Here is a 45,193-nt window from a genome sequence, read left to right as displayed (position 1 = left end):
GAACCGCAGGTCAGCGCATCCTTGAGCTCGATCTACAGCTGTAGTAGTAGAGCTGGTCGCCCTGCGCGAGCAGCGCATCGAGTTCTACGGCGACATCGGAGCTGAGATCGCTTCCTGCGGCGAGTTCCCTCAGAGTGTCCATGGACTGCGTCACATCGTCCGCGGCCACGCTCTTGGGCGTGAATCCGAGGCTCGTGGCGGCGGTAATGCTGATCACAGCGATGGAGAAGTCGAGCAGCGCCGGCGCGACAACGGTCTGCTCGGACAATGCGGCCGACCGCTGCGCCTCGTCGAGCTGAGTCGTGACGCGCACGGCACCGAGAGCGACAGCGAGGACGAGGGGAATCGACAGCACGGCCGCGAGTCTGTATTTGAGACGCCAGCGACCGATCTGCAGCGCACCTGTTCGGCTCGGCTCCAATTCTCGGATCTCCCTTTCACGGTGAAGAGAACGTGCTTTTCGGACAAAAATTACATCTTTCCGAAACGTTCTACACCAGATCCTCGTTCGGGCACATCCTTCGTCCCGGGCACGGAGACGAATTCCGTGCCGGTCGGCCTCGCCCGAGGACCGGCTCCCTACGAACCGGTCGGCCGAACCGTCGATCGCCGCAGGACGAACACCGCCGTCGAGGGCTGGACCGCACACTTCCGCACCGGAGACGACGAGGAATCCCGGCGGCAGCCCGCCCCCGCCGGCCCCCGACAACCGTGCCCAGTCCTGTGTTCGTTCATCGATGCCCCCTGTTCGCGGCGTCGAACATACACAATGCGTGCGGAGGACGGTGAGGAGGTCCGCCCTTTTCGTCTACGGCGACAACGCTCCTCGCGTGCTCGAATACCCGATCAGGCCGCGCACCCGGCACCGAGGTCCGGTCGCCGACCGCCGGCGCGAATTGCAGAGCCGGCGCACGGCAGGGGTCGCGAACCCGGCATCGCCCCGTGGCACGCTCGCACGACACGAGACGCGGAGCGCTCCTGGACCCGGATCCGGAATGCTCCGCTCATCGCATCCGAGGGGACATCCCGGTGCCACTCACTTCGCCGCCGCGCGCATTCCCGCGCGCCGGCCGAAGAAGCTACCGTCACCGAGGGAGATGCCGCTGCAGTAGCCCCACGCCGAGAGGCCGGACGTACAACGGCCCGCCGCATACAGACCGGGAATCGGATCTCCGCCCACGTGAAGAACTTCCGAGTCCACCGAGGTCTGCAGTCCCCCAGGGTGAAACCTTCGGTCATGCCACGCAGATCGATCGCGGCGATCGGCGATCGGAGGGGCCGCACCCACTCCGCCTTCTTTCCGAGGACCGGATCCGTCCCCGATTCGGCGTGCCGATTGTAGAGCTCCACCGTCGATCCGAGAGTTCCTGCGGGAAGACCCATTTCGGACTCGAGCTCCGACACCGTCTCACACCCAGGTCGGCTGGTGACGGAGTTGCGGACTCGAAGTCGGTGTGGCCATTCCTTCCTCGTAGGCCTGTTCGTCGATGACCAGGAACGCCTGATTGTCGTTCTGGTACATGGTGAGCTGGCCGGTCCGCCCGGGAGGTTGAAGGCTCCGTGGATCGCGGCACGATGGTCGGGTTCGATACTCGTTGCCGGCGTGTGGAACACCCGCTGGCTGTAGGCGCCGGGGTTGAGCCGAACCTCGATGTGTTCGATATCGTCCGGCCCCCGGCCGTGTTCACGGACGAGCGCGCGCAACGCATCGATGGAGGCACCCGTGTAGCAGCAAGGCCGGGCAGTACTTCACGGCACTGTCGAGTATCCACCACTTCATCTTTCCGTCGACGACCTCCATGAACGAGCATGCGAGGTTGAGCCGCGCGGTCATGTCGTAGCCGACAGCGACGGCACGGAGCAGGCTGTCGCCGGACGCATCGACGCGTTCGGCCTCGGCGCGGGCCGAGGAGACCACGATCGTCGCGAAGTGCGCCGAGTCGAAGAGTGTGTCGTCCGCGTCGAGCGCGTAGGTGATATCGGAGTTGAACGCAGCAGCAACGGCAGCAGGCGCTTTGGTCGAACGGCCGAACACCGTGGCCTCCTCGACCCCACCGAGGCGGTCGATCACCTTGTGTGCCATGCGAGTACGTTCCATGCGTAGGGACGGCCCGCGTCGAGATGCGTGAGGATCCGGCACGATCTGTAATCCACATCACTCTCCCCGAAGCCTGTGACGCACCGCCTTCCGGTCCCGCTCGCCGGGAGCCGCCCTCCCGGGTGTACCGAGGCGATCGGACAGGGCCACCGACGCGACGATGCCACGGCGTTGTACGCCGTGGCATCGTCGGAAGGCATCCGGGTGGACGAACTCGATCAGCCCACCGGAGGCGAGAACGCCGCGAGCGGCTCGGAGCCCGACCAGTCGTGACCCCAGTAACTGTCCGCGGTGATTTCTTCTGCGGTGTAGAAGGTTTCGTCGACGAGCATGCCTTCGGTACCGAACTCGAGGTCCCATCCGCCGGGGGCACGCACGTAGAAGGAGACCATCTTGTCGTTGGTGTGCCGGCCCAGGGTCGACGAGATCGAGAAGCCCAACTTGTTCACCCGGTCCAGGGCCTGACCGACCGCGTCGAGCGTCTCGACCTCGAGCATCAGGTGCACGAGGCCGGGTTCGGCGGTGGGGGGAGCCGGGCACAACGCGAGGCTGTGGTGGCGGCGGTTGACGCCCAGGAACCGCACGCGTCGCACGGGCGGCGGTGCCGACAGGCCACCGAGCCGCGTCGCTCCGCGCGGCAGGAACCCGAGTACCTCGGTGTAGAACTCGTAGGACTCCGCGAACGCGGCGGTGGGCAGGACGACGTGGCCGAGTCCCTCCTCACCGGTGTGGAAGACACCGGCGAACGGCGTCACGAGGGGGCTGTGGTCGAGCACCGGACCGAAGAACACCTCGGTGCGGGTGCCGCCCGGATCGTCGAATGCGATGACCTGCTCGGCGTCGCGGTAGGTCGACTCCTCCTCGGAGAGGACCTCGACGGCGATGCCGGCCTTCTCGACCGCTTCGCGCACGCTACGCAGCGCGAACTCGTCGCGCACCTCCCAGCCCACGGCGAGTGCCTTGTCGACCTCACCGGGCAGCACGATCAGGCGTGCCCGCCGCTCGTCGACACGCAGGTACAGGCCGTCGGGTTCCGGGCCGGTACCGATCGCCATGCCGAGTCCGTCGACGACGAGTTCGCGCCATCGTGCGATGTCTGTGGTCTGGATCCTGAGATAACCCAGGCCCCGAATATCCGTCATATCCGAATGTTCCTTCGCCGTAATGGATGTGATGTCAGATCATCGACCGCATCATGCCCTGCGGCTCTTCGCCGAGCTGGGTGAGCGTCGCGGCGTGGAAGATCGAACCGGGGACGTGGATGGCGTGGCTCAGACCGGCGTGGGCGTCGCGCCAGAAGCGCTGCAGCGGATTGCTCAGCTGCAGCGCGCCGCCGCCGGCCCGCGAGAAGATCTCGTCGACGGCGCGCACGGCCCGCCATGCCGCGGCGACCTGGGTCCGGCGTCCGATCGCGCGTTGCTCGAAGGTGACCTCGATGCCCCGCTCGGTCAGATCCCAGAAGCGGTCGACGGTTTCGAGCAGGGCGGCGCGCGACGCGGCGATCTCCGCTGCGGCGTCACCGAGGTTCGACAGCACGTACGGGTCCTGCTTGATCGCGGTGCCGGACACCGTGACCCGCTCGCGCTGGGACTCGATGTAGCAGTTCAGCGCACCCTCGGCGATGCCGATGAGCGACGAGGTGATGCCGAGCGGGAAGATGCACGAGAAGGGGAACTTGTAGAGCGTCTCGTCGCGTCCGGCGTCCTGCCACGCCACCCCGCCCATGACGCGCTCGGCGCGCAGGGTCCGGTACTCGGGGAGGAAGGCGTTCTCGACGATGAGATCCTTCGAACCCGTGCCGCGCAGGCCGACGACGTTCCAGCTGTCGTGGTCGATCCGGTAGTCCGACCGCGGCAGCAACACGTGCAGGCTCTGTGGCGGGTTCAGGCGGTTGCCGTCCTTGTCGCCCACGGCCGCACCGATCATCACCCAGTCGCAGTGGTCGGTGCCCGACGAGAACGACCAGCGGCCGTTGAGGATGTATCCGCCGTCGACGGGGGTCGCCACACCCATCGGTGCGTACGGGGAGGCGATCCAGGTGTCGGGGTTCTCGCCCCACACCTCCTCCTGGGCCTTCGGGTCGAAGAAGGCCATCTCCCACGGGTGGACACCGACAATGCCGCTGACCCAGCCGGTCGCGCCGTCCATGGCGCCGATGGCCATGGCGGTCTCCGCGAACTCGCGCGGGTGCGCCTCGAGGCCCCCGAATTCCTTCGGTTGCAGGAGACGGATGACGCCGGCGTCGCGGAGCCTCTTCGCGCTGCGGTCGGTCAGCCGCATCAGCGTGTCGCCTTCGGCGCCGTCCGCGCGGATCTCGTCTGCGAACTCCGAAACGGAGTCGAGCACCTGTCCCATGATCTCTCCAGCTCTGTGAGGGTGACGCCCCCGATACGGCGTGGTGAGCGTCGGTTCCGTTGACGCCTACGGTCTCAGGTGGACCGCTCCCGTATCGTCGTTTTTCCACTGAGCGGGAGCGGTCGATGGGGCTGAGCGGGAGCGGTCGATGGGGCTGAGCGGGAGCGGGTTACGAGTCCGCGCGGACGGGGCCTACGCGTCGTCGCGGCGAAGGAACGCGAGTACCGCCGACAGCCACGCCTCGCGCGCCTCGATCATCGTCCAGTGGCCGCAGTTGGGGAAGACGTGGAGCTCGCCGCGGCGCAGTTCGCGCATGGGAAGCATCGCCATGTCGACGGGGCTGACACGGTCGTCGCGACCCCAGGTCAGCAGCACCGGTGCGGTGATCTTGTGGAGCTGCGCCCAGTACGGGGTGGCGTCGGAGGCGGCAGCGGCCTTCGCGCCCGCAGCGAAGGCCGCGGTGCTGTACATGCGTCGGGCGATCTCGAGGGTCTTCGGTTCGGTGGCCAGTGCCCACCGCTCTTCGATGAGTTCCTCGGTGACGATCGCGGGGTCGTAGACCATCGACCGCAGCCAACGGACGAGCTTGTCGCGCGTGGGGTCGTCCGTGAACTCCATGAGCAGCCGGATGCCCTCGCCCGGCGACGGCGCGAAGACCGAACGGCCGGCGCCTCCGATGGTGACGAGCTTCTTCACCCGCTCGGGCTGCGCGATCGCGAACTGCGTCCCGACGATGCCGCCCATCGAGTTCCCGATGATCGACACGCGGTCGAGGCCGAGTCCGTCGAGGAAGTCGGTCACCGCGACCGAGGCCATCGCCATCGGGTGTCCTTCGCACGGGTCGCTCACGCCGAAGCCGGGGAACTCCAGGACGAGGCACCGGTAGTGCTCGGCGAGATCGGCGAGCACACCGCGGTAGTTCCGCCAGCCGGTGACGCCCGGTCCGGAGCCGTGGAGCAGCAGGAGTGGTTCACCCTGACCGGCTTCGTGGTAGCGGAGGGTGCCGCGGTCGGTCGCGAGTTCTCTCGCCGTGTTCTCGAAAGTCGATTCCGTCGTCATGACGAGAAGGTTTCCAGTGATCCACCTCACGCGGCTCGAACGTTCCCGATCACCGGGATGTTCCGCCCGCCGCGGGGCGGTGCGTGATGCTGCCGGCTCCGGTCGTCAGATCCAGCCGTTCGACTGCGTGGCGAGCATTCGCTCCATGACCTGCGGCGACCACGACGCTCCGGACGTGCGTGCGGCGCGATTGCGTCGAGGGGTGTCGAGTTCGGGATAGAGCGTGCGCGAGATCGTGCGGACCGCATCGGCGACCAGCGGCGCGATGCGTTCGAGGTGGCCGGGGCGGGTGGGACCGCACAGGGAGATCGCGGCGACCGACGATGCAGGGCTGCGGATCGCGGCGCCCGCACAGGACATACCGGCGGTGGCCTCTCCGGTCTCGAAGGCCAGACCGTGGCGACGGCGGATGCGGTTGAGTTCGAGGTGCAGGGTCGACAGATCGGTGATGGTCCGCTCGGTGCGACGCGGCAGTTGCGGGCCGGGGTAGAGGGCATCGACCTGCTCCGGCTCTAGTCCGGCGAGCAGCGCCTTGCCGCCGGCGGTGGCGTAGGCGGGGACACGTCCGCCGACCCGCGACGGCAGTGCCGCGGCGAGCTGGCCGCCGATCTTGTCGAGGTAGACGCAGTCGGGCCCGTCGAGCACGGACAGGTGCGCGACCATCCCGGTGGTCATGTGCAGTTCGTGGAGGAGCGGTGCCGCGGCCTCACGGACGCGGATGTGCCCACTGTCGCCCTCTCCCATGGACTTCGCACGACGGCCGAGGCAATACCCGAACGACGCGTGGTCGATCCAGTCGAGTCGCACCATCTGGTCGAGGATGCGGTGGACCGTCGAGCGCGGAAGCCGGGTGCGGCACGCAACTTCTTCCAGGGTGAGCCGCGACGAGAGATCGTCGAAGGCATCGAGGATGAGGGTCATTCGCTCGACCATCGATGCAGGCAGTTCGCGCTTCGGTGCCTGGGAGACCTGTGTACGTTGCGCCTCGGACATCGCCACCCTTTCTCCGGAATCCGATCACCCACGAAAGCAAGAATTGAAATTGATTCTTGTGAGTGATGCCCAGAGTACAAGGCGAGTGACCTGTCGCACAATTCCCGATCAGCGGACTCGATGCTCCCGCGATCTACGTCCCTCCCCTCGCGCTTCCGCCGGCACGTCTCACTGAGCAGGAGGTCCCTGTCCCGCGGACCGGGCGGTGGGTACAACCTCGGATGTGGGCCGAACCCGCCTGCACCCGTCGCCCGCACGAGCCGAAAGAGTCGAGACCACGATGCCGGATACCGAGTCCCCCCTCTTCCGTCCCCTGACGGTCCGTTCCCTCGAGCTCCGCAACCGCATCGTGATGTCGCCGATGACCCGCTCGCACTCGCCGGGTGGCGTGCCCGGCCCGGATGTCGTGGAGTACTACCGGCGACGCGCCGCGGGCGGCACGGCCCTGATCCTCACCGAGGGCGTCGCGATCGATCACCCGACAGCAGTCGACAATCCCCGCGTGCCACACATGCACGGCGAAGAAGCCCTCGACGGCTGGCGTCGCGTCGTCGACGCGGTTCACGCCGAGGGTGGACGCATCGTCCCCCAGCTCTGGCACGTCGGCCCCCTCTGGGGCGCGATGACCGCAGATGTCGACCCCGACCTCGTCCCCATGCGGCCGTCGGGAGTCTGGGGCGAGCTCGGCGTGACGTCCTACGGCGAGGACTACATCTCCCGGGCCTCAGCGCCCACGCGGGCCATGACCGTGGAGGACATCGAGCAGGTCGTCGCGGCCTATACCGACGCGGCGGCCGCCGCTGCCCGAGTCGGATTCGACGGCATCGCACTGCACGGTGGGCACGGCTATCTGCTCGACGCGTTCCTCTGGGAGGGAACGAATCTCCGCGACGACGAATGGGGCGGCGACCTCGAGCGCCGCACCCGTTTCCCCGCCGCGGTGGTCGCCGCCATCCGCGCGCGCATCGGCGACGACCTGCCGATCTTCTACCGGTTCTCGCAGCACAAGCAACAGAACTACGAAGCCCGGATCGCCCACACCCCGGACGAACTGAAAGCCGTCCTCACCCCATTGAAGGAAGCCGGCGTCGACGTCTTCGACGCGAGCATCCGCCGCTTCGACATGCCGGCCTTCGAAGGCAGCGACCTGACACTCGCAGGCTGGGCCAAGAAGGTCACCGGCGCACATTCGATGGCCGTAGGCAGCGTCGGAATCGCAACGACGTTGCGGGAGAGCCGCCTCCAGGGCAGCGCACCTGTGCGCAACAACGTTCCCGAACTCGAACGACGCCTGGGCGACGACGAATTCGATCTGATCGCCATCGGTCGGCTTCATCTCGCCGACCCGTCGCTCGCGACGACCCTTCGCAACGGCGCGGAACTGCCCGAGTTCGACCGCGCAGTACACGAGGCCGCGCTCATCTGACGCACCAAAATCGTTCTCGCTCAGCGAGATAGAACAGCGTGACAGCCCTCACCTGCGATACCAAGTGATCCGAGCCACTCCCATTCGTGGGGCAGGAAACACGGCCCGCGATCGGGCCGCCGAGAGTCTGGAATGCGCTTTGACGTCCTACGCCAATGACCTCTCCCAGCCGGAATCCGCAACGCCGAAGGGGCGGAGCCGGTTCGACCGGCAGCAGCCGGTATGGGTGATCGTGTCGGTCCTGATCGCCGTCGAGATCATCAGTGCGTTCGAAACATCGATGATGTTCGCCGCGATCCCGACGTTGATCGTCGAATTCGACAGCAACGCATCGACGGTCGGATGGGCGGTGACGGCCTTCCTCCTCGTCTCGGCCGCCTCGGCCGCCGTGTGCGGCCGGCTCGGCGACATGTACGGCCGGGAACGGATCCTGATGGTCCTGCTCGCCGTCGCGGCGCTCGGCTCGATGGTCAGCGCCCTCGGTGACAGCCTCACCAGCATCATCATCGGCCGCGCGATCCAAGGTGTGGCCGGTGCGATCCTGCCGCTGTGCATCGGGCTGGCGCGCGAGCATCTTCCCGCTTCCCGCGTTCCCGTTGCCGTCGCACTGATCTCCGGCTCGGCGGTCGCCGCCGGTTCGGCGTCGCTGCTCGTCGCCGGTCTGCTGATCGACAACGCCAGCTGGCACATGATCTTCGTCGTCGCCGCCGTGTACGCGATCTTCGCCCTGCTGCTCGTCTGGTTCGTCCTCCCGTGGCGCCGGCCCACCGGGACCTCCGAGAAGATCGACTACATCGGTGCGGTCACCTTCGCCGGCGCGGTCGCCGCGATCCTGCTCGGCGTCAACAAGTCCCAGTCATGGGGCTGGTCGGACCCGCGGACCCTCGGTCTCATCCTGGGCGGGGCCGTCGCTCTGGTCCTGCTCGTGCGGTGGGAACTGCGCACACCCTCCCCCATCATCAACGTGCGCCTGTTCGCCGACCGCAAGTTCTCGCTCACGATGCTGGCCACCGTCGCGATCGCGGTGGGACCGCTGGGCGTGGTCACCATGATCATTCCGATCATCATGCAGACGCCGTCCACCGGCGACTTCGGCCTGGGCCTGAGCGCGACGCACGCGGGTTGGCTCTCGTTCATCGGCTCCCTGTTCGGATTCGTCTGCACTCCGCTGAGCGGCCGGATCTCCGCCGCGGTGGGTTCACGCGCGTCGATGCTGCTCGGTACCGCCCTGTTCATCGTCGGCGTCGTCGTCATGCTCACCGCGCACCACTCCGTGGTGGCCATGACCGCGATGGTCGTCGTGGTGTCGGTCGCGACCGCCTTCGCCTACACGGCGATTCCGAACCTGATCGTCGAGTCCGTGCCCGAGCACAACACCAGCGAGACGACCGGCACGAACGCCGTGCTGCGTACCGCGGGTCAGGGTGTCGGAACGTCGATCGCGACCATGCTGCTCGCGTTCGCTGCGACCCCACTCGCGGGAATCAACATGGTCGGCGGCATGCTCATCGCGCTCTCCGTGGTGACCATCGGGATCACCTTGCTGATCCCACGCAGCGTGCGCACCGCCTGATCCGAACGCCCGTCTCCTCCCGTGTCCCGATTACCGGGAGGAGACGGGCGTCGGCGTCCGTCGGCGTTCTACGGTGATCCGATCGAGAAGTATTCGTATCGAAGGGAACCACTGCGATGACAGCCGTTGAGACACCGGTCGGTTCACGCTCCGTCGTACTGACCGTCGGTGCAGTCGTCCAGGAAACCGCCGACGCCGTTTCGCTGGTTTTCGACGTGCCAGAAGAGCGCCGCGCGGGCTTCGCCTACAAACCGGGACAGTTCCTCACCCTGCGCATCCCGAGCGATCGGACCGGTTCCGTGGCACGGTGCTACTCGCTCGCGAGCTCCCCCCACACCGGCGAGCCTCTCAAGGTCACCGTCAAGCGCACCGCCGACGGATACGGATCGAACTGGCTGTGCGACAACATCACTGCAGGGCAAACCCTCGAGGTGCTGCCCCCGGCGGGCGTGTTCACTCCGGTCGATCTCACCGAGAAACTCGCACTGTTCGCCGGAGGCAGCGGTATCACGCCGGTGTTGTCCATCCTCGAGTCGGCTCTCCACAGCGGCAATCGCAACGTGGTGCTCGTCTACGGCAACCGCGACGAGAAGTCCGTCATCTTCGCCGAGAGGCTGCGCGAACTCGCCGCCCGGCACGCCACTGCCCTCACCGTCGTGCACTGGCTCGAGAGCGTGCAGGGCCTGCCGACGCCGCAGCAGCTCGCGACCCTGGTCTCTACCTTCGCCGATCACCGCGCGTACATGTGCGGACCCGGGCCGTTCATGGATACCGTCCGCGAAGGCCTGCTGCTGGCCGGCGTCCCGAAGGACCGCATCCACGCCGAGGTCTTCACCTCCCTGTCCGGCGATCCGTTCGCCGACGTACCTGCCGTCGAGATCGACGAGTCGGACACCGACGCCGCCTCCGTGACGGTGCAGCTCGACGGCGAGGAACACGACCTCGTCTGGCCGCGCAGCGCGACTCTCGTGGACATCATGCTCTCGAAGGGCCTGGACGTGCCCTACTCGTGCCGGGAAGGCGAGTGCGGGTCGTGCGCGTGCACCGTCGTCGAAGGCGACGTCGACACCCCGCCGTCCGCGATCCTCGACGAGGAGGACGTCGCCAACGGATACGTCCTCGCGTGCCAGGCCAAGCCGAAAAGCAAGCACGTGCGCATCGACTTCTGACCCCCGACAATGAAGCGTCCCCGGCTGCCGTTTCCGCAGCCGGGGACGAGTCGTAGAGGAAGCGGCAGAGCTCAGCGGTTCAGGAGCGCTCGCATCGCGGCAGCCGCGCCTCGGACGAGCTTGTCGCGCGGGAATCCGCTGCGCTTGACCGCAGCCTCGTAGTTGCCGCCGGCGACCCACACGGGACCGTCCTGGAGTCGTTCGAGACCTTCACGCGCAACGTCTTCCGGCTCGGCGACGAGCATCCCCGGGATGTCGAAGTTCAGGCCCGCGCGCACCATCGCCGGGGTGCGGGTGACACCGAGTACCAGTTCGACCACGTGCACGCCGTGCGGTGCGAGCTCGAGCCACAGACTTTCGGCGAAGACGCGGCTGAACGCCTTCGAGGCCGCGTAGATGCTCTGGTGTTCGGCACCCATGTAGCCGGAGAGCGACCCGAGCAGCATGATGCCACCGCGCCCGCGCTCTTTCATCGGTCCACCGAACAGGTGCGACAACTCGATCTGCCGGTGGACGTTGAGTTCGATCACGCCGCGGAACCCATCGAGGTCGCCGGTGACGAACTCGTGGCCGTAGCTGTTCGCGCCGGCGTTGAAGATGAACAGGCCGACCTCGATGTCCTCGGTCGCCTTGCGGATCTCTTCCACGGCATCGTCGTCGAGCAGATCCAGCGCGAGGGTGCGCACCTGCACCCCGTTGCTCCGTGCCTTGTCCGCCGTCTCCTGCAGTGGGCCCGGCTTACGCGCGATGAGCACGAGATCGAAACCCGCGCGGCTCAATTCGTCGGCGAATGCCGCGCCGACGCCTTCGGAGCCACCGGCGATGACGGCCCACGGGCCATAGTACGAGCGGTCGAGATCGAGGGTTTCGGCCATCACTGGTCCTTCGGGAGGTAGTCGGAAGCTGAAGAGGTCACTGCACGATGGGGGCTCGGATCGGAGTGTCGTCGAAGACCTCGATGACCCCGGAAGCAGCCGCCTTGGCGATCGCGGCGTCGAGATGCGAACACGACATCCAGGGCGCGCCGGGTCGCCCGTCGCGCCCGTCGTCGTCCTGCACGACAGGGCAACGACGGCGCGCATCGGTGTTCCACTGGATGGACGTGTGCTCCCAGCTGTTCTTCTGGACGAGCACCTGCGCGGCGCATTCGCCGCAGCGCAACGGTTCCATCCGGTTCTGCATGTCTTTGGCTCCTAGCCCGTCGTGGTGGACTGCTGCGCGCCTGCCTGCTCGTCGAGGGCTGCCTTGCGGGCAAGGTTCTCCTCGACCTGCTTCATCCACGCGGCCACCGGGCGAGTGGTGTCCATCTCGAACTCGAAGCGGTCGGTCATCTCCTGCGCAACGTCCTCGACATCGACATAGAACTGCTCGTACCAGCGCCGCAGCTGGTAGACGGGGCCGTCCTCCTCGCACAGGAGCGGGTTGTCGATGCGGGTCTTGTTGCGCCAGATTTCGATGTCCTGCTCGAAGCCCTTCGCGATGAAGTTCCCGAACTGCTGGGCGGTCTGCAGCGCCTCCTCCCCCTCGAGGCGGTCGGACTTCTTGACGATCATGCCGTACATCAGGACGAACTTGTCCTGGGACACCGGGTAGTGGCAGTTGATGAGGACCGACTCGACGTCGTAACCCTCGTACTGGTAAACGAGATCGTCGATCATGAAGGACGGTCCGAAGTAGCTCGCGTCGGAGCGGCTTCCGAGCATCTTCGGCTGTCCGTCCGCGTGCGGACGAGCGTCCATACGAGCCTGACCCCGCATGAACTGGCTGGCCACGTGGCCTTCGAAGACGTTCTTGAAGTAGACCGGGAAGGAGTAGTGCACGTAGAAGAAGTGCGCCATGTCGACGATGTTGTCGATGATCTCGCGGCAGTTCGTATCGACCTCGGTGGTGTACCAGACCCAGTCGGTCCACTCGTCGCTCGTGGCGCCCTCGATGTGCGGGATGGTCACGTCCGCGGGCGGCGGGTTCCGCTGGGGGTCGTGCCACACGAAGAGCATGCCGTCCTGATCGAGAGTGTGCCATGCGCGGGTCTTCGCGATCGGAGGAACTCGCCGCGCGTACGGGATGTTCTTGCAGCGCCCGTTGCCGCCCCAGCGCCAGTCGTGGAACGGACACGCGATCTCGTCGCCCTTGACGGTGCCCCGGCTGAGGTCCCCACCCATGTGCCGGCAGTACGCGTCGAGGATCTTGATCTCGTCGTTGCTGTCGGCCCACACCACGAGCTTGGTCCCGAATGCCTCGATCGAGTGCGGCTTGCCGTCCTTGAAGTCCTTCGACAGGCCGAGGCAGTGCCAGCCCCGGGCGAAGCGGGCGGGAGCCGACCCGGCGACGATCTCGCGGATCTCGGATTGTTCGGAAGTGCCGATGCTCACGGTCGTCCGTCCTTTCGGGAGGGAAGCGTTGAGGAGGTCAGGCGGCGGAGTCCGCTGGAGCATTCCGTCGCGATACGACCGAAACGCTAGGTGATCGGTATCACCCCTGATGAGGCCATCTCACTGGTCGAGACCTTCCGATGTCGTGAGACCGGGCCGGACCGCGATCATGCGACCGGCGCAGGTTCGGTGGTCGGCAACAGGGCCGCCCGGCCGTTGGCCACGAACTCCCGCTCGATGCGCGCGCGTTCCGCGTCGTCGAGCAGGACGTACTCGGAGGTCCGTCGGACACGCACGTAGACCGTGTCTGGCGTGTTCCACGCGACCGCCCGCAGCGGGGCTTTGTTCACCTTGTTGCTGCCCGTCAGCGGGATCTGCGCGGTGACGCGCACGAATCGCGGCCACCACTTGTCTCCCATGTCGGGCTGCTCGGCGAGGGTCGCCCCGAACACCGCCGGGTCGAACTCCGCGCCGGGCTCGAGTTCGACGGCGCACATGACCTGATCCCCGGTCGTGGGATCGGGCACGGCGAAGACCGGGGCGGACAGGATGCCCGGCACCCGCAGGATGATGCGCTCGACGGGAGTGGCGGAGAAGTTCTCGCTGTCGACGCGAAGCCAGTCGGAGGATCTTCCGGCGAAGTAGAAGAAGCCGTTCTCGTCGCGGTACCCGAGGTCCCCCGACCAGAAGTCGTCGCCCTTGACCCGATCGGCCATCGCCTCGGGATTCTTGTAGTAGCCCTCGAAGGTGTGGGCGGCACCGCACGCGACGATCTGTCCGACGGCGTCACTGTTGAGGAGGCGACCGGTCTCGTCGAAACGGACGCGGGGGCACTCCTGCCCGGTGTCCTCGTCGAAGATCCGGACATCGACGCCTCCGACGGCGACCCCGAGCGATCCGGTCGGGGTGTCGGGGGTGCGGTTGATGCGGAAGACGCCTTCGCTCATCCCGTAGCCTTCGACGACCGTGCAGCCGAAGCGTTCGGAAAAGCGGGCCACGTCGGCTTCGGATGCCTCGGTGCCGAACGCGAGTTCGAGGGTGCTCGCGCGGTCGCGGGGGTCTTCCGGCCGGCTGAGGATGTACGACAGGGCCCGGCCCACGTAGTTGACGAAAGTGGCGCCGTAGCGGTGGATGTCGTCGGAGAACCGGCTCGCGGAGAACCTCCGGATCATGCAGACGGTCGCGCCGGCCCGCATGGCCGTGCCGAGGTTGAGCATGAGTGCGTTTCCGTGGAAGAGCGGCATGCACAGATAGGCGACCGAATCCTCGCGCATGCCAACACGTTCGGTGAGCGGACCGAGGAGGCGTGCGAGCCGGCCGTGGCCGACGATCACGGCCTTCGGAGCGCCGGTCGAACCGGAACTGAACAGCAACAATGCGATGTCGTCGGTGGACGGGATCGTCTCCGGCAGATCCGCGCCGCGGAACGGCGCGAGGAACTCCGCGTAGCGATCGCCGTCGATGTCGAGGATGCGGTCGGCCGGCAGTCCGTGGCCGGTGTCCTCGAGCAGATGGGCGAGGCGGGATTCGGTGACGACGAGGTCGATGTCCGCGTGCGCGATGTCGCGGGCGATCTCGGGGCCGCTGCGGCTGGCGTTGATGCCCACGACGGCTGCTCCGGCCAGGGCACCGGCGCCGATCCAGAAGACGAAGTCCGGGACGTTCTCGAGCAGCACCCCGATGTGGCGCTGCCGATCTGCGGGAGCAGGCACGGTCGCGACGATCGCGGCGGCACGATCGGCGCTTTCCTGAACCACCTCGCCCCAGGTCCACTGCTGGTCCTCGAAACGCAACCCTACCTTCGGGTCACCGTGACGAGCGCGCACTACTTCTGCGAACGTGTCCAAGTCTTTCCTCCAGACGGTTGTGGCGATCAAGCAAAAACGGCGCGACCGCCGGACAGGACGGCGCCGGTCGCCGTGACGACGTCGAACCGGACGTCCACTGCGTCACCCCAGGCGCGGACCTGTGCCGCATCGCCGGGGAAGACGGGGGCCGCGAAGCGCCCGAACAGCGTCTTCAGGTCGGCGGGGTGTCCTCCGAGCATGTCGGCCAGAGGCAGGGTCGCGGCCGCCAGCGTGCACAGGCCGTGCAGGATGGGGCGGGGTTGTCCGATGCGCGCCGCAGCCTCGGGATCGATGTGGATGTGGTGCCGGTCGCCGGTCAGCCGGTAAAGCGCCGCCTGGTCGGCGCGTGTGGCGAGCGTGCCGACCACGTCGGCATCCCCCTCCGGCGCGGACGGCGCCGACGGTCCGCGCTCGCCGCCGAAACCTCCCGCTCCCGGTGCGAACAACGACCACGTCGCGATGAAGAACTCGCTCTCGACGACGACCTCGAACACCGCTGCCCGGCCCTTGTCCCAGACCTCACCGACGCGCGCCGACATCGCGATCTCCCCGGAGCGCGGCAACGGTGCGAGCACCTCGAGGCTCTGGGAACCGTGGAGCGCGGTGGCCGTGTCGAAGGCACCGAGCGCACCGAGCGCATCCGGTGCCCACTGGGCCAGCGTCAGGGCGAACGTCGGCAACACCCGCAGCCGGTCCTCGAACACGAGATCGAGGTCCGCCGCGCCGGCGCCCACCGCGAGCGCGTACAGGATCGCGTCCCGCTCGTCGTAGCGGATCGTGCGGGCACCCAGGTCGTGGCCTCGCCACTGCGCGGGCGTCGGCGTCGTTGCGGTCATTCGTCTTCGGTCCTTTCTCACAGGGGCGCCGGGCGGCGGCCCGACGGAGACAGGACCTCGCTTTTCCACAGACGCCCAGGTCACAGGCTAGGGAGAGCGATGGTGACCGTCACCGCCCGTCCCACTCACCGGTACATTCGAAGTCGGGGTGACCCGTCGTGAGATTCTGGCGGTACGCACTCGATGGAGGAGGGGACGTCCGTGAAGCGTGCAGGGGCACCGGTGGGATACAGGCGATGACCATCCCCTCCGATCCCTCCCATTTCCTCGATCAGCTGGTATCGCGACTCACCGGTCCGGGTGGCGAGTTCGAGATCGTCGTGCAGGACGTCCTGGGCACCGAGATACCCGTCATGCGCAGACGCGACGTCGCCGTGGCGGATCTGCTCTCGCAGTCCCTCGCCTGGGGCGACCGCGAGTATCTGGTCACGACCGATCAGCGGATCACCTTCGCCCGGAACGCGCGCATGTCGTACGCCCTCGCCGCGGCGCTCCACGAGCGGTACGGGGTGGGCGTGGGCGACCGGGTCGCGATCCTGTCGGCGAACCGGCCCGAGTGGGTCACCGCCTTCTGGGCGACGCAGGCCCTCGGTGCGATCTCGGTGGGCCTGAACGCGTGGTGGGTGCAACCGGAACTCGAATTCGGTATCCGTCATTCGCGACCCCGGGTGCTCTTCGTCGACGGTCCGCGCGCTGCGGCCGTGGCCGGCATCGACCGTGCGCAGACGGTGGTGCTGTCGATCGAGGAGGATCTACCGCGCCTCATCGCCGAATTCGACGGCGCGCAGCCGCCGCCCCCGAGAGTCGCCGAGGACGATCCGGCCGTCCTCCTGTACACCTCGGGCACGAGCGGGGATCCGAAGGGTGCGTTGCACTCGCAGCGGAATCTGCTGGCAGTGGTCGACTACCACCGGTACCTCGACGCGATCGCGACGATCTGGACCGGCGGCACATACGACCGGTCCGCACCATCGGACTCCCGCTATCTGCTGACCTCCTCACTGTTCCACATCACGAGCCTGCACAACACGATCGTGCCGCGCCTGGCCACCGGCAGCACCGTGGTGATGAACCAGGGCTGGTACGGCGTGCGTCCCGTGCTCGAACTCATCGAGACGGAACAGGTCACCCACTGGATGGCCGTGCCGTCGATGGCGGCGCGGATGCTCGAGGACGAAGATCTCGACAGATACGACCTCACCTCGCTGAGCCGGTTCACCCTGTCCTCGGAACCTTCGACGCCGGAATTCAAACAACTTCTGCGCGAAGGGCTTCCGTTCGGCAAGCACGCCATGGTCGACAGTTACACCATCACCGAGTGCAGCACGTCGATCGCTGTGGCCTCCGCCGCCGAACTCGAGGAGTTCCCCGGCACGGTGGGCGCGCCGATCATCACGGTGAGCCTCGAGATCCGGGATCAGAGCGGCGCCTGGCTGCCCGACGGCCGCGTGGGCGAGGTGTGTGTGCGCAGCCCCTTCGTCATGCTCGGCTACTGGGACGACGAGGCGGCGACCGCCGAGGCGATCACTCCCGACCGCTGGTTGCGCACAGGTGATTTCGGCGTGGTCGAGAACGGCCGTCTGCGTCTGGTGGGCCGGCGCGCCGACCTCATCCACCAGAACGGCGAGAACGTCTACCCGTCGGAGGTCGAGCGCGTCCTGGCCCTGCACCCGGCGGTCCGCGAATGCATGGTGACCGGCGCGCCCCACCCGGAATGGGGCCAGGAGGTGGCTGCGGTGGTCGTGCTCGTCGAAGGCTCCACGGTCACCGTCGAGGAATTGACGACCTTCGCATCCGAGCGTCTCGCCTACTTCAAGGTGCCGACGCAATGGACGCTGACGTGCAACCTGTTGCCGCGCAACGCCACCGGGAAGATCATCCGCAAGGGCTGGCGCGACACCCACGGCCACTGGTGACGACGGATCTGCACACCTACGGCCGGAGCAGGCGCTGCAGGGCGTCGCGGAGCGTTTCCTGTTCGAGCACGGGGTCGAAGGACGTCTCGGCGGCGACGACGCCGAGGTAGCCGTCGAGCAAAGCCTGTAGCCAGGTGACGAGCCGATCCGCGGGCAGGTCGGTCCGGATCTCTCCGGCCTGCTGCGCGAGCCGCACCCAGGGAAACAATCCGTCGCGCAGCGCGCGGGCGTCGCGGTCGAGAGCAGCCGCGATCTCCGGCCGGGTCATCACAGCCCCGACCGCTCGGACGAAGCCGGCCGTACGGGGATCCGACGCATCCTCTGCTGCCCGAACGGCGTAGTCGTCGAGTACACGGGTGGCGTCGGTTCGCCCGCTCTGCGCCTCGAACCACGCCACGCTTTCGGCTGTGCCCAGTTCGAGAACGGCCACCATCAGCGACAGTTTCGTGGGGAAGTAGTGGAAGAAGGTTCCGGACCCGATGCGGGCCTCGCGGCAGATCGCGGCCGTGGTCGTGCCGTCGTAGCCGTGTCGGGCGAAGCAGGTCAGAGCTGCGTCGATGATCCCGAGGCGGCGCGCCTCGTGCCGGACCGGATCGACCGTACGTGCCAAGTCCTCGGCTCCCTGGATGCCATTGATGGAGTGTCCGCTCTATTATTACTGTATGCCGAAGACTCCGGAGCGCTGGCTGCTCACCTGGGAGAGCGCCGAGCACGCCGTGGAAATCGACGATGCCGGGCTGGGCCGCAGGATCACCTGGACGATCGACGGCGAGGAGATCGCCACGAAGAAGACCTCCGACGACAAGGTCGTCCTCGACGGGCACGAACGCGGCGCGATCGCCGTCAGGCTCCCCACCTTCATCGGACCGGCCCGACGAGTCACCTGGTGGGACGGCGACACCGAACTCGGTGCGGCAGCAGCCGCCCTCACCGGCATCGGCGGGGTCGACCTCGACCCCGAGCCCGGATCCAAGGCGGCTGTTCGCGAGGAATGGATCCGGGCGCACCCCCGGAAATACGCCGCCCAGCGCACGGCGGTCGCCGTAGCCGGGGTCGCCGTGCCGCTGATCGTGCTCTGGCTGCTCGCACAGATCCCGATCCCCGAAATCGATTGGCCAGACTGGGATATCAACATTCCCTGGCCGGACATTCCGTGGCCCGACATTCCGTGGCCGACCATCTCCCTGCCGGAATTCTCCCTGTTCGACTTCACCGTGCCCGAGTGGGTGAAGGCTGTCGCAGACAAGGCGAAGTACGTCTGGCCGGTCGTGCTCGCGGCCGTCCTCGCGAACCGGGAGGTCGCGCGCCGCCGGCGCCAGGACGAGCGCAAGCGGCAGACCGACGACCCCCCGACCGACTCGGAGGACTGAGCTCAGCTGAGGCGTTCGAGCACCATCGCCATGCCCTGACCCCCACCGACGCACATCGTCTCGACGCCGAACTGCTTGTCGTGGGTCTGCAGGTTGTTGATGAGTGTCGCGGTGATGCGGGCACCGGTCATCCCGAAGGGGTGACCGAGCGCGATCGCACCGCCCGAGACGTTGAGCTTGTCCTCGTCGATCTTCAGCTCACGCGCCGAACCGAGCACCTGCACGGCGAACGCCTCGTTGATCTCGAACAGGTCGATGTCGTCGATGCCCATGTTCGCGTTGGCGAGAGCCTTGCGGGTCGCGTCGATCGGTCCGAGACCCATGATCTCCGGCGACAAGCCCGAGACACCGGTGGAGACGATGCGCGCGAGCGGGGTCAGTCCGAGTTCCTTCGCCTTCGTGTCGGACATGATCACCAGAGCGGCCGCACCGTCGTTGAGCGGGCACGCGTTGCCGGCGGTCACCGTGCCGTCCGGGCGGAAGACCGGCTTGAGCTGACTGACGGCCTCGTAGTTGGTGCCCGGACGCGGACCGTCGTCGGTGCTGACGACCGTGCCGTCGGCGAGGGTCACCGGAGTGATCTCCCGCTCGAAGAAGCCGCTCTTGATGGCTTCCTCGGCGCGGTTGTGCGAGCGCACGCCCCAGCGGTCCTGGTCCTCGCGCGAGATGCCGGTGTGGGACGCGACGTTCTCGGCGGTCTGTCCCATCGCGACGTAGACGTCGGGGAGCAGACCCTCGGTGCGCGGGTCGGTCCACGGCACTCCGCCTTCAGCGAGCTTGGCGGTACGCGCCTGGGCGTCGTCGAACAGCGGGTTCTTGGTGTCGGGCAGACCGTCGGCGTTGCCGGTCACGAAGCTCGACACCGATTCGACGCCGGCGGAGACGAACACGTCGCCCTCGCCGGCCTTGATGGCGTGCAGCGCCATGCGGGTGGTCTGCAGCGACGACGAGCAGTACCGGTTGACGGTCACGCCGGGAAGGAAGTCGTAGCCGAGTTGCACCGCGACCACGCGGGCGATGTTGAAGCCGGACTGTCCGGCGGGCTGGCCGCAGCCGAGCATGAGGTCGTCGATCTCGGTGGGATCGAGATCGGGGACCTTCGCGAGCGCTGCAGCGACCATCTGGGTCGCCAGGTCGTCCGGGCGGATCGACGCGAGCGAGCCCTTGCGTGCTCGCCCGATCGGCGACCGTACTGCGGACACGATTACTGCTTCGGGCATCTTCTCTCCTCGATGATCGGTCGTACTTCGACCCTACGGCCCTTCGACCCTACGGCCCTTCGACCCTCTGGGTCCGGCGGCTATCCTGTGCTAACTTACCAAGCAATCGCTTGGTTCGGTACAGACGTTAGGAACATGCCATGGGCATCACCTCGACCTCCGACAGCGCCGGTATCACCACGGTCACCGTCGACTTCCCGCCCGTGAACGCTCTCCCCTCACAGGCCTGGTTCGACCTGGCCGAGGCCGTGACCACGGCCGGGCGCAGTCTCGACACCCACGCGGTGATCCTGCGCGCCGAGGGCAGAGGCTTCAACGCGGGTGTGGACATCAAGGAAATGCAGGCCACCGAAAGGTTCAACGCCCTGATCGCCGCCAACCACGGGTGTGCCGCGGCATTCGCCGCCGTCTACGACTGCGAGGTACCGGTCATCGTCGCCGTCAACGGCTTCTGCGTCGGAGGCGGCATCGGCCTCGTCGGCAACGCGGACGTCATCGTCGCCTCCGACGACGCCGTCTTCGGCCTGCCCGAGGTCGACCGCGGTGCACTGGGCGCCGCAACGCATCTCGCGCGCCTCGTCCCCCAGCACATGATGCGCACCCTCTACTACACGGCGCAGAACGTCACCGCGCAGCAGCTCGAGCACTTCGGCTCGGTGTACAAGGTCGTGCCGCGCAGCGAACTCGACGCCGCCGCACGCGAGGTCGCCGAGATGATCGCCGCGAAGGACACCCGCGTCATCCGCCGCGCGAAGGAAGCCATCAACCGCATCGACCCCGTCGACGTGAAGACGAGCTACCGCCTCGAGCAGGGCTTCACCTTCGAGCTGAATCTCGCCGGCATCGCCGACGAGCACCGCGACGAGTTCGTCGCAACAGGAAAGCCGCGCAGCAACAGCTGACGCCTCACACCACCAGGAGTTCGGAACACCATGCGTGACAAGAGAATGTCGCTCGACGACGTGGTCGGCGAGCTGCGCAGCGGAATGACCATCGGCCTCGGCGGCTGGGGATCGCGCCGCAAGCCCATGGCCCTCGTGCGGGCCATCCTCCGTTCGGACGTGAAGGATCTGACCGTCGTCACCTACGGCGGCCCCGATCTGGGCCTGCTGTGTTCGGCGGGCAAGGTGAAGAAGGCGTACTACGGATTCGTCTCGCTCGACTCGGCACCGTTCTACGACCCGTGGTTCTCCAAGGCCCGCACGGGCGGCGAGATCATCGCCCGCGAGATGGACGAGGGCATGATCAAGTGCGGCCTGGAAGCCGCCGCCGCGCGCCTGCCGTTCCTGCCCCTCCGCGCGGGCCTGGGTTCGGCCGTGGTCGACTTCTGGGAAGGCGAACTGAAGACCGTCACCTCGCCGTATCCCGGACCGGACGGCACCGAGACCCTCATCGCCATGCCGGCGCTGAACCTCGACGCGTCGTTCGTGCACCTCAACATCGGCGACAAGCACGGCAACTCCGGTTACCAGGGCGTGGACCCCTACTTCGACGACCTCTACTGCATGGCCGCCGAACGTCGCTACGTCTCCGTCGAGAAGATCGTCGAGACCGAGCAGCTCGTGAAAGAGGTTCCGCTGCAGCAGCTCCTGCTCAACCGCATGATGGTCGACGGAATCGTCGAAGCACCGAACGGGGCGCACTTCACCCTCGCGGGCGACAGCTACGGCCGCGACGAGAAGTTCCAGCGCCACTACGCCGAGTCCGCCAAGGACCCCGAGGCATGGCAGGCATTCGTCGACCGCTTCCTCACGGGCAGCGAGGACGACTACCAGGCCGCAGTCCAGAAGTTCGCACAGGAGCAGGCATGACCACCACCGAGACCGTGACCCGCGCCGAGTACTGCGCCATCGCATGCGCCGACATCTTCTCGGGTGCCGGCGAGATCATGGCGAGCCCGATGGCGACACTGCCGCAGATCGGTGCACGCCTGGCCAAGCTCACCACCGAGCCCGACCTGCTGATCACCGACGGTGAAGCACTCATCCTCGCCGACGTCCCGGCCCTCGGCGCGAAGGCACCGATCGAAGGCTGGATGCCCTTCCGCAAGGTGTTCGACGTCGTCGCGTCGGGCCGCCGCCACGTGGTGATGGGCGCCAACCAGATCGACCGGTACGGCAACCAGAACCTGTCGGCCTTCGGTCCACTCCAGCAGCCGACACGCCAGATGTTCGGTGTGCGCGGCGCTCCCGGCAACACGATCAACCACGCGACCAGCTACTGGGTCGGCAAGCACTCCTCGCGCGTCTTCGTCGACACGGTCGATATCGTCTCGGGTGTCGGATACGACAAGGTCGATCCCGAGAACCCGGCGTACCGCTTCCTGGACATCGCGCGGGTCGTCACCAACCTCGGTGTCTTCGACTTCGGCGGTCCCGACCACACCTTCCGGGCGCTCTCGTTGCACCCGGGTGTCGAGGCGTCCACCGTCGCGGAGAACACCTCCTTCGAGGTCGCCGGCCTGGACGAGGCGGGCGTGACCCGCGAGCCGACCTTCGAGGAACTGCGTCTGATCCGCGAGGTGATCGACCCCAAGGGCCTGCGCGACCGCGAGGTCTCGCTGTGACCGTCCTGCGCACCGCCCTGACCGACCTGGTGGGGATCGAGCACCCGATCGTTCAGACGGGCATGGGCTGGGTCTCTGGTCCCCGCCTGACCGCCGCGACGTCGAACGCCGGTGGTCTCGGCATCCTCGCCTCGGCGACGATGACCTACGCCGAACTCGAAGCGGCGGTCGCGAAGACCAAGTCGCTGACCGGCAAGCCGTTCGGCGTCAACATCCGCGCCGACGCCTCGGACGCCGGTGAGCGCATCGACCTGCTGATCCGCGAGAAGGTCAAGGTCGCGTCGTTCGCCCTCGCACCGAAGAAGGAGCTGATCGCCAAGCTCAAGGATCACGGCATCGTCGTCGTGCCGTCGATCGGTGCTGCCAAGCACGCCGTGAAGGTCGCCTCGTGGGGCGCCGACGCGGTGATCGTGCAGGGCGGCGAGGGCGGTGGCCACACCGGTCCCGTCGCGACAACCCTGCTGCTGCCGAGCGTCCTCGACGCCGTCGACATTCCCGTCGTCGCCGCCGGTGGCTTCTTCGACGGTCGTGGGCTCGCCGCCGCGCTGTCCTACGGCGCGGCCGGCATCGCGATGGGCACTCGGTTCCTGCTCACGAGCGACAGTGCTGTTCCCGATTCGGTGAAACAGCAGTACCTTTCGCGGGGACTGCAGGACACCACGGTGTCACTCAAGGTCGACGGCATGCCGCACCGGGTCCTGAACACCGACCTGGTGAACAGCCTCGAGAAGTCCACCTACGCGAAGGGACTGCTCGCGGCCGCGCGGAACGCGACGAAGTTCAAGTCGATGACGGGCATGAAGTGGTCGACCATCGTCAAGGACGGCCTCGCCATGAAGAAGGCGAGCGACCGCACCTGGCAGCAGATCATCATGGCCGCCAACACCCCGATGCTCCTCAAGGCCGGTCTCGTGGAAGGCAACACCGAAGCCGGTGTGCTCGCCTCGGGCCAGGTCGTCGGCATGCTCGACGACCTGCCGAGCTGCCAGGAACTGATCGACCGCATCGTCGCCGAGGCAGTCGAGCGCATCGACGCCCTCTCCGCCCTGCGCGATCAGGGGCGTCCCGCCGCCTGATTCCGATTCCCAGCAGATCGAGACCGGTGTTGTTGTCGAGTTTCCGCGAGAAATCGACAACAACACCGGTCTCGATCGGTTCCGACGTGCGCAGACTCCGCCGCGCGTCGCCGGACACAGGCGCTGGGTCGTTCACGATGCCTCCCGCGGTCCGGAAAATCGACCCCACTCCGCCGAAGCCCAAGCCATGGCCCGGTCAGGAAGATTCCCGATACCGCGTGACAACAGTTCGCCGCTGTTTCAGTGAATTGCGCTCGGCACGGAGCCAGGCAGGGGTATCAGTGTCCCGTTGCGCACGGCACAGGCGCGGTCGACGAGAGTCAGCCGGCTCAGGTCGTGAGTGACCATCACGATCGCCACATCCCGATCCCGGCTCAGATCGGCGAGCAGGGCCACGACCTCGCGGCTGCGGTTCTCGTCGAGGGCCGAGGTGGGCTCGTCGACGAGCAACACCGAGGGGTCGTTCATCAGTCCTCGCGCGATCGCAACCCGTTGCCGTTGCCCTCCCGACAGTTGGTGGGGACGCCGGTCCAGGTGCCCGTCGAGACCCAATGAACACAACAGGTCCGTGGCACGGGCACGACTCTCGCGGACCGAGTCGCCCGCGAGATGGGACATCATCTGCAGTTGTTCGACTGCGGTCAACGAGGGCAGCAGGTTCGACTGCTGGAACACGAATCCGAGCTTCTCGCGTCGCACGGTCGTGCGCTCGTCACGGTCCAGTCCCGTCATGTCGCTGCCGTCGATAACGACACGACCCGAATCGGGGGTGATGAGAAGGCCGGCGACAGCGAGCAGGCTCGATTTGCCGGACCCGGACGGACCGGTCACAGCCACGAATTCGCCGCGTCGGACCTCGAAATCCACGTCGTCGAGGACGCGTCGATGCCCGTCACCGTCGGGATAGCTGAGGACGATGTTGCGTAAGCAGATACTCATGTCGAAGTCCTTCGTTCTCGGTAGATGACTCATCGAGCGGCTGCAAGGGCAGCGAGCGGGTCGACCTTGGCGATACGGACCAGGGAAGCAGCCGCGCCGATCATGCCCGTCGCAACGAGGGCGAGGAACGGAACCACGGTGGTGGACATCGTGAGCGAGAACGGAACCGACTGCGAGGCTGCCGTTCCGAGACCGGCTGCGGCCAGGGTTCCAAGTCCGGATCCGAGTACCAGCACGATCGAGCTCTGCCCGAGTGCGTCCTGGAGCAGATAGCGGGTGGAGGCACCGACAGCCTTGAGCACAGCGAGGTCCTGGCCGCGCTGGATGGTCCATACCGTGAAGAAGGCCCCGACGACCAAGGCGCTGACGATCATCAGCATCGTCTGCATCAACAGCAGCGATCCACGCTCGGAGGTGTACGACCCGATCGCGTTCAGCGCACCGCGGCCGTCGGTGACGGCCGTCCCGGTCGCCTCACCGACAGAATCGGCGTCGAACCCTGCGGAGGTCCGCAATGCAACGACGGTGCCGTCACTGCCACCGGCCGACGGCAGTGACATCCATGCGTCGTGGTCCATCCAGACCACGGGCTGATGACTGTAGAACGAGTCGTCGACCAGAGCGGTGATGGTGAATACCTTTCCGCTCATCAAAATCCGGGTTCCGTTCGTCCATCCGTTGTCATTGGCGAGGTCGGCGTCCACGGCTACCGAGCCGGCACCGAGCACGACCGGAGCGGCGAAAGAATGCCCGTCGACGCCGAACGCAGAAGCGGCAACTTCTCGACCGTCGACGCTGATCCGAGCGGGTGCCACCCCGATGATCGACGCAGCATCGACACCGTCGGCCTTTGCAAGTTCCGCATACTGCCGCGTCGTCACGGTCGACTCGGCGAACGAGACCGAGCGGCCATCGGGGGGAGCACCGAATGCGAAGTGGTCGGCGCCGATGTTCTCGATCGCAGCGATGGACCGATTACCCAGTCCGGAGGTCAGCCCCGACAGCATGACCACCATCAGCGAAATGAGGAACAGGGCCGAGGTCATCAGCGTAAAGCGACCTTTGGCGAATCGGAGATCACGGAAAGCGAGGAACATGCATCTCAGCGTCGTGCAAGGGAGCATTCCCGGCATCGCGCATTGGTTGGGTTCGCTGATCCATCGAAAGTTGGAGATCTTCGATCGGTGCGGTCGACGGCATAGTGCGGTATTAGAGTGGGCGAAATGCGGAATTCCGATGGGTCTGACTCGGGCGGGGCCGTGCCGGTGCTACGCGCCATGCAATTCGGCGCCCATCTGCTGTTCTTCCTGCTCCTCGCGGTGGGTGTCGTGCGCACGGTTACCGACAGTGCTCATCCCGTTCCGATCGTCGCGTTCGCTGTCGTGGTAGCCGGGTGGTATCTCTTCGGGATCTGGTTCGCGCGGCGTGAGGGCTTCGAGAACGGGGAGCCGGTACAGCGCCGATCGGGGCAGATCTGGTTCGCGGCGCTCGGGCTGGGCTGGCTGGCTCTCGTGGTGGCGGATGTCAACTTCGTCTGGTTAGCGTTCGCCCTGTTTTTCTTGTGCTTTCCCCTGTTCTCCACTCCGGTCGCGTTGACGGTGACGATCATGCTGACCGCGATAGCGATCGCAGCGACGCTGTGGCACGGCACCACGAACACGGTTGCCTCGATTCTCGGACCGGTGTTCGGGGCGGCAGCTGCCGCCGGAATGGCCGTCGTCTATCAACAGTTGGTGCGGCAGTCCGCGCAGCGACAGCAGTTGGTGGACGAACTCACCGAGGCGCACCGAGAGTTGCTCGGGGCGCAGGACGAATTGGTCGCGCTGCAACGGGAAGCGGGCGCACTGACCGAACGTTCCCGCCTCGCGCGTGACATCCACGACACTCTGGCGCAAGGATTTTCGTCCATTCTGCTGCTCTCTCGAGCCGGGCAGCGCGCTCCCGACAATTCCGCGGCGATCTTCGCGCAGATCGCGGACACCGCGCAGCAGAATCTGATCGAGGCCCGCCGGGTGGTCGACGCGCTCGCGCCGGTTGCGCTCGAGTCCGCACCGCTCGAATCCGCGTTGCGGCGCCTGCTCGACCAACTCGAACAGCAGACCGGGATCACCGGTGACCTACTCACCGACAGCGATCCGATCCCGCTGGTGACGGACTGCGACGTCGCCTTGCTCCGCGTCGCCCAGAGTGCTCTCGCCAACGTGCGGTTGCATTCGCGGGCGCGTCGGGTACGGGTGACATTGAGCTACGCATCCGACGAAGTACGGCTCGATATCGTCGACGACGGTATCGGCTTCGATCAACGTCAGGACGGTGGATTCGGCTTACGGTCGATGAGGGAACGACTGGCCGAACTGGGTGGCACACTCGTCGTGGAATCGGCACCCGGAGACGGAACCGCGGTTGCCGCAACCCTTCCGGTCGGGCGGGTCGCATGAGTGCGGTACGTGTACTGCTCGTCGACGATCACCCGGTGGTACGGGCGGGACTACGCGCGTTGCTGGCGTCGCACGATGACATCGTGGTGGTGGCCGAAGCATCGTCGGGTGAGGAAGCCGTGGCTTCGGCGGCGGCCGCGAAACCCGATGTGGTGCTGATGGATCTGCGTCTGGGATCGGGGATCGACGGGGCGCAGGCGACCGCCCGGATCCTGACTGCGGCCGATCCGCCGAGGGTCGTCGTACTCACCACCTACGACACGGACGCGGACATTCTGCGCGCGGTCGAAGCCGGTGCGGCAGGCTACCTCCTCAAGGACACCGACCCGAAAGTGCTGATCGAATCGGTGTTCGCGGCGGCCCGTGGGGAGACCGTCCTGGACCCGGACGTGGCCCAGCGCCTTTACCGCCGCATGCAGCAGCCCCGCACCGACCTCAGCGCCCGCGAAATCGAAGTGCTGTCGCTGGTCGCCGAAGGGTTGTCCAATCGCGCGATCGCCAAACAGCTCTTCGTCAGCGAGGCAACCGTGAAATCCCATCTGGTGCACGCTTTCACCAAATTGGACGTGGACAATCGCACCGCCGCAGTGGTCGCGGCGCGCGAGCGGGGCCTGATCGCGTGATCGGTGTCGAGGATCGGGCCAGGAGAACGAACCGTGCCTGCCCTCCCCGGACGCGAACCGCGCTGCCCCTCCGACCGTGTCGCTTCCAACGGACTCCATACCGAGGGCGAATACGAATCCGAGCGCCTCGGATTCGGAGCGGCCGAACTGTTCGTAGACCGAGCGGCGGTCGTTGCGCATGCAGGTCTGTGGGAAGACTGTGACAGTTCGAGTCCACCGGCAACCGCGTAGCCTTCCACTGCCGCGATCACCGGTTTGGAGAGCACGAGGCGCGTCGGCCGGTTCGGCGGCCATCGGACCGTCGACCGCGTTCCGGCGCTCGGGACGGGCCATGATCACAGTCGTTACCCGATCGCGCGTCTCGACGCGGATCGATTCGTACGGCGTCATGCCCGATCTCCCCGCTCAACAGCATCGGCTTCCCGGGTTCGCATCCGCTGCAGCGTGCCGCTCACGCCAGTAGTCGCGTTCGCTCAGCGGTGGTCGATCCGGATGCTGCCGGCGGTGCAGTTCGACGTACCTCGCGTAGTCGTGGTCGCCCATGACGGCACCGATCCACCACCACGCCCGACGCAGTGCTGTGATCACGACCCACCTCCGTCCCCGTCGCGATGCCGCGAGGCATGGGTGTGTGCGGCGCCCGGGGCGCGGACCTTGCCCGATGCGATCAGTTCGTCCCACTCCTTCTGCAGTTCCCTCTCGGCCGGGGTCGGCACGAAGCCCGCGGGCGCGAATATCTTCGACGGCACGTCGGGTGTTTCGGTGGTGGGCATACCTCCGGCCCGGACCGATCTGGTACACACCACTACTCCTGCGGCGACCACGATGAGCACGAGCACTGCGAACACGATCGACAACGTGCCCTGGATGAATGTGTTGCGGATGACGGCATCGATCTCGTCGGCAGTCTTCGCCGAACCGAATGTGGTTGCGCCGGAGTTCTTCGCGTCGACGAAAGCTCGGTGCTGGGCCCAGTACCCCACCGCGCGGTCGCCGGAGAAGATCTTCTGCCACGACGCCGTCATGGTCACGATCAGATCCCACACCAACGGCACGCCGGGGATCCACGCCCACTTCACCAGTCCCTTCTTCACGACGACGGTGAGCACGACGGTCAGGGCGATCGCGGCGAGCAACTGGTTGGCGATGCCGAACAGTGGGAAGAGCGTGTTGATGCCGCCCAGCGGGTCGGTGACGCCCATCAGCAGGATCGCACCCCACAGGCCGACGACGACCGCGGAGCACAACCAGGCGCCGGGACGCCAGGACGGATCCTTGAAGCGACGAGCGGGACCGCCGAAGTTGCCGAGCGAGTCCGAAAGCATGAACCGCGCGACACGCGTTCCCGCGTCGACGGTGGTGAGGATGAACAGCGCCTCGAACATGATCGCGAAGTGGTACCAGAACGATTTGAGGCTGTCGCCGCCGAACAGGTCGCTGAGCACCTGGGACATGCCGAACGCGAGCGTCGGGGCACCACCGGTACGGGAGATGATCGACTCCTCCCCGACGGATTCGGCTGCCGCCGAGATCTGTTCGGGGGTGATGTCGGGCGACCCCAGCCCGAGACCGTTGACGTAGGCGGCGGCGGTCTCCGGGGTGCCGCCGGTGAGGGCGGCCGGAGCGTTGAGCGTGAAGTACAGGTGCTGGTCGATGATGCAGGCGGTGACCAGCGCCATGATCGCGACGAACGACTCGGTGAGCATGCCGCCGTAGCCGATCAGCCGGATCTGTTTCTCCTTCTCGAGCAGTTTCGGGGTGGTGCCCGAGGAGATGAGCGCGTGGAATCCAGACAGTGCGCCACATGCGATGGTGATGAACAGGAACGGGAACAGCGACCCCGCGAAGGCCGGACCATCGCCGTCGATCGCGAACGACGTGATGTCGGGCATCTCCAGGTTCGGTCGTGCGACGAGGATCCCGATCGCGAGCAGGACGATCGTGCCGACCTTCATGAAGGTCGACAGATAGTCGCGCGGGGCGAGCAGCAACCACACCGGCAGCACCGACGCCGCGAATCCGTAGGCGATCATCAGCCACGAAATCGTCACCGGGGACAGGGTGAACCAGTTCGTTCCCCAGTCGGTCTCGGCGACCCAGCCACCCGCGATGATCGCGACGAGCAGCAGAACGACGCCGATCAGCGACACCTCCGCGACCCTGCCGGGTCGCAGATAGCGCAGATAGACGCCCATGAACAGTGCGATGGGAATGGTCATCGCGATGGAGAACAGGCCCCACGGGCTGTCGGCGAGCGCGTTCACGACCACCAATGCCAGCACCGCGATCAGGATGATCATGATGACGAAGACCGCGATGAGCGCCGCGACGCCGCCGATCGGCCCGAGTTCCTCGCGGGCCATCTGGCCGAGGCTGCGTCCGCGGCGGCGCGAGGAGATCCACAGGACGAGGAAGTCCTGGACCGCACCGGCGAAGACGACGCCGACGATGATCCAGATCGTGCCGGGCAGATAACCCATCTGGGCGGCGAGCACCGGGCCGACGAGCGGGCCCGCGCCGGCAATGGCGGCGAAGTGGTGGCCGAACAACACCCGACGGTCCGTCGGCATGTAGTCCTTGCCGTTCTCGAGTTCCTCGGCAGGTGTCGCACGGTCGTCGCGTGGCTGCACGATCTTGCGTTCGATGAACTTCGCGTAGAAGCGATAGGCGACGAGATAGGTGCACACGGCGGCGATGACGAACCAGACCGCGTTGATCTCCTCGCCGCGGACCAGCGCGATGATCGACCAGGCGACCGCCCCCAGAATCGCGAGCACGAAAAAGACGATCCTCGCGGTGGGTGATATCGGTGTCCGGTCGACGACACCGACCGGTGGAAGATCGGGGTCGGTCCGGAGATATTCCACCTCGCTGCTGGTCGGCGGCGCCGGGTCCACAGCCATATCGGCTCCTCACCAGGCTCGCCCGCAGACCCGCGGAGGTCGCGACGGGCCTCGAATGTGCTCGAATCTCGACCAGCGTCACGCTACCCGCGCGCGTCGACGAACGAACCGGAATCGATCAGCCGCGTGCGGCGATCCTGGCTTGCACCTCGGGCCGACGTAGCGGCGGCACCGACGGCGGTGGTTGCCGCCGCTCGGGAAGGGCCGCGAGCAATCTCGTCGTCGTCGCGGTCACTTCGGCGACGGCCTGTTCGAACGGCTCCCGGGTGGCGTCGGAGAGTTTGTGGATCCCGCTGACCTTACGGACGTACTGCCGTGCGGCCGCTTCGATCTCCTCGGCGGTCGCAGCCGGCTCGAGCCCCCGCAGCTCCGTGATGTTCCGGCACATGCTTCGAGGGTAGACGTCACCTCCGGACCGGACCATACGTTCGCTTCCGCGCGCCCGCTGTCCGTCCGCTGCGGCGATCGCAGCAGCGGGTGACGAACGGGCGCGCGGATGTGAAGGGGGTGGGTCAGACGCGTTCGATGATGGTCGCGTTGGCGGTCCCGCCACCCTCGCAGATGGTGAGCAGGCCGTAGCGACCACCGGTGCGCTCGAGCTCGTTGAGCAGCGTCGCCATCAGCTTGGTGCCGGTCGCGCCGAGCGGGTGGCCGAGGGCGATCGCGCCGCCGTTGACGTTGACCTTCGACGGGTCGGCGCCGATCTCCTTGATCCACGCCAGGACGACGGGCGCGAAGGCCTCGTTGATCTCGATGAGGTCGATGTCGTCGATCGTCAGGCCGGCCTTCTCGAGGGCGTACTGCGTGGCGGGGATCGGGGCGGTGAGCATGAAGATCGGGTCGTCGCCGCGGGCGCTGAGGTGGTGGATGCGCGCGCGGGGCTTCAGGCCGTACTTCTTCACGGCCTCGTCGGAGGCGAGCAGCACCGCGGATGCGCCGTCGGAGATCTGGCTGGCGACGGCGGCGGTCAGGCGTCCGCCCTCGACGAGGGTCTGCAGCGACGCCATCTTCTCGAGGCTGGTCTCGCGCGGGCCTTCGTCGACGGTGGCGTCACCGAAGGGGACGATCTCGTTCTCGAAGCGTCCCTCGGCGATGGCGGCCTTGGCGCGCTCGTGGCTCTGCAGCGCCCACTTCTCGAGTTCCTCGCGGCTGAGGTCCCACTTCTCGGCGATCATCTCGGCACCCTTGAACTGCGACACCTCGTCGCTGCCGTAGCGCTCCGTCCAGCCCTTCGACCCACCGAAGGGGGTGTCGAAGCCGTACTGCTGCCCGACGATCATGGCCGCGGAGATCGGGATCTGCGTCATGTTCTGCACGCCACCGGCGACGATGAGATCCGCGGTGTCGCTGAGGATCGCCTGGGCACCGAAGTGCAGGGCCTGCTGGCTCGACCCGCACTGACGGTCGACGGTCACGCCGGGCACGTGCTGCGGGTAGCCGGCGGCCAGCCACGCGGTGCGGGCGATGTTGCCGGCCTGGCCGCCGATGGCGTCGACGCAACCGAACACCACGTCGTCGACGTCGGCGGGGTCGATGCCCGTGCGCTCGACGAGCGCCTTGATCACGTGCGCGCCCAGGTCGGCCGGGTGCACGTCCGCGAGCCCACCCTTCTTCTTGCCGATGGGGGTGCGCACCGCGTCGACGATGTAGGCCTCGGTCATGATGTCTCCTTACGAAGAATTCTGGTTCGACAGTCCGTCGAGAACGATGGAAAGGTATTGCTGGGCAACCTGATCGATACTGAGGGAGCCTCCGGGCCGGTACCAGCGCACGGCCACCCACACGGTGTCGCGCAGGAACCGGAAGACCAGTTCGACGTCGACGTCGGGCCGGAACGAACCGTCCGCGACGCCGCGTTCGATCACGCCCACCCACAGGTCGCGGAACTCGGTGTTGAGTTCGCCGATGTAGGCGAAGCGGTCGCCCTCGAGATGCTTGGCCTCACCCTGGTAGATCGCCACCGCGGCGTGCGACCGGTCGATCGCCTCGTAGGAGGTGGTGACGAGTGCCGCGAGGGTTTTGCGGGACGGCAGACCCGACGCGACGATCTTGCGGTACCGGTCGAACAGGTCGTCGAGGAAGGCCCGCAGGATCTCGTCCACCATCGACTCCTTGGAATCGAAGTGGTGGTAGAGGCTGCCGGAGAGGATTCCCGCCGCGTCGGCGATGTCGCGCACGGTCGTGGCCCGCACACCGCGCGACGCGAACAGGTCGGCTGCGATGTCGAGCAGTTCCGCGCGGCGTCCGGACTTGCTGGAGGTGTCGTCGCGTGAGGGAGTCATGACGGACATCCTTTCAAGCCGACCGAGAGCGGGTTCATGCGCGCTGGGAGGAGACCGACACGACCTCGCCGGTCAGATAGGTCGTGTAGTCGCTCGCGAGCATCGCGATGGTCGCCGCGACCTCCCAGACCTCGGCGGCGCGGCCGTAGGCCTCACCGGCGGCGAGGTTGTCGAGCAGTTCCTCGCTGGTGACCTTCGCGAGGAAGGGGTGTCGGGCGATGGACGGGGCGACGGCGTTGATGCGCACGCCGTATTCGGCGGCCTCGATCGCGGAGCAGCGGGTCAGGGCCATGACGCCGGCCTTCGCCGCCGCGTAGTGCGCCTGCGAGTGCTGGGCGCGCCAGCCGAGTACCGACGCGTTGTTGACGAGCACGCCGTTGTGGTCGACCGAGCGGAAGTAGCGCAGTGCCGCGCGGGTCGCGCGGAAGGTGCTGGTGAGGGTGATGTCGAGGACGCGATCCCATTCCTCGTCGGTCATCTCGACGACGGGCGTCTCCCCACCGAGTCCAGCATTGTTGACGAGCACGTCGATGCGCCCTAGCCGGTCGGCGGCGCCGGTGATGAGGGCGTCGACCTGTTCGGTGGACGACACGTCGCACACGATCGTCGCGACCTGCTGTTCGGGGAACTCGGCCGCGAGCTTCTCCGCGGACTCGCCGAGCCGGCGCTCGTGGAAGTCGGAGACGAGCACGTCGGCGCCCTCGAGCAGCGCGCGACGCGCGGTGGCGAATCCGATGCCGGTACCGGCGGCGGCGGTGACCACGACCTTCTTGTCGCGGAGCAGTCCGTGGCCGGGGGTCTCGACCGGCGGGGTCGCGAGCGGGGATGCGGGACGGGGTGTTGCGGTCACGGACGTGCCTCCCGGGGAAGGCCGAGCACGCGCTCGGCGATGATGTTGCGCTGGATCTCGTTGGATCCGCCGTAGATGGTGTCGGCGCGGGTGAACAGGAACAGCCGCTGCCATTCCGCGAGCTCGAGATGTTCGGGATCGGTGATGTCGGAGGGATTTCCGGCATGGTCGTGATCGGGGCCGACGAGCGATGACGATCCCTGCACGTCCATGGCGAGTTGCCCCAGGTCGCGATGCCAGTTCGCCCACAGCAGTTTCGCGACCGAGGCCTGACCCGGGTCGGCGTCGCCGAGGGTGCGTAGGGCGTGGGCACGCATGACCCGCAGTTCGATCCGCGCGCGGGCGATGCGTTCGCGGAGGTGCGGATCGTCGATCGCACCGTTGCTCTCGGCGACGGAGACGATGCCGTCGAGTTCGCGGGCGAAGCCGATCTGCTGCCCGAGGGTGGAGACGCCACGTTCGAAGGTCAGCAGACCCATCGCGACCTTCCACCCGTCGCCGGGGGCACCGACGACGAGGTCGGCGTCGGTGACGGCGTCGTCGAAGAAGACCTCGTTGAACTCGGAGGTGCCCGTGAGCTGCTGAATGGGCCGCACCGTGACGCCGGGCTGGTCGAGGGGCACGAGCAGGAAGCTCAGGCCGTGATGGCGGGTCGAACCGGGTTCCGTCCGCGCGACGACGAAGGCCCATTGTGCGACGTGTGCGAGCGACGTCCAGACCTTCTGACCGTTGATCACCCACTTGTCGCCCTCGAGGCGGGCGGTGGTGGAGACGTTGGCGAGGTCGGAGCCGGCTCCCGGTTCCGAGTAGCCCTGCGCCCACAGTTCGGTGACGTTACGGATCCCGGGCAGGAAGCGCTGCTTCTGTTCCTCGGTCCCGAACGCGATGAGGGTGGGGCCGAGCAGTTCCTCACCGAGGTGGTTGACGCGCGCGGGCGCGTTCGCCTTCGCGTACTCCTCGTGGAAGATCACGCGCTGATCCATGCTCGCGCCGCGCCCGCCGTACTCGGTGGGCCAGCCGATGCAGGTCCATCCGGCAGCGGCCAGATGCCGGTCCCACGCGAGTCGCTGTTCGAAGAACTCGTGTTCGCTTCCGGGTCCGCCCTTGCCTCTGAGCTCGGCGAAGTCGCCGGTCAGGTTGTCTTCGAGCCACTGTCGGACGGTGGCTGCGAACTCCGCATTTTCCTGGCTCTCGCTCTCGTGCACATCCGTACGATAACCTACCAAGCAATTGCTAGGTAGGGAGCTCTGTGAACACACGACCGAGAACCACTCCGGCCGCACTCGTACGTGCCGCCGACACCTGGCCGGACCTGCTCGCGATCGCCGATGGCGACACCCGGCTGACCTTCGCACAACTGCGCGACCACGTCCGCGATGCCGCCGCGGCGCTCGTCTCCCGCGGCGTCGAACGCGGTGCGCGCGTCGTCATCTGGTCGCCCAACACGTTCCACTGGGTGATCGCTGCCCTGGGTACACATTGGGCCGGCGGGGTCGTCGTACCCCTCAACACCCGCTACACCGGAAACGAGGCCGCCGACGTCGTCGAGCGCGTCCGCCCCGAGGCCCTCGTCGTGGTCGGCGACTTCCTCGGTACCGACCGCTACACCGAACTGTGCAAGGCCGCTCCGGAACTGTCGATCCCGACGACCGTGCGGGTCCCGCTGGGCGGGAACGACGCGCCGATCGACGGGATCGTCGAGTGGGCGGACTTCCTGTCCTCCGCCACCGACGCCGCCCGCACCGAGGCCGACGCGCGCGCCGCGGCCGTGACCCCCGACGACGTCTCCGACATCCTGTTCACCTCGGGCACGACCGGCCGCAGCAAGGGCGTGCTCAGCGCCCACCGTCAGTGCATCGGTGTCGCGCAGGCGTGGGCCGAGTGCGCCGAACTGACGATCGACGACAACTACCTGATCATCAACCCGTTCTTCCACAGCTTCGGGTACAAGGCCGGCTTCGTCGCCGCACTGCTCCATGGCTCCACCGTCATCCCCCTCGCGACCTTCGACGTAGAGAAGGTCATGGCGATGGTCGCGGCCGAGCGCATCAGCGTCCTCCCGGGCGCCCCGACGATCTACCAGTCCATCCTCGACCACCCGCGGCGCGGCGAGTACGACCTGAGCAACCTGCGCATCGCCGTCACCGGCGCCGCACCCGTGCCCGTCTCCCTCGTCGAGCGCATGCAGAACGAACTGAGCTTCGACGCGGTGCTCACCGCCTACGGGCAGACCGAGGCGGTCGTCGCGACGATGTGCCGCACCGACGACGATCCCGTCACCGTCTCCACCTCGTCCGGACGCGCCACCGCGGAGTTCGAGGTGCGCATCGGCGACAAGGGCGAGATCCTGCTGCGCGGCCCGAACGTCATGCTCGGTTATCTCGACGATCCCGAGGCCACGGCCAAGACGATCGACGAGGACGGGTGGCTGCACACCGGCGATGTCGGGACCGTCGACGAACGCGGCTATCTCGACATCACCGATCGTCTCAAGGACATGTACATCAGCGGCGGATTCAACGTCTATCCGGCGGAGGTCGAAGCGGCACTGCTGCGCCTGCCGGGAGTCCACGAGGTCGGGGTGATCGGTGTCCCCGACGAGCGCATGGGTGAGGTCGGCCGGGCGTTCGTGGTCCCGCTGGACGGACATCCGCTCACCGAGGACGACGTGATCGCGTACGCCCGAGAGAAACTCGCCAACTTCAAAGCGCCGCGATCGGTTCGGTTCATCGATGCGCTGCCCCGAAACCCGTCCGGCAAGGTACTGAAGAACGTTCTGCGTGAGGAGAAGTCATGACCGTCCCGTTCGAGCCCGATGTCGTCACCTACGAGGTGCGCGACGGCGTCGCGATCGTCACTCTCAACCGACCCGATTACCGCAACGCCCAGAACTCGGTCATGACCTACGCGCTCGACGCCACCTTCGAGAGGGCCGTCGAGGACGACGAGGTCAAGGTGATCGTGCTGGCCGGCAACGGCAAGCACTTCTCCGCCGGCCACGATCTGGGCACCCCGGGCCGCGACCACCACGTCCACTACGACAACAAGGCCGTGATGTGGTGGGATCACGTCGACAAGCCCGGCGGCGACCAGCGCTACGCCCGTGAGATGGAGGTCTACCTGGGGATGTGCCGCCGCTGGCGCGAGATCCCCAAGCCCACCATCGCGTCGGTGCAGGGCGCCTGCATCGCCGGTGGTCTCATGCTGGCGTGGGTGTGCGACCTGATCGTCGCGTCCGAGGATGCCTTCTTCTCCGATCCCGTGGTCCGCATGGGCATCCCGGGTGTCGAGTACTTCGCGCACCCGTGGATCCTCGGAACGCGCTTCGCGAAGGAGATCCTCTACACCGGTGATCGTTTCAGTGCCCAGCGCGCCTACGAGGTGGGCATGGTCAGCCGCGTCGTGCCGCGTGAGGAACTCGAGAACGAGACCCTCGCCCTCGCCGCCCGCATCGCGGAGATGCCCCGCTTCGGGCTCGCGCTCACCAAGCGCGCCGTCAACCAGTGCGAGGACCAGATGGGCATGCGCAACGGCATGGACTCGGTCTTCGGCCTGCACCACTTCGCGCACGCGCACAACGCCGAGGTCGGCGCCGACTCGCTCGGCGGCATGAACGCCAAGTCGATGGCCGCGACCGCTCGTCCGGTGGAAGGAGCGAAGTAGTGGATCTGCAGCTCGACGACGCCACCCTCGCGTTCCGCGACGAGGTACGCGCCTTCCTCGCCGAGAACGTCCCCACGACGCCGCTCGAGTCGATGGACACGGCCGAGGGCTTCGAGGAACACCGGCAGTGGGAACGGACCCTCGCCGATGCACGCCTGTCGGTCGTCTCCTGGCCCGAGGAACTCGGCGGCCGCGACGCGACCCTCGAGCAGTGGGTCGTGTTCGAGGAGGAGTACTACCGCGCCGGTGCGCCCGGCCGGGTGAGCCAGAACGGCATCTTCCTGCTCGCCCCCACCCTGTTCGAGCATGCCCACCCCGAACAGCTCGCCCGCATCATGCCGCGCATGGCCCGGGCCGACGACATCTGGGCCCAGGCCTGGTCGGAACCCGAGTCCGGCTCCGACCTCGCGTCGCTGCGCTCGACCGCCACGAAAGTCGACGGCGGCTGGCTGCTCAACGGCCAGAAGACCTGGAGCTCGCGGGCGTCCTATGCCGACATGGGTTTCGGTCTGTTTCGCTCCGACCCGGAGGCCCAGCGGCACAAGGGCATCACCTACTTCATGTTCGACCTGCGGGCCGAGGGCGTCACCGTGCGACCGATCCCGCAGCTCGACGGTGAGCCGGGCTTCGCAGAGATCTTCCTCGAGGACGTCTTCGTCCCCGACGACCCGGAGCGTCCCGGTGAGTCCGGTGTGATCGGTGCGGTGAACGAAGGATGGCGGGTCGCGATGAGCACCGCCTCCAACGAGCGCGGTCTGTCGCTGCGTGCGCCGGGCCGATTCCTGGCGGCCACCGACCGGCTGCTGTGCGCCTACGGCGAGTCCGATCTCCACGGCGACACCGCGCTGCGCAACCGCGTCGCCGACGCGTGGATCGGGGCGCGCGCCTACGAGCTGTCGACCTGGGCGACCGTCACGCGCCTGACCGCGGGCGGACAGCTCGGCGCCGAATCGTCGATCAACAAGGTGTTCTGGTCCGAGTGGGACATCGCCGCGCATGAGACGGCGCTCGACCTGCAGGGTGCGGACGCCGAACTCGTCGACGGCTGGACCGACGGTTACCTGTTCTCGCTGTCGGGCCCGATCTACGCCGGTACCAACGAAATCCAGAAGAACGTCATTGCCGAGCGGCTGCTCGGCCTTCCGAGGGGTGATCGATGAGATTCGCACTCGACGAGTCCCATGAGGACTTCGCGTCCAGTATCGACGCCCTGCTCACCAAGTCGGATATGCCGCAGGTGATCCGTGCGTGGAACAGCGGCGACACGGCACCGGGTCTGCAGGTGTGGGAGCGACTGGCCGAGACCGGCGTCAACGATCTGCTCGTTGCCGAGGAGCACGACGGCCTCGGGGCCGACGCGGTCGATCTCGTCGTCGCCGTCGAACAGCTCGGTCGCCACGCTGTGCCCGGTCCGGTGGTCGAAACCGTCGCGGTGGCACCGGTTCTGCTCGCCGCCGTGGCACCCGAGCGTCTCGGCCCGCTTGCCGCCGGATCGCTCGCCACCGTCGCGATGCTCCCCCACGCGCCGTACGCGGTCGACGCGCACGTCGCCGACCTCGCGCTGCACGTCGCCGACGGCACAGTCTCGGTCGGCACCGCCGGAGACACGCGCGAGTCGGTCGACCGGTCGCGCACGCTCGCCTCGCTCACCGTCGGCGAGTCGCTCGGATCGGCAGATACCGCGGCGGCTTTCGACATCGGTGTCCTGGCGTCCGCCGCTCAGCTCCAGGGCCTGGGCCGGACCCTGCTCGACACCACCGTCGAGTACGCGCAGCAGCGCAAGCAGTTCGGTCGTGCGATCGGCTCCTTCCAGGCCGTCAAGCACCACCTCGCCGAGGTGGCGATCGCGCTGGAGATGGCACGTCCGCTGCTGCACGGCGCGGCCATCGCCGTCCGCGACGAGCTGTCCACCGCGTCCCGGGACGTCTCGGCCGCGAAGGTCGCGTGCGGCGATGCCGCCTATCTCGCCGCGCGCACGGCACTGCAGGTGCACGGCGCCATCGGCTACACCCAGGAATACGATCTGTCGCTGTGGATCACGAAGGTCCGCGCGCTCGTCACTGCGTGGGGCACCCCCGACGAGCACCGGGCACGCGTGGTCGCGGCACTCGAGAGCGAGGCGTCGTGACGTTCGAGACGGAAGAGCTTGCCGCACTGCGGGACTCGGTACGCACCCTGCTCGCCAAGCACTCCGATTCGGCTGCCGTGAGGCGGGCGATCACCACCGGCAGCGGATACGACGACGAACTGTGGACGATGCTCGTCGAACAGGTCGGGGTCGCGGCCCTCGCCGTTCCGGAGGAGTACGACGGTGTGGGCGCCTCGTGGGTCGAGACCCACGTGGTCCTCGAGGAACTCGGCCGCACCCTCACGCCGTCGCCGTTCCTGGGGTCGGCGGTGCTCGCGGCGCAGACCGTGCTGCTGTCCGGTGATGCCGACGCGGCGGCGCGTCTGCTCCCCGGCATCGCGGCCGGCGAGGTCGTCGCAGTGTGCTGGGCGTCGGCCGCCGGCTGGCAGCGTCCCGGCGTGAGCGCCGAGGGCGACGTGCTGACCGGAACCGCGCACTACGTGCTCGGCGGCGACATCGCGTCCACCCTGCTCGTGCTCGCCACCGACGGCGACACGGTCGGCCTGTTCGAAATCGACCCGGAGACCGACGGGGTGTCGCGACGCCGCGTGCCCACGATGGATCCCACGCGTTCCCTCGCGGAGGTGTCGTTCTCGGCGGTGACCGGTCGTCGCCTGGCGTCGTCCGACGATCTCGTCGACCGGTTGCGGGCGTCCGCGGCGATCGCCCTGTCGGCCGAGCAGGTGGGCGCCGCGCAGGCCGTGCTCGACCTGACCGTCGACTATGCGAAGAACCGCAAGCAGTTCGGTCGCGCGATCGGGTCGTTCCAGGCGCTCAAGCACCGCATGGCCGACATGTACGCGCTCGTGGAGACGGCGCGGTCGATGTCGTATGCGGCTGCGTTGTCGCAGGATCCGCAGGACGCGTACGCAGCGAAGATCTACTGTTCGGAGGCCTTCCAGCAGGTCGCCTCGGAGGCCGTGCAGTTGCACGGCGGGATCGCGATCACCTGGGAGCACGACGCGCAGTTGTTCTTCAAGCGGGCGCACGGCAGCGCCCAGTTGTTCGGGCAACCGCGCGAATACCTGAGCGCGGTCTCCGCCTGAGCAATATCGTCGGCGGCGATCCCTGCGAAAGATCGGTGATGCGCCTCCTCGATTCCTCGGTTCCGCTCCCCGTTCGTCCCCGCCGCGTCCTCGTGGCGGGGACGTCCGGTTCCGGCAAGACGACCCTCGCCGCGAGGATCGGGGAGATCCTCGACCTTCCGCACGTCGAGATCGACGGGCTCCATCACGGTCCGAACTGGACGCCGCGTCCGTCCTTCCGCGACGACGTCGAGGAGTTCACCGCGCAGTCTCGCTGGGTGACGGAGTGGCAGTACACCGCGGTGCGGCCGCTGCTCGTCGAGCGCGCCGACCTGATGGTGTGGCTCGACCTGCCGCGGAGCACGGTGATGCGCCAGGTGGTGTGGCGGACGCTGCGACGCCGGGTGCGCCGGGAAGAACTGTGGAACGGCAACATCGAACCGCCCCTGCACACCTTCTTCCGCGATCGCGACCACATCGTGCGCTGGGCGTGGCGCACCCACGGCGGATATCGCGACCGCGTCCTCACCGCGCTCACACAGCGTCCCGATCTGCCGGTCGTACGGCTGACGAGCCGCCGGGAGGTCGATGCGTGGGCGGCGCTGCTCGCCTGCCGTCCCCCGAGGTCCGGCGGATGAACTCGACGCCCGCCTCGACGCCCGCGGGCCGGAGAGCACCTGATCGTCCGGGATTCCTCGCGCCCGCCGCGGCGGCTCGCTAACGTCGGAGAGATGACACCTCCCACGATCACGCTGAATTCCGGAACGACGATCCCGCAGCTGGGCCTGGGAGTCTGGCAGGCCACCAACGACGAGACCGAACATGCGGTCCGATACGCGATCGACGAGGCCGGTTACCGGCACATCGACACGGCCGCGGCCTACGGCAACGAGGAAGGCGTCGGGCGCGCGCTCGCCGCGTCGTCGGTGCCGCGCGAGGACATCTTCGTCACCACCAAGCTGTGGAACTCCGATCAGGGTTACGAGCCGGCGCTGAAGGCCTTCGACACGAGCCTGAAGAAGCTGGGCACCGAGTACGTCGATCTGTACCTGATCCACTGGCCGCTGCAGGACCGCGAGCGGATCCTGCGCACTTGGGACGCCCTCGAGAAGATCGCCGAGTCCGGGCGCGCGAAGGCGGTCGGGGTGTGCAACTTCGAACCGCACCACCTGCAGTTGCTGGTCGATCGTGGCGGGTTGTTGCCTGCGGTGGATCAGGTGGAGTTGCATCCGCACCTGTCGCAGCAGGAGATCCGCCGGTTCGCGTCCGAGCACGGCATCGCCGTGGAGTCGTGGAGCCCGCTCGGTGGCACGAGCAACTCGGGGTGGGGTCCGAACTCGAAGCCGAACACCCTGCTCGTCGACCCGATCGTCACCCGCATCGCCGATCGTCACAGCAAGTCGGCCGCGCAGGTGCTGATCCGCTGGCATCTGCAGAACGGGCTGATCGTCATCCCGAAGTCGGTGCACGAGCAGCGCATCTCCCAGAACATCGACGTCTTCGACTTCGAGCTCGACGAGCTCGACCTCAGCGAACTCGACACGCTCGACGACGGCACGCGGGTGGGCGCGCATCCCGACGAGATGAACATCGGCGCTCCTTCCTAGTCCCTTCCCCCCGGAACTGGAACGTGTTCTCATTGTCGGGGTACGCACGTCCGACTTCCGGAAGGCAGCGATGAGCGAGACGACGACGCATGTAGTGCTGGGCAAGCCGGTCACCATGCCCGTGCAGGTCCGAACGGCCACGGCGTTCATGGGGATGTTCTCGGTTCCCGTGCGCCCCGCGCAGGAACTCGTCGCCCGCACCGGGCTCGAGATCCTGCAGTACCGCCCGGGCCACGGGATCTGCACGCTCGTCTTCGTGGACTACGTCGACGGGGACCTCGGCCCGTACAACGAGTTCGGGGTGTGCTTCCTCGTCCGCAACCATCACAACCGCGGCGACGGCATCGTCGGCGACTGGCGGAGCCTGGTCGGCGGGCAGGCCGGTGCGCTCATCCACCATCTGCCCGTCGACGGCGACTTCACTCTTGCGGCGGGACGCGGCATTTGGGGTTTCCCGAAGACCCTCGCCGACTTCGACACCGACCACGACAGCAGCACCAAGCGCGGTTCGGTCTCCGCCGACGGTGTGCTGATCGCCGAACTGGCGGTGGCGCCCGGATTTCCGGTGCCGGGCAACGGCCTTGCAGCCTCGCTCGCCGCCTACTCGCACATCGACGACGTCACCCGTTGCACGACCTGGGAGATGAATCCGAGCGGCGTGCGCACCCGGCTCGGCGGCGCGACCCTACGGTTGGGGACGCATCCGATCGCCGACGAACTGCGGTCGCTCGGTCTGCCCCGACGCGCACTGACCTCGTCGTCGATCGCCGATCTGCGGATGATCTTCGGCAACGCGACCGTCGTCTGAGGCTCTCCCGGACTCAGGAGAGCGCGCCCGAGACGGCGAGGACGATCACCGCGACACCCAGCAGGGTGTCGAGCACACCGCAGAACTCCGCGAGCGAGCGGGCGACCACGGTGTTCCGGCGGAAATGAAGGTAGTCCCACGCGGCGTGACCGAGCAGTCCGAGCCCGACGATCACGCCCGCCGGGACGGGGGTGACCGTCACCGCGGCCACCGCGACGGCACCGAAACCCAGCATGGCCACGGTCGACGGCCCGACGAGCATCGCCCGGCCGGCCGGGGTGCGCGCGAGTCCGTAGACGGCGCCCGCGGCACCGAGCGCAACCATCACCACGGTGATCTCGACCGGCACCCCGAACGCGACGACGGCGACCTTGCCGACGCCGATCAGCGCGACGGCGCCGAGGAACAGCGGCCAAGCCGCGCTGCGACGACCCAGCACGGCGGCACCGAGATAGACCAGTGCCGCGCCGGTGAGGATCGCCGGGAAGTCGGTGCCCCCGTCCGCGAGGACGAACGCGGCGAGGGCGACTGCGACGAGGCTCGGCCACCGGCGCAGCACCCCTCGTAGCAGCGCCTTCGGGTCGATGCCGGTCGCAGGTCGATCGACGGGGACGATGGTGATGTCGGAGCTCGTCATGAGGATCCGCCTAAGTTGAACAGTGATGTTCGAGTTGATGGTCAGCGTAACCTGAACATCAGTGTTCGACAAGAGGAGGATCCGTGACCACCCACGAGACATCCCGCCGTCCCGTATCGCTTCACACCAGGAAACGTGCGGACGCCGAGCGGAACATCGAGGCGATCCTCGACGCCGCGCGCATCGCACTGAGTCGTGACCCCGACGCGAGCATCGGGGAGATCGCCAAGGCGGCCGGCGTCGGGCGTGTCACCCTCTACGGCCACTTCCCCACTCGCGCAGAACTCGTCACCGCCGTGGTGCAGCGCGCGCTCGCCGAGGCGGAACAGACCGTGGACCGGATCGACCTCACGGGCGACCCCCGCGACGCCCTTCACCGCCTCATCGCGGGCTCGTGGTCGCTGACCGCCGACGCGGGGGCACTGCTCGCGGCGGCCGAACAAGCACTTCCCGCCGAGGACGTACGCGCCGCACACGACGGCCTGCTCGCCCGCGCGACCGCCCTCATCGAGCGCGGTCGCGCCGAAGGGGCGTTCCGCACCGACCTGTCGTCGTCCTGGCTGGCGTCGGTCCTGCACAGCCTGGTCCATTGTGCCGCAACCGAAGTCGCGGCAGGACGGTTGGCGTCGGAGGACGCCGGCGGCAACATCGCCGCAACGGCCCTGTCGTCGTTCACCCCTCCCGGCTGAGCCGTATCAGCCGGACGCGATCACGCCGTCGACGTTCTGACGCTCGCGGAGCCGGGTGACCGTGTCGTGCAGGTGCTCGTCGAGCAGACGCCGCACCTCCTCCCGGTCGGCGGTGCGGATCGCCTCCCGCAGCACGACGTGCTCGTCCACCTGCACGTGCAGGTCGGGATAGGTGGTCTGCAACGCGCCGAGGCACATCCGCGTCTCGACGAGCAGCGTGCGGGCTGCCCGCACGAGCCGCGGACTGTCGGCACTGGCCACGAGGATCTCGTGGAAACGCCGGTCGCCGTCCGAGACACCGGTGGCGTCCTCGCGTTCGGCGGCGGTGCGCATCTCCTCGATCGCCGGTTCGAGGGCCTTCCACGTCTGTTCGCGACGGCCCTCCAGCACCAGGTCGAGGGCACCGCCCTCGATGACCCAGCGGCTGCGGTAGATGTCGACGACGTCGTCGAAGGTGAGCTCGGTGACGAAGATGCCCCGGTTGCGGATGCTGTAGAGCAGACCTTCGGACAGCAACCGCTGCATGGCTTCTCGCAGCGGGCCCCGGGAGACCTGGAAGTGCGCCGCGAGTTCGGCCTCCCCCAGCTGTTCCCCGGGACCGAGCGCACCCCGGACGATGGCCGACCGGATCTGTTCGGCGATGAGCTCGGCCGTGGACGGCCGGGTGACAGGACGTAGATCTTCCAGATCACCGAGCACCATGATCGGTATCCTCCTCGAACAGT

The 45,193-nt window shown here is 67.4% G+C and carries 46 protein-coding genes and 1 pseudogene (1 of these 47 cut by a window edge); 20 read left to right on the top strand and 27 right to left on the bottom strand.

Features of this window, described 5'->3' with window-relative positions:
- Positions 1-10: 10 nt before the first annotated feature.
- The 7 genes from QR64_RS02375 to QR64_RS02350 form a co-directional block, all read right to left on the bottom strand.
- The gene (locus QR64_RS02375) at positions 11-355 is read right to left on the bottom strand and encodes a hypothetical protein (RefSeq protein WP_235366958.1); all 345 of its coding nucleotides are present in this window, start codon (positions 353-355) and stop codon (positions 11-13) included.
- 681 nt (positions 356-1,036) lie between these two features.
- Positions 1,037-1,288, bottom strand: coding sequence for an FAD-binding protein (locus tag QR64_RS28775; RefSeq protein ID WP_367889063.1), 252 nt, complete (start codon positions 1,286-1,288; stop codon positions 1,037-1,039).
- 396 nt (positions 1,289-1,684) lie between these two features.
- The gene (locus tag QR64_RS02370) at positions 1,685-2,098 is read right to left on the bottom strand and encodes an MmgE/PrpD family protein (RefSeq protein ID WP_084222262.1); all 414 of its coding nucleotides are present in this window, start codon (positions 2,096-2,098) and stop codon (positions 1,685-1,687) included.
- A gap of 218 nt (positions 2,099-2,316) precedes the next feature.
- Positions 2,317-3,240 carry a VOC family protein gene (locus QR64_RS02365; protein ID WP_019290121.1) on the bottom strand — a complete coding sequence of 308 codons (924 nt, stop codon included), beginning with the start codon at positions 3,238-3,240 and terminating at the stop codon, positions 2,317-2,319.
- A gap of 34 nt (positions 3,241-3,274) precedes the next feature.
- Positions 3,275-4,453, bottom strand: a complete 1,179-nt coding sequence (locus QR64_RS02360; protein WP_006551939.1) for an acyl-CoA dehydrogenase family protein — start codon at positions 4,451-4,453, stop codon at positions 3,275-3,277.
- A 192-nt stretch (positions 4,454-4,645) separates the two neighbouring features.
- Positions 4,646-5,512 carry an alpha/beta fold hydrolase gene (locus tag QR64_RS02355; RefSeq protein WP_019290122.1) on the bottom strand — a complete coding sequence of 289 codons (867 nt, stop codon included), beginning with the start codon at positions 5,510-5,512 and terminating at the stop codon, positions 4,646-4,648.
- 105 nt (positions 5,513-5,617) lie between these two features.
- The gene (locus QR64_RS02350) at positions 5,618-6,505 is read right to left on the bottom strand and encodes an IclR family transcriptional regulator (protein ID WP_037217212.1); all 888 of its coding nucleotides are present in this window, start codon (positions 6,503-6,505) and stop codon (positions 5,618-5,620) included.
- Positions 6,506-6,785: 280 nt separating this feature from the next.
- Here QR64_RS02350 and QR64_RS02345 point away from each other — a divergent pair, with 280 nt between their 5' ends.
- From QR64_RS02345 to QR64_RS02335, 3 genes are all read left to right on the top strand, one after another.
- Positions 6,786-7,931, top strand: coding sequence for a 12-oxophytodienoate reductase (locus QR64_RS02345; RefSeq protein WP_024102918.1), 1,146 nt, complete (start codon positions 6,786-6,788; stop codon positions 7,929-7,931).
- Between the two features lie 226 nt (positions 7,932-8,157).
- On the top strand, positions 8,158-9,504 hold the full coding sequence (locus tag QR64_RS02340) for an MFS transporter (protein ID WP_006551942.1): 1,347 nt from the start codon (positions 8,158-8,160) through the stop codon (positions 9,502-9,504).
- A gap of 116 nt (positions 9,505-9,620) precedes the next feature.
- Positions 9,621-10,673 (top strand): ferredoxin--NADP reductase, encoded by a 1,053-nt coding sequence (locus tag QR64_RS02335; RefSeq protein WP_039583881.1) that lies wholly within the window; start codon positions 9,621-9,623, stop codon positions 10,671-10,673.
- A gap of 71 nt (positions 10,674-10,744) precedes the next feature.
- Here QR64_RS02335 and QR64_RS02330 read toward each other — a convergent pair whose 3' ends face one another.
- The 5 genes from QR64_RS02330 to QR64_RS02310 form a co-directional block, all read right to left on the bottom strand.
- Complete coding sequence (locus QR64_RS02330) at positions 10,745-11,548, bottom strand: SDR family NAD(P)-dependent oxidoreductase (protein ID WP_006551944.1); 804 nt, start codon at positions 11,546-11,548, stop codon at positions 10,745-10,747.
- A gap of 37 nt (positions 11,549-11,585) precedes the next feature.
- On the bottom strand, positions 11,586-11,855 hold the full coding sequence (locus QR64_RS02325; protein WP_006551945.1) for a hypothetical protein: 270 nt from the start codon (positions 11,853-11,855) through the stop codon (positions 11,586-11,588).
- Between the two features lie 11 nt (positions 11,856-11,866).
- Entirely contained in the window at positions 11,867-13,045 is a 1,179-nt protein-coding gene (locus QR64_RS02320; protein WP_039583891.1) for a Rieske 2Fe-2S domain-containing protein, read from the bottom strand.
- Between the two features lie 167 nt (positions 13,046-13,212).
- Positions 13,213-14,892 (bottom strand): AMP-binding protein, encoded by a 1,680-nt coding sequence (locus QR64_RS02315; RefSeq protein WP_039583879.1) that lies wholly within the window; start codon positions 14,890-14,892, stop codon positions 13,213-13,215.
- Between the two features lie 26 nt (positions 14,893-14,918).
- Positions 14,919-15,728 carry a MaoC/PaaZ C-terminal domain-containing protein gene (locus tag QR64_RS02310; RefSeq protein WP_039583877.1) on the bottom strand — a complete coding sequence of 270 codons (810 nt, stop codon included), beginning with the start codon at positions 15,726-15,728 and terminating at the stop codon, positions 14,919-14,921.
- 236 nt (positions 15,729-15,964) lie between these two features.
- On the opposite strand from QR64_RS02310, the gene QR64_RS02305 reads away from it, so the two are divergent.
- Positions 15,965-17,644 carry a class I adenylate-forming enzyme family protein gene (locus QR64_RS02305; protein ID WP_039583876.1) on the top strand — a complete coding sequence of 560 codons (1,680 nt, stop codon included), beginning with the start codon at positions 15,965-15,967 and terminating at the stop codon, positions 17,642-17,644.
- Between the two features lie 16 nt (positions 17,645-17,660).
- On the opposite strand, the gene QR64_RS02300 is transcribed toward QR64_RS02305, so the two are convergent.
- A complete protein-coding gene (locus tag QR64_RS02300; protein WP_039583875.1) occupies positions 17,661-18,254 on the bottom strand; it encodes a TetR/AcrR family transcriptional regulator in 594 nt (197 codons plus the stop codon).
- Positions 18,255-18,306: 52 nt separating this feature from the next.
- On the opposite strand from QR64_RS02300, the gene QR64_RS02295 reads away from it, so the two are divergent.
- Positions 18,307-19,014 (top strand): hypothetical protein, encoded by a 708-nt coding sequence (locus QR64_RS02295; protein WP_024102908.1) that lies wholly within the window; start codon positions 18,307-18,309, stop codon positions 19,012-19,014.
- A gap of 2 nt (positions 19,015-19,016) precedes the next feature.
- Here the strand turns inward: QR64_RS02295 and QR64_RS02290 are convergent, their stop codons facing one another.
- A complete protein-coding gene (locus QR64_RS02290) occupies positions 19,017-20,234 on the bottom strand; it encodes an acetyl-CoA C-acetyltransferase (RefSeq protein WP_006550414.1) in 1,218 nt (405 codons plus the stop codon).
- A gap of 140 nt (positions 20,235-20,374) precedes the next feature.
- On the opposite strand from QR64_RS02290, the gene echA20 reads away from it, so the two are divergent.
- From echA20 to QR64_RS02270, 4 genes are read left to right on the top strand one after another with little or no spacing between them, the layout of a single operon-like run.
- A complete protein-coding gene (gene echA20 / locus QR64_RS02285; protein ID WP_039583874.1) occupies positions 20,375-21,136 on the top strand; it encodes a (7aS)-7a-methyl-1,5-dioxo-2,3,5,6,7,7a-hexahydro-1H-indene-carboxyl-CoA hydrolase in 762 nt (253 codons plus the stop codon).
- Positions 21,137-21,166: 30 nt separating this feature from the next.
- The gene (locus QR64_RS02280; RefSeq protein ID WP_197483186.1) at positions 21,167-22,045 is read left to right on the top strand and encodes a CoA transferase subunit A; all 879 of its coding nucleotides are present in this window, start codon (positions 21,167-21,169) and stop codon (positions 22,043-22,045) included.
- Positions 22,042-22,800, top strand: a complete 759-nt coding sequence (gene ipdB, locus QR64_RS02275) for a cholesterol ring-cleaving hydrolase subunit IpdB (protein ID WP_024102905.1) — start codon at positions 22,042-22,044, stop codon at positions 22,798-22,800. Before QR64_RS02280 ends, ipdB begins: the two co-directional genes overlap by 4 nt.
- A complete protein-coding gene (locus QR64_RS02270; protein ID WP_006550419.1) occupies positions 22,797-23,876 on the top strand; it encodes an NAD(P)H-dependent flavin oxidoreductase in 1,080 nt (359 codons plus the stop codon). Before ipdB ends, QR64_RS02270 begins: the two co-directional genes overlap by 4 nt.
- Before the next feature lie 240 nt (positions 23,877-24,116).
- On the opposite strand, the gene QR64_RS02265 is transcribed toward QR64_RS02270, so the two are convergent.
- On the bottom strand, positions 24,117-24,815 hold the full coding sequence (locus tag QR64_RS02265; RefSeq protein WP_019290135.1) for an ABC transporter ATP-binding protein: 699 nt from the start codon (positions 24,813-24,815) through the stop codon (positions 24,117-24,119).
- A gap of 29 nt (positions 24,816-24,844) precedes the next feature.
- On the bottom strand, positions 24,845-25,912 hold the full coding sequence (locus QR64_RS02260; RefSeq protein ID WP_039583870.1) for an ABC transporter permease: 1,068 nt from the start codon (positions 25,910-25,912) through the stop codon (positions 24,845-24,847).
- 126 nt (positions 25,913-26,038) lie between these two features.
- Here QR64_RS02260 and QR64_RS02255 point away from each other — a divergent pair, with 126 nt between their 5' ends.
- Positions 26,039-27,253 (top strand): sensor histidine kinase, encoded by a 1,215-nt coding sequence (locus tag QR64_RS02255; RefSeq protein WP_052227168.1) that lies wholly within the window; start codon positions 26,039-26,041, stop codon positions 27,251-27,253.
- Positions 27,250-27,876 (top strand): response regulator, encoded by a 627-nt coding sequence (locus tag QR64_RS02250; RefSeq protein WP_039583869.1) that lies wholly within the window; start codon positions 27,250-27,252, stop codon positions 27,874-27,876. The genes QR64_RS02255 and QR64_RS02250 overlap by 4 nt, the downstream gene beginning before the upstream one ends.
- Before the next feature lie 27 nt (positions 27,877-27,903).
- On the opposite strand, the pseudogene QR64_RS27450 reads toward QR64_RS02250, so the two are convergent.
- From QR64_RS27450 to QR64_RS02215, 8 genes and pseudogenes are all read right to left on the bottom strand, one after another.
- Positions 27,904-28,266 (bottom strand): annotated as a pseudogene (locus QR64_RS27450) (enoyl-CoA hydratase); the annotation flags it as partial.
- A gap of 15 nt (positions 28,267-28,281) precedes the next feature.
- A complete protein-coding gene (locus QR64_RS02245; protein WP_019290138.1) occupies positions 28,282-28,464 on the bottom strand; it encodes a YbdD/YjiX family protein in 183 nt (60 codons plus the stop codon).
- On the bottom strand, positions 28,461-30,779 hold the full coding sequence (locus QR64_RS02240; RefSeq protein WP_039583867.1) for a carbon starvation CstA family protein: 2,319 nt from the start codon (positions 30,777-30,779) through the stop codon (positions 28,461-28,463). Before QR64_RS02240 ends, QR64_RS02245 begins: the two co-directional genes overlap by 4 nt.
- Positions 30,780-30,897: 118 nt before the next feature.
- Positions 30,898-31,167 (bottom strand): DUF2277 domain-containing protein, encoded by a 270-nt coding sequence (locus QR64_RS02235; RefSeq protein ID WP_006550426.1) that lies wholly within the window; start codon positions 31,165-31,167, stop codon positions 30,898-30,900.
- Positions 31,168-31,291: 124 nt separating this feature from the next.
- Entirely contained in the window at positions 31,292-32,440 is a 1,149-nt protein-coding gene (locus QR64_RS02230; RefSeq protein WP_033096893.1) for an acetyl-CoA C-acetyltransferase, read from the bottom strand.
- A gap of 9 nt (positions 32,441-32,449) precedes the next feature.
- On the bottom strand, positions 32,450-33,061 hold the full coding sequence (locus QR64_RS02225) for a TetR/AcrR family transcriptional regulator (RefSeq protein WP_006550428.1): 612 nt from the start codon (positions 33,059-33,061) through the stop codon (positions 32,450-32,452).
- Between the two features lie 34 nt (positions 33,062-33,095).
- Positions 33,096-33,911 (bottom strand): SDR family oxidoreductase, encoded by an 816-nt coding sequence (locus QR64_RS02220; protein WP_006550429.1) that lies wholly within the window; start codon positions 33,909-33,911, stop codon positions 33,096-33,098.
- Complete coding sequence (locus QR64_RS02215; RefSeq protein WP_039583864.1) at positions 33,908-35,116, bottom strand: acyl-CoA dehydrogenase family protein; 1,209 nt, start codon at positions 35,114-35,116, stop codon at positions 33,908-33,910. Before QR64_RS02215 ends, QR64_RS02220 begins: the two co-directional genes overlap by 4 nt.
- Positions 35,117-35,160: 44 nt before the next feature.
- Here QR64_RS02215 and QR64_RS02210 point away from each other — a divergent pair, with 44 nt between their 5' ends.
- The 8 genes from QR64_RS02210 to QR64_RS02175 all read left to right on the top strand — a co-directional run bounded on the left by QR64_RS02210 (position 35,161) and on the right by QR64_RS02175 (position 43,142).
- Positions 35,161-36,708: a FadD3 family acyl-CoA ligase gene (locus tag QR64_RS02210; RefSeq protein ID WP_019290143.1), complete on the top strand. Its 1,548-nt coding sequence runs from the start codon at positions 35,161-35,163 to the stop codon at positions 36,706-36,708.
- Positions 36,705-37,574 (top strand): enoyl-CoA hydratase, encoded by an 870-nt coding sequence (locus QR64_RS02205; protein WP_006550431.1) that lies wholly within the window; start codon positions 36,705-36,707, stop codon positions 37,572-37,574. The genes QR64_RS02210 and QR64_RS02205 overlap by 4 nt, the downstream gene beginning before the upstream one ends.
- Positions 37,574-38,734 (top strand): acyl-CoA dehydrogenase family protein, encoded by a 1,161-nt coding sequence (locus tag QR64_RS02200; RefSeq protein ID WP_039583861.1) that lies wholly within the window; start codon positions 37,574-37,576, stop codon positions 38,732-38,734. Before QR64_RS02205 ends, QR64_RS02200 begins: the two co-directional genes overlap by 1 nt.
- Positions 38,731-39,702, top strand: coding sequence for an acyl-CoA dehydrogenase family protein (locus tag QR64_RS02195; protein WP_039583857.1), 972 nt, complete (start codon positions 38,731-38,733; stop codon positions 39,700-39,702). Before QR64_RS02200 ends, QR64_RS02195 begins: the two co-directional genes overlap by 4 nt.
- A complete protein-coding gene (locus tag QR64_RS02190; RefSeq protein WP_039583856.1) occupies positions 39,699-40,748 on the top strand; it encodes an acyl-CoA dehydrogenase family protein in 1,050 nt (349 codons plus the stop codon). Before QR64_RS02195 ends, QR64_RS02190 begins: the two co-directional genes overlap by 4 nt.
- A gap of 38 nt (positions 40,749-40,786) precedes the next feature.
- Positions 40,787-41,365, top strand: coding sequence for an ATPase AAA (locus QR64_RS02185; protein WP_033096901.1), 579 nt, complete (start codon positions 40,787-40,789; stop codon positions 41,363-41,365).
- A 93-nt stretch (positions 41,366-41,458) separates the two neighbouring features.
- The gene (locus QR64_RS02180) at positions 41,459-42,334 is read left to right on the top strand and encodes an aldo/keto reductase (protein ID WP_033096902.1); all 876 of its coding nucleotides are present in this window, start codon (positions 41,459-41,461) and stop codon (positions 42,332-42,334) included.
- A gap of 70 nt (positions 42,335-42,404) precedes the next feature.
- Positions 42,405-43,142 carry an acetoacetate decarboxylase family protein gene (locus QR64_RS02175; RefSeq protein ID WP_039583854.1) on the top strand — a complete coding sequence of 246 codons (738 nt, stop codon included), beginning with the start codon at positions 42,405-42,407 and terminating at the stop codon, positions 43,140-43,142.
- A 13-nt stretch (positions 43,143-43,155) separates the two neighbouring features.
- On the opposite strand, the gene QR64_RS02170 is transcribed toward QR64_RS02175, so the two are convergent.
- Complete coding sequence (locus tag QR64_RS02170; RefSeq protein WP_006550437.1) at positions 43,156-43,779, bottom strand: hypothetical protein; 624 nt, start codon at positions 43,777-43,779, stop codon at positions 43,156-43,158.
- Between the two features lie 83 nt (positions 43,780-43,862).
- Between QR64_RS02170 and QR64_RS02165 the strand changes: the two genes are divergently transcribed.
- Positions 43,863-44,468, top strand: a complete 606-nt coding sequence (locus QR64_RS02165) for a TetR/AcrR family transcriptional regulator (RefSeq protein ID WP_033096904.1) — start codon at positions 43,863-43,865, stop codon at positions 44,466-44,468.
- Between the two features lie 6 nt (positions 44,469-44,474).
- On the opposite strand, the gene QR64_RS02160 is transcribed toward QR64_RS02165, so the two are convergent.
- Positions 44,475-45,170 (bottom strand): GntR family transcriptional regulator, encoded by a 696-nt coding sequence (locus QR64_RS02160; protein ID WP_033096905.1) that lies wholly within the window; start codon positions 45,168-45,170, stop codon positions 44,475-44,477.
- Positions 45,157-45,193, bottom strand: the final stretch of a protein-coding gene (locus QR64_RS02155) for a hypothetical protein (protein WP_006550440.1). The gene runs 704 nt beyond the window's last position; only the last 37 of its 741 coding nucleotides appear in the window; its start codon lies beyond the right edge, outside the window; the stop codon is at positions 45,157-45,159. Before QR64_RS02155 ends, QR64_RS02160 begins: the two co-directional genes overlap by 14 nt.

This window comes from Rhodococcus sp. Chr-9 (assembly GCF_000801125.1).
Taxonomy (GTDB): domain Bacteria; phylum Actinomycetota; class Actinomycetes; order Mycobacteriales; family Mycobacteriaceae; genus Rhodococcus; species Rhodococcus pyridinivorans.
The sequence above is the reverse complement of the archived record's forward strand: the minus strand, read 5'-3'. Positions and strand labels throughout refer to the sequence as shown.

What these genes read in the sequence shown, in the direction of transcription:
- QR64_RS02290 (WP_006550414.1), bottom strand. Translation starts at nt 20,234, where the DNA reads ATGCCCGAAGCAGTAATCGTGTCCGCAGTACGGTCGCCGATCGGGCGA.
- QR64_RS02175 (WP_039583854.1), top strand. Translation starts at nt 42,405, where the DNA reads ATGAGCGAGACGACGACGCATGTAGTGCTGGGCAAGCCGGTCACCATG.
- QR64_RS02330 (WP_006551944.1), bottom strand. Translation starts at nt 11,548, where the DNA reads ATGGCCGAAACCCTCGATCTCGACCGCTCGTACTATGGCCCGTGGGCC.
- QR64_RS02265 (WP_019290135.1), bottom strand. Translation starts at nt 24,815, where the DNA reads ATGAGTATCTGCTTACGCAACATCGTCCTCAGCTATCCCGACGGTGAC.
- QR64_RS02295 (WP_024102908.1), top strand. Translation starts at nt 18,307, where the DNA reads ATGCCGAAGACTCCGGAGCGCTGGCTGCTCACCTGGGAGAGCGCCGAG.
- QR64_RS02160 (WP_033096905.1), bottom strand. Translation starts at nt 45,170, where the DNA reads ATGGTGCTCGGTGATCTGGAAGATCTACGTCCTGTCACCCGGCCGTCC.
- QR64_RS02240 (WP_039583867.1), bottom strand. Translation starts at nt 30,779, where the DNA reads ATGGCTGTGGACCCGGCGCCGCCGACCAGCAGCGAGGTGGAATATCTC.
- ipdB (WP_024102905.1), top strand. Translation starts at nt 22,042, where the DNA reads ATGACCACCACCGAGACCGTGACCCGCGCCGAGTACTGCGCCATCGCA.
- QR64_RS02255 (WP_052227168.1), top strand. Translation starts at nt 26,039, where the DNA reads ATGCGGAATTCCGATGGGTCTGACTCGGGCGGGGCCGTGCCGGTGCTA.
- QR64_RS02350 (WP_037217212.1), bottom strand. Translation starts at nt 6,505, where the DNA reads ATGTCCGAGGCGCAACGTACACAGGTCTCCCAGGCACCGAAGCGCGAA.
- QR64_RS02355 (WP_019290122.1), bottom strand. Translation starts at nt 5,512, where the DNA reads ATGACGACGGAATCGACTTTCGAGAACACGGCGAGAGAACTCGCGACC.
- QR64_RS02305 (WP_039583876.1), top strand. Translation starts at nt 15,965, where the DNA reads ATGACCATCCCCTCCGATCCCTCCCATTTCCTCGATCAGCTGGTATCG.
- QR64_RS02170 (WP_006550437.1), bottom strand. Translation starts at nt 43,779, where the DNA reads ATGACGAGCTCCGACATCACCATCGTCCCCGTCGATCGACCTGCGACC.
- QR64_RS02260 (WP_039583870.1), bottom strand. Translation starts at nt 25,912, where the DNA reads ATGTTCCTCGCTTTCCGTGATCTCCGATTCGCCAAAGGTCGCTTTACG.
- QR64_RS02325 (WP_006551945.1), bottom strand. Translation starts at nt 11,855, where the DNA reads ATGCAGAACCGGATGGAACCGTTGCGCTGCGGCGAATGCGCCGCGCAG.
- QR64_RS02180 (WP_033096902.1), top strand. Translation starts at nt 41,459, where the DNA reads ATGACACCTCCCACGATCACGCTGAATTCCGGAACGACGATCCCGCAG.
- QR64_RS02230 (WP_033096893.1), bottom strand. Translation starts at nt 32,440, where the DNA reads ATGACCGAGGCCTACATCGTCGACGCGGTGCGCACCCCCATCGGCAAG.
- QR64_RS02335 (WP_039583881.1), top strand. Translation starts at nt 9,621, where the DNA reads ATGACAGCCGTTGAGACACCGGTCGGTTCACGCTCCGTCGTACTGACC.
- QR64_RS02280 (WP_197483186.1), top strand. Translation starts at nt 21,167, where the DNA reads ATGCGTGACAAGAGAATGTCGCTCGACGACGTGGTCGGCGAGCTGCGC.
- QR64_RS02310 (WP_039583877.1), bottom strand. Translation starts at nt 15,728, where the DNA reads ATGACCGCAACGACGCCGACGCCCGCGCAGTGGCGAGGCCACGACCTG.
- QR64_RS02225 (WP_006550428.1), bottom strand. Translation starts at nt 33,061, where the DNA reads ATGACTCCCTCACGCGACGACACCTCCAGCAAGTCCGGACGCCGCGCG.
- QR64_RS02205 (WP_006550431.1), top strand. Translation starts at nt 36,705, where the DNA reads ATGACCGTCCCGTTCGAGCCCGATGTCGTCACCTACGAGGTGCGCGAC.
- echA20 (WP_039583874.1), top strand. Translation starts at nt 20,375, where the DNA reads ATGGGCATCACCTCGACCTCCGACAGCGCCGGTATCACCACGGTCACC.
- QR64_RS02360 (WP_006551939.1), bottom strand. Translation starts at nt 4,453, where the DNA reads ATGGGACAGGTGCTCGACTCCGTTTCGGAGTTCGCAGACGAGATCCGC.
- QR64_RS02195 (WP_039583857.1), top strand. Translation starts at nt 38,731, where the DNA reads ATGAGATTCGCACTCGACGAGTCCCATGAGGACTTCGCGTCCAGTATC.
- QR64_RS02185 (WP_033096901.1), top strand. Translation starts at nt 40,787, where the DNA reads ATGCGCCTCCTCGATTCCTCGGTTCCGCTCCCCGTTCGTCCCCGCCGC.
- QR64_RS02370 (WP_084222262.1), bottom strand. Translation starts at nt 2,098, where the DNA reads ATGGAACGTACTCGCATGGCACACAAGGTGATCGACCGCCTCGGTGGG.
- QR64_RS02365 (WP_019290121.1), bottom strand. Translation starts at nt 3,240, where the DNA reads ATGACGGATATTCGGGGCCTGGGTTATCTCAGGATCCAGACCACAGAC.
- QR64_RS02235 (WP_006550426.1), bottom strand. Translation starts at nt 31,167, where the DNA reads ATGTGCCGGAACATCACGGAGCTGCGGGGGCTCGAGCCGGCTGCGACC.
- QR64_RS02250 (WP_039583869.1), top strand. Translation starts at nt 27,250, where the DNA reads ATGAGTGCGGTACGTGTACTGCTCGTCGACGATCACCCGGTGGTACGG.
- QR64_RS02345 (WP_024102918.1), top strand. Translation starts at nt 6,786, where the DNA reads ATGCCGGATACCGAGTCCCCCCTCTTCCGTCCCCTGACGGTCCGTTCC.